The organism is Ottowia pentelensis (assembly GCF_964341695.1).
This window is the reverse complement of record NZ_OZ224513.1, coordinates 1,773,745-1,827,664: the sequence shown is the minus strand read 5'-3', so window position 1 is coordinate 1,827,664 and position 53,920 is coordinate 1,773,745. Positions and strand designations below refer to the sequence as shown.

At 67.4% G+C, this 53,920-nt stretch carries 58 protein-coding genes (2 of these 58 running past the window's edge); 21 read left to right on the top strand and 37 right to left on the bottom strand.

All coding sequences use genetic code 11. The features are described from left to right. From kdsA to ACWHMB_RS08885, 4 genes are all read left to right on the top strand, one after another. A protein-coding gene (gene kdsA, locus ACWHMB_RS08900) for a 3-deoxy-8-phosphooctulonate synthase (RefSeq protein WP_377479707.1) crosses the window boundary here: on the top strand, positions 1 to 480 show its 3' portion. Its footprint begins 378 nt before the window's first position; only the last 480 of its 858 coding nucleotides appear in the window; its start codon lies beyond the left edge, outside the window; the stop codon is at positions 478 to 480. A 10-nt stretch (positions 481 to 490) separates the two neighbouring features. Further along, positions 491 to 784 carry a DUF1330 domain-containing protein gene (locus ACWHMB_RS08895; protein WP_377479710.1) on the top strand — a complete coding sequence of 98 codons (294 nt, stop codon included), beginning with the start codon at positions 491 to 493 and terminating at the stop codon, positions 782 to 784. Positions 785 to 886: 102 nt separating this feature from the next. Next, the gene (gene eno / locus ACWHMB_RS08890) at positions 887 to 2,173 is read left to right on the top strand and encodes a phosphopyruvate hydratase (protein WP_377479713.1); all 1,287 of its coding nucleotides are present in this window, start codon (positions 887 to 889) and stop codon (positions 2,171 to 2,173) included. A 36-nt stretch (positions 2,174 to 2,209) separates the two neighbouring features. Beyond that, positions 2,210 to 2,509, top strand: coding sequence for a septum formation initiator family protein (locus tag ACWHMB_RS08885; RefSeq protein WP_377479716.1), 300 nt, complete (start codon positions 2,210 to 2,212; stop codon positions 2,507 to 2,509). Here ACWHMB_RS08885 and rimM read toward each other — a convergent pair. Both rimM and rpsP read right to left on the bottom strand, forming a co-directional pair. After that, positions 2,503 to 3,069: a ribosome maturation factor RimM gene (rimM, locus tag ACWHMB_RS08880; RefSeq protein WP_377479719.1), complete on the bottom strand. Its 567-nt coding sequence runs from the start codon at positions 3,067 to 3,069 to the stop codon at positions 2,503 to 2,505. The genes ACWHMB_RS08885 and rimM overlap by 7 nt on opposite strands. Before the next feature lie 7 nt (positions 3,070 to 3,076). Then, positions 3,077 to 3,337, bottom strand: coding sequence for a 30S ribosomal protein S16 (rpsP, locus tag ACWHMB_RS08875; protein WP_293220727.1), 261 nt, complete (start codon positions 3,335 to 3,337; stop codon positions 3,077 to 3,079). A 185-nt stretch (positions 3,338 to 3,522) separates the two neighbouring features. Between rpsP and ACWHMB_RS08870 the strand changes: the two genes are divergently transcribed. Beyond that, positions 3,523 to 3,975 carry a hypothetical protein gene (locus tag ACWHMB_RS08870; RefSeq protein WP_293220730.1) on the top strand — a complete coding sequence of 151 codons (453 nt, stop codon included), beginning with the start codon at positions 3,523 to 3,525 and terminating at the stop codon, positions 3,973 to 3,975. 25 nt (positions 3,976 to 4,000) lie between these two features. Here ACWHMB_RS08870 and ACWHMB_RS08865 read toward each other — a convergent pair whose 3' ends face one another. From ACWHMB_RS08865 to hda, 7 genes are all read right to left on the bottom strand, one after another. After that, on the bottom strand, positions 4,001 to 5,011 hold the full coding sequence (locus tag ACWHMB_RS08865; protein WP_293220733.1) for an inorganic phosphate transporter: 1,011 nt from the start codon (positions 5,009 to 5,011) through the stop codon (positions 4,001 to 4,003). Between the two features lie 194 nt (positions 5,012 to 5,205). Further along, positions 5,206 to 5,853, bottom strand: coding sequence for a DUF47 domain-containing protein (locus ACWHMB_RS08860; RefSeq protein WP_447648509.1), 648 nt, complete (start codon positions 5,851 to 5,853; stop codon positions 5,206 to 5,208). 88 nt (positions 5,854 to 5,941) lie between these two features. After that, positions 5,942 to 6,304, bottom strand: a complete 363-nt coding sequence (locus ACWHMB_RS08855; RefSeq protein ID WP_377479724.1) for a DMT family protein — start codon at positions 6,302 to 6,304, stop codon at positions 5,942 to 5,944. Then, positions 6,301 to 6,792: a 2-amino-4-hydroxy-6-hydroxymethyldihydropteridine diphosphokinase gene (folK, locus tag ACWHMB_RS08850; RefSeq protein WP_377479727.1), complete on the bottom strand. Its 492-nt coding sequence runs from the start codon at positions 6,790 to 6,792 to the stop codon at positions 6,301 to 6,303. Before folK ends, ACWHMB_RS08855 begins: the two co-directional genes overlap by 4 nt. A gap of 4 nt (positions 6,793 to 6,796) precedes the next feature. Continuing rightward, positions 6,797 to 8,371, bottom strand: coding sequence for a polynucleotide adenylyltransferase PcnB (gene pcnB / locus ACWHMB_RS08845; RefSeq protein ID WP_377479729.1), 1,575 nt, complete (start codon positions 8,369 to 8,371; stop codon positions 6,797 to 6,799). Continuing rightward, positions 8,368 to 9,063, bottom strand: coding sequence for a histidinol-phosphatase (locus ACWHMB_RS08840; protein WP_377479732.1), 696 nt, complete (start codon positions 9,061 to 9,063; stop codon positions 8,368 to 8,370). The genes pcnB and ACWHMB_RS08840 overlap by 4 nt, the downstream gene beginning before the upstream one ends. A 36-nt stretch (positions 9,064 to 9,099) precedes the next feature. Further along, positions 9,100 to 9,786, bottom strand: coding sequence for a DnaA regulatory inactivator Hda (gene hda, locus ACWHMB_RS08835; protein ID WP_377479735.1), 687 nt, complete (start codon positions 9,784 to 9,786; stop codon positions 9,100 to 9,102). A gap of 143 nt (positions 9,787 to 9,929) precedes the next feature. On the opposite strand from hda, the gene purM reads away from it, so the two are divergent. Then, positions 9,930 to 10,973: a phosphoribosylformylglycinamidine cyclo-ligase gene (purM, locus tag ACWHMB_RS08830; RefSeq protein WP_377479738.1), complete on the top strand. Its 1,044-nt coding sequence runs from the start codon at positions 9,930 to 9,932 to the stop codon at positions 10,971 to 10,973. 32 nt (positions 10,974 to 11,005) lie between these two features. Next, positions 11,006 to 12,025, top strand: a complete 1,020-nt coding sequence (locus ACWHMB_RS08825; protein ID WP_293225158.1) for an AI-2E family transporter — start codon at positions 11,006 to 11,008, stop codon at positions 12,023 to 12,025. 166 nt (positions 12,026 to 12,191) lie between these two features. On the opposite strand, the gene ipdC is transcribed toward ACWHMB_RS08825, so the two are convergent. Beyond that, on the bottom strand, positions 12,192 to 13,841 hold the full coding sequence (ipdC, locus tag ACWHMB_RS08820; RefSeq protein WP_377479741.1) for an indolepyruvate/phenylpyruvate decarboxylase: 1,650 nt from the start codon (positions 13,839 to 13,841) through the stop codon (positions 12,192 to 12,194). A gap of 235 nt (positions 13,842 to 14,076) precedes the next feature. Here ipdC and ACWHMB_RS08815 point away from each other — a divergent pair, with 235 nt between their 5' ends. Beyond that, positions 14,077 to 14,970, top strand: coding sequence for a DMT family transporter (locus tag ACWHMB_RS08815; RefSeq protein WP_377479744.1), 894 nt, complete (start codon positions 14,077 to 14,079; stop codon positions 14,968 to 14,970). A gap of 88 nt (positions 14,971 to 15,058) precedes the next feature. On the opposite strand, the gene aceA is transcribed toward ACWHMB_RS08815, so the two are convergent. Continuing rightward, positions 15,059 to 16,387: an isocitrate lyase gene (aceA, locus tag ACWHMB_RS08810; RefSeq protein ID WP_293225164.1), complete on the bottom strand. Its 1,329-nt coding sequence runs from the start codon at positions 16,385 to 16,387 to the stop codon at positions 15,059 to 15,061. Between the two features lie 406 nt (positions 16,388 to 16,793). On the opposite strand from aceA, the gene ACWHMB_RS08805 reads away from it, so the two are divergent. Beyond that, complete coding sequence (locus ACWHMB_RS08805) at positions 16,794 to 17,693, top strand: DMT family transporter (RefSeq protein WP_377480764.1); 900 nt, start codon at positions 16,794 to 16,796, stop codon at positions 17,691 to 17,693. A gap of 7 nt (positions 17,694 to 17,700) precedes the next feature. On the opposite strand, the gene rraA is transcribed toward ACWHMB_RS08805, so the two are convergent. Beyond that, positions 17,701 to 18,201, bottom strand: coding sequence for a ribonuclease E activity regulator RraA (rraA, locus tag ACWHMB_RS08800; RefSeq protein ID WP_377479748.1), 501 nt, complete (start codon positions 18,199 to 18,201; stop codon positions 17,701 to 17,703). 230 nt (positions 18,202 to 18,431) lie between these two features. Between rraA and ACWHMB_RS08795 the strand changes: the two genes are divergently transcribed. Then, positions 18,432 to 18,785 (top strand): SWIB/MDM2 domain-containing protein, encoded by a 354-nt coding sequence (locus ACWHMB_RS08795; RefSeq protein ID WP_293225169.1) that lies wholly within the window; start codon positions 18,432 to 18,434, stop codon positions 18,783 to 18,785. A 55-nt stretch (positions 18,786 to 18,840) separates the two neighbouring features. Here ACWHMB_RS08795 and ACWHMB_RS08790 read toward each other — a convergent pair whose 3' ends face one another. Beyond that, positions 18,841 to 19,764, bottom strand: a complete 924-nt coding sequence (locus ACWHMB_RS08790; RefSeq protein ID WP_377479751.1) for a LysR family transcriptional regulator — start codon at positions 19,762 to 19,764, stop codon at positions 18,841 to 18,843. Between the two features lie 144 nt (positions 19,765 to 19,908). Between ACWHMB_RS08790 and ACWHMB_RS08785 the strand changes: the two genes are divergently transcribed. The 6 genes from ACWHMB_RS08785 to ACWHMB_RS08760 all read left to right on the top strand — a co-directional run bounded on the left by ACWHMB_RS08785 (position 19,909) and on the right by ACWHMB_RS08760 (position 24,043). Further along, positions 19,909 to 20,379: a (R)-mandelonitrile lyase gene (locus tag ACWHMB_RS08785; RefSeq protein WP_377479754.1), complete on the top strand. Its 471-nt coding sequence runs from the start codon at positions 19,909 to 19,911 to the stop codon at positions 20,377 to 20,379. Between the two features lie 106 nt (positions 20,380 to 20,485). Next, the gene (locus tag ACWHMB_RS08780) at positions 20,486 to 21,154 is read left to right on the top strand and encodes a carboxymuconolactone decarboxylase family protein (protein WP_377479757.1); all 669 of its coding nucleotides are present in this window, start codon (positions 20,486 to 20,488) and stop codon (positions 21,152 to 21,154) included. A gap of 60 nt (positions 21,155 to 21,214) precedes the next feature. After that, the gene (locus tag ACWHMB_RS08775; RefSeq protein WP_377479760.1) at positions 21,215 to 21,604 is read left to right on the top strand and encodes a (R)-mandelonitrile lyase; all 390 of its coding nucleotides are present in this window, start codon (positions 21,215 to 21,217) and stop codon (positions 21,602 to 21,604) included. Positions 21,605 to 21,630: 26 nt separating this feature from the next. Then, on the top strand, positions 21,631 to 22,482 hold the full coding sequence (locus tag ACWHMB_RS08770) for an aldo/keto reductase (protein ID WP_377479763.1): 852 nt from the start codon (positions 21,631 to 21,633) through the stop codon (positions 22,480 to 22,482). Positions 22,483 to 22,558: 76 nt separating this feature from the next. Beyond that, positions 22,559 to 23,299, top strand: a complete 741-nt coding sequence (locus ACWHMB_RS08765) for an SDR family oxidoreductase (RefSeq protein WP_377479766.1) — start codon at positions 22,559 to 22,561, stop codon at positions 23,297 to 23,299. 18 nt (positions 23,300 to 23,317) lie between these two features. Next, on the top strand, positions 23,318 to 24,043 hold the full coding sequence (locus ACWHMB_RS08760) for a dihydrofolate reductase family protein (RefSeq protein ID WP_377479770.1): 726 nt from the start codon (positions 23,318 to 23,320) through the stop codon (positions 24,041 to 24,043). 13 nt (positions 24,044 to 24,056) lie between these two features. Here ACWHMB_RS08760 and ACWHMB_RS08755 read toward each other — a convergent pair whose 3' ends face one another. From ACWHMB_RS08755 to clpB, 5 genes are all read right to left on the bottom strand, one after another. After that, entirely contained in the window at positions 24,057 to 25,766 is a 1,710-nt protein-coding gene (locus tag ACWHMB_RS08755) for a thiamine pyrophosphate-binding protein (RefSeq protein ID WP_377479773.1), read from the bottom strand. A 27-nt stretch (positions 25,767 to 25,793) separates the two neighbouring features. Next, positions 25,794 to 27,041: an MFS transporter gene (locus ACWHMB_RS08750; protein ID WP_377479776.1), complete on the bottom strand. Its 1,248-nt coding sequence runs from the start codon at positions 27,039 to 27,041 to the stop codon at positions 25,794 to 25,796. A gap of 55 nt (positions 27,042 to 27,096) precedes the next feature. Then, positions 27,097 to 28,608, bottom strand: coding sequence for a coniferyl aldehyde dehydrogenase (locus tag ACWHMB_RS08745; protein WP_377480767.1), 1,512 nt, complete (start codon positions 28,606 to 28,608; stop codon positions 27,097 to 27,099). 2 nt (positions 28,609 to 28,610) lie between these two features. After that, positions 28,611 to 29,408, bottom strand: coding sequence for a DUF169 domain-containing protein (locus ACWHMB_RS08740; protein ID WP_377479779.1), 798 nt, complete (start codon positions 29,406 to 29,408; stop codon positions 28,611 to 28,613). Positions 29,409 to 29,543: 135 nt separating this feature from the next. Beyond that, positions 29,544 to 32,147 (bottom strand): ATP-dependent chaperone ClpB, encoded by a 2,604-nt coding sequence (gene clpB, locus ACWHMB_RS08735; RefSeq protein ID WP_377479782.1) that lies wholly within the window; start codon positions 32,145 to 32,147, stop codon positions 29,544 to 29,546. Positions 32,148 to 32,415: 268 nt separating this feature from the next. Between clpB and ACWHMB_RS08730 the strand changes: the two genes are divergently transcribed. Continuing rightward, positions 32,416 to 33,738 (top strand): NAD(P)/FAD-dependent oxidoreductase, encoded by a 1,323-nt coding sequence (locus ACWHMB_RS08730; protein WP_377479785.1) that lies wholly within the window; start codon positions 32,416 to 32,418, stop codon positions 33,736 to 33,738. A gap of 43 nt (positions 33,739 to 33,781) precedes the next feature. Here ACWHMB_RS08730 and ACWHMB_RS08725 read toward each other — a convergent pair whose 3' ends face one another. From ACWHMB_RS08725 to ACWHMB_RS08650, 16 genes are all read right to left on the bottom strand, one after another. Further along, on the bottom strand, positions 33,782 to 34,753 hold the full coding sequence (locus tag ACWHMB_RS08725) for a Bug family tripartite tricarboxylate transporter substrate binding protein (protein WP_377479788.1): 972 nt from the start codon (positions 34,751 to 34,753) through the stop codon (positions 33,782 to 33,784). Positions 34,754 to 34,811: 58 nt separating this feature from the next. Beyond that, a complete protein-coding gene (dmpH, locus tag ACWHMB_RS08720; protein ID WP_377479791.1) occupies positions 34,812 to 35,600 on the bottom strand; it encodes a 2-oxo-3-hexenedioate decarboxylase in 789 nt (262 codons plus the stop codon). Between the two features lie 21 nt (positions 35,601 to 35,621). Next, a complete protein-coding gene (gene dmpG / locus ACWHMB_RS08715; RefSeq protein ID WP_377479794.1) occupies positions 35,622 to 36,674 on the bottom strand; it encodes a 4-hydroxy-2-oxovalerate aldolase in 1,053 nt (350 codons plus the stop codon). 12 nt (positions 36,675 to 36,686) lie between these two features. Further along, the gene (locus tag ACWHMB_RS08710; RefSeq protein WP_024538550.1) at positions 36,687 to 37,601 is read right to left on the bottom strand and encodes an acetaldehyde dehydrogenase (acetylating); all 915 of its coding nucleotides are present in this window, start codon (positions 37,599 to 37,601) and stop codon (positions 36,687 to 36,689) included. 27 nt (positions 37,602 to 37,628) lie between these two features. Then, positions 37,629 to 38,411, bottom strand: a complete 783-nt coding sequence (gene dmpE, locus ACWHMB_RS08705; protein ID WP_024538551.1) for a 2-oxopent-4-enoate hydratase — start codon at positions 38,409 to 38,411, stop codon at positions 37,629 to 37,631. Between the two features lie 36 nt (positions 38,412 to 38,447). Further along, positions 38,448 to 39,284, bottom strand: coding sequence for an alpha/beta fold hydrolase (locus ACWHMB_RS08700; RefSeq protein WP_377614768.1), 837 nt, complete (start codon positions 39,282 to 39,284; stop codon positions 38,448 to 38,450). A 92-nt stretch (positions 39,285 to 39,376) separates the two neighbouring features. After that, entirely contained in the window at positions 39,377 to 40,837 is a 1,461-nt protein-coding gene (locus ACWHMB_RS08695) for a 2-hydroxymuconic semialdehyde dehydrogenase (protein ID WP_377479797.1), read from the bottom strand. Between the two features lie 16 nt (positions 40,838 to 40,853). Then, positions 40,854 to 41,315: a GlcG/HbpS family heme-binding protein gene (locus ACWHMB_RS08690; protein WP_377479800.1), complete on the bottom strand. Its 462-nt coding sequence runs from the start codon at positions 41,313 to 41,315 to the stop codon at positions 40,854 to 40,856. A gap of 87 nt (positions 41,316 to 41,402) precedes the next feature. Next, the gene (locus tag ACWHMB_RS08685) at positions 41,403 to 42,347 is read right to left on the bottom strand and encodes a catechol 2,3-dioxygenase (RefSeq protein WP_377479803.1); all 945 of its coding nucleotides are present in this window, start codon (positions 42,345 to 42,347) and stop codon (positions 41,403 to 41,405) included. 1 nt (position 42,348) lies between these two features. Beyond that, on the bottom strand, positions 42,349 to 42,735 hold the full coding sequence (locus ACWHMB_RS08680; RefSeq protein ID WP_377480770.1) for a 2Fe-2S iron-sulfur cluster binding domain-containing protein: 387 nt from the start codon (positions 42,733 to 42,735) through the stop codon (positions 42,349 to 42,351). Between the two features lie 33 nt (positions 42,736 to 42,768). Continuing rightward, positions 42,769 to 43,833: an NADH:ubiquinone reductase (Na(+)-transporting) subunit F gene (locus ACWHMB_RS08675; RefSeq protein WP_377479806.1), complete on the bottom strand. Its 1,065-nt coding sequence runs from the start codon at positions 43,831 to 43,833 to the stop codon at positions 42,769 to 42,771. Positions 43,834 to 43,846: 13 nt separating this feature from the next. Beyond that, a complete protein-coding gene (locus ACWHMB_RS08670; RefSeq protein WP_377479810.1) occupies positions 43,847 to 44,203 on the bottom strand; it encodes a phenol hydroxylase subunit P4 in 357 nt (118 codons plus the stop codon). Beyond that, positions 44,200 to 45,759 carry an aromatic/alkene/methane monooxygenase hydroxylase/oxygenase subunit alpha gene (locus ACWHMB_RS08665; RefSeq protein ID WP_377479812.1) on the bottom strand — a complete coding sequence of 520 codons (1,560 nt, stop codon included), beginning with the start codon at positions 45,757 to 45,759 and terminating at the stop codon, positions 44,200 to 44,202. Before ACWHMB_RS08665 ends, ACWHMB_RS08670 begins: the two co-directional genes overlap by 4 nt. A 49-nt stretch (positions 45,760 to 45,808) precedes the next feature. Then, complete coding sequence (locus ACWHMB_RS08660) at positions 45,809 to 46,093, bottom strand: MmoB/DmpM family protein (RefSeq protein WP_377479815.1); 285 nt, start codon at positions 46,091 to 46,093, stop codon at positions 45,809 to 45,811. Continuing rightward, positions 46,090 to 47,091 (bottom strand): phenol hydroxylase, encoded by a 1,002-nt coding sequence (locus ACWHMB_RS08655; protein WP_377479818.1) that lies wholly within the window; start codon positions 47,089 to 47,091, stop codon positions 46,090 to 46,092. The genes ACWHMB_RS08660 and ACWHMB_RS08655 overlap by 4 nt, the downstream gene beginning before the upstream one ends. Continuing rightward, positions 47,088 to 47,327, bottom strand: coding sequence for a phenol hydroxylase subunit (locus ACWHMB_RS08650; RefSeq protein ID WP_377479821.1), 240 nt, complete (start codon positions 47,325 to 47,327; stop codon positions 47,088 to 47,090). Before ACWHMB_RS08650 ends, ACWHMB_RS08655 begins: the two co-directional genes overlap by 4 nt. Positions 47,328 to 47,608: 281 nt before the next feature. On the opposite strand from ACWHMB_RS08650, the gene ACWHMB_RS08645 reads away from it, so the two are divergent. Continuing rightward, positions 47,609 to 49,294, top strand: a complete 1,686-nt coding sequence (locus tag ACWHMB_RS08645; protein WP_377480773.1) for a sigma 54-interacting transcriptional regulator — start codon at positions 47,609 to 47,611, stop codon at positions 49,292 to 49,294. A 93-nt stretch (positions 49,295 to 49,387) separates the two neighbouring features. Here ACWHMB_RS08645 and ACWHMB_RS08640 read toward each other — a convergent pair whose 3' ends face one another. Beyond that, positions 49,388 to 49,891, bottom strand: coding sequence for a molybdenum cofactor biosynthesis protein MoaE (locus tag ACWHMB_RS08640; RefSeq protein ID WP_377479824.1), 504 nt, complete (start codon positions 49,889 to 49,891; stop codon positions 49,388 to 49,390). A gap of 185 nt (positions 49,892 to 50,076) precedes the next feature. Between ACWHMB_RS08640 and ACWHMB_RS08635 the strand changes: the two genes are divergently transcribed. Genes ACWHMB_RS08635 through ACWHMB_RS08625 form a run of 3 tightly spaced genes read left to right on the top strand, consistent with a single transcriptional unit; the run spans position 50,077 to position 53,171 of the window. After that, the gene (locus ACWHMB_RS08635) at positions 50,077 to 50,541 is read left to right on the top strand and encodes a MaoC family dehydratase (protein WP_293221140.1); all 465 of its coding nucleotides are present in this window, start codon (positions 50,077 to 50,079) and stop codon (positions 50,539 to 50,541) included. A gap of 42 nt (positions 50,542 to 50,583) precedes the next feature. Continuing rightward, complete coding sequence (locus ACWHMB_RS08630) at positions 50,584 to 52,317, top strand: alpha/beta fold hydrolase (protein ID WP_377479827.1); 1,734 nt, start codon at positions 50,584 to 50,586, stop codon at positions 52,315 to 52,317. Positions 52,318 to 52,325: 8 nt separating this feature from the next. Beyond that, the gene (locus ACWHMB_RS08625; protein ID WP_447648508.1) at positions 52,326 to 53,171 is read left to right on the top strand and encodes an alpha/beta fold hydrolase; all 846 of its coding nucleotides are present in this window, start codon (positions 52,326 to 52,328) and stop codon (positions 53,169 to 53,171) included. Positions 53,172 to 53,210: 39 nt separating this feature from the next. Here the strand turns inward: ACWHMB_RS08625 and moaD are convergent, their stop codons facing one another. Both moaD and ACWHMB_RS08615 read right to left on the bottom strand, forming a co-directional pair. Next, the gene (gene moaD, locus ACWHMB_RS08620) at positions 53,211 to 53,462 is read right to left on the bottom strand and encodes a molybdopterin converting factor subunit 1 (RefSeq protein WP_377480776.1); all 252 of its coding nucleotides are present in this window, start codon (positions 53,460 to 53,462) and stop codon (positions 53,211 to 53,213) included. A gap of 2 nt (positions 53,463 to 53,464) precedes the next feature. Then, a protein-coding gene (locus ACWHMB_RS08615) for a molybdopterin molybdotransferase MoeA (protein WP_377479833.1) crosses the window boundary here: on the bottom strand, positions 53,465 to 53,920 show its end. 819 nt of this gene lie beyond the right edge of the window; only the last 456 of its 1,275 coding nucleotides appear in the window; the start codon falls outside the window, past its right edge; its stop codon occupies positions 53,465 to 53,467.

Genomic DNA, 53,920 nt, shown 5'->3' with positions numbered 1-53,920 from the left:
GGCAAGCCGGTCAACATCAAGAAGGGGCAGTTCCTGGCGCCGCACGACATGAAGAACGTGATCGACAAGGCGCGCGCGGCGGCCAGCGAAAAAGGCCTGCCCACCGACCACTTCATGGCCTGCGAGCGCGGCGCCAGCTTTGGCTACAACAACCTGGTGAGCGACATGCGCAGCCTGGCCATCATGCGCGAGACCGGCGCGCCGGTGGTGTTCGACGCCACCCACTCGGTGCAGCTGCCCGGCGGCCAGGGCACCAGCAGCGGTGGCCAGCGCGAGTTCGTGCCGGTGCTGGCCCGCGCCGCCGTGGCCGTGGGCGTGGCCGGCCTGTTCATGGAAACCCACCCCGACCCCGCGCATGCCCTGTCGGACGGCCCCAACGCCGTGCCGCTGGGCCGCATGAAGGCGCTGCTGGAAACCCTGCTCGCGCTCGATCGCGTGACCAAGCAGCAGCCGTTTCTTGAAAACGATTTCACCTGCTGAAGGAAGCCCCATGTCCGCCGCCTACCTGATCGTCGAGATGCGCATCAACGACCACGAGCAGTACAAGGCTTACATGGCCGCGGCAGCCCCGGCGGTCAAGGCCGCCGGCGGCGAGTATCTGGCGCGCGGCAGCCGGCACGAATCGCTGGAAGGCGACTGGCAGCCGCACCGCGTGGTGGTCCTGCGTTTTCCAAGCTACGAGGCGGCCAAATCCTTCTATGACGGCGATGTGTACGGCGACATTCGCAAGCTGCGCGCCGGCACCACCGAGTACTTCAACATGGTGCTGGTCGACGGCATGTGAAAAGCCGCCCAAATACTATATATTTCATAGTTGATGACGCTTGTGTAACAAGCGCTGCAGCCATTTTTCATCAAAATCCCTTGATCCCGAGGATTGCAACCCATGAGTGCCATCATTGACATCGTCGGCCGCGAAGTGCTGGACAGCCGCGGCAACCCCACCGTCGAGTGCGACGTGCTGCTCGAATCCGGCATCATGGGCCGCGCCGCCGTGCCCAGCGGCGCTTCCACCGGCTCGCGCGAGGCCATCGAGCTGCGTGACGGCGACGCCAAGCGCTACGGCGGCAAGGGCGTGCTCAAGGCCGTGGAGCACATCAACACCGAAATCTCCGAAGCCGTGCTGGGCCTGGACGCTTCCGAGCAGGCCTTTCTGGACAAGACCCTGCTGGAGCTGGACGGCACCGAGAACAAGAGCCGCCTGGGCGCCAACGCCATGCTGGCCGTGTCCATGGCCGTGGCCCGCGCGGCGGCCGAAGAATCGGGCCTGCCGCTGTACCGCTATTTCGGCGGCATGAACGGCATGCAGCTGCCGGTGCCGATGATGAACGTCATCAACGGCGGCGCGCACGCCAACAACAGCCTGGACCTGCAGGAGTTCATGATCATCCCGGTGGGCGCGCCCAGCTTTCGCGAGGCCCTGCGCTGGGGCGCCGAGGTGTTCCACGCGCTCAAGAAGATCATCAACGACAAGGGCATGAGCACGGCCGTGGGCGACGAAGGCGGCTTTGCGCCCAGCGTCGAGAACCACGAGGCGGCCATCCAGCTGATCCTGCAGGCCGTCGAGGCCGCCGGCTACAGCGCCGGCGAGCAGATCGCCGTCGGCCTGGACTGCGCCGCCAGCGAGTTCTTCAAGGACGGCCAGTACGTGCTGGAAGGCGAAGGCGGCCTGAAGCTCGGCGCCCAGCAATGGACCGACATGCTGGCCACCTGGGTGGACAAATACCCCATCATCAGCATCGAGGACGGCATGGCCGAGGGCGACTGGGACGGCTGGAAGACCTTGACCGAGCGCCTGGGCGACAGGGTGCAGCTGGTGGGCGACGACCTGTTCGTCACCAACACCAAGATCCTGAAGGAAGGCATCGACAAGCACATCGCCAACTCGATCCTCATCAAGATCAACCAGATCGGCACCCTGACCGAAACCTTCGCCGCCATCGAGATGGCCAAGCGCGCCGGCTACACGGCCGTCATCAGCCACCGCTCGGGCGAGACCGAGGACAGCACCATCGCCGACATTGCGGTGGGCACCAACGCCGGCCAGATCAAGACCGGCTCGCTCAGCCGCTCCGACCGCATCGCCAAGTACAACCAGTTGCTGCGCATCGAGGAAGACTTGGGCGACATGGCCCAGTACCCCGGCCGCGCGGCCTTCTACAACCTGCGCTGAGCCTCAAGCCCTCCGCGCGTCACACCCCACGCTGACATGGCGCAACGCATCGTTCCGGTCGTGCTGGTCGCGCTGCTGGGGGTGGTGCACGGGCAGCTGTGGTTCGGCCGCGGCAGCCTGCCCGAGGTGACGGGGCTGCAGCGCACGCTGGCCGAGCAGCAGGCCGCCAACGCCAAGGCCAAAGTGCTCAACGACCAGCTCGCGTCCGAGGTCGCCGACCTCAAGGAAGGCCTGGGCACGGTCGAGGAAAAGGCGCGCACCGAGCTGGGCATGGTGCGGCCCAACGAAATCTTCGTGCAGGTCAACCCCGCACCGTCACCCAAAAAGCCTCAGTAGTCGGGCTGCCAGTCCACCCGCAGCTGCCGCGCCGGCAGGTCGACCTCGTCCACGTAGGCGTCGACGAAGGGAATCAGGCGTTCGATCGGGCGCTCGCCCTGCGCTTCGCGCACCACCAGCACCTGCTGCGGGCCGGTGGACATCAGGTCGACCACCTCGCCCAGCGCCACGCCTTCGCGGTTGTGCACCTGCAGGCCGATCAGGTCGACCCAGTAGTACTCGCCCTCGGGCAAGGGCGGAAAGGCCGAGCGCGCGATGAAGATGCGCGCGCCCTTGAGGCCTTCGGCCGCGCTGCGATCGCCCACCCCTTGCGCGCTGGCCACCACGCCATCGCCGTGGCCGCGCGCCTGGCGGATCGACAGTTGCATGGGTTCGACCACCGTGCCCCGGGCGCCGCGCTCGGGTGGCAGCAAGAACCATTGCCGGCACGAAAAAAGCGCCTCGGGCGAGGCGCTGTAGGGCTGGACCTTGAACCAGCCTTGAACCCCCCAGGCATCGAGGATGCGGCCCACTTCGACCGCATCGGCCGGCAACGTGGCCGGCGCAAGCCCGGGGGTCATGCGGCGGTCAGGCGGCCGCGGGGGTGGCCTGGGCGGCCTGCTTGATCAGGCGCTCGACGGTGGGCGACGGTTGCGCGCCCACGCCACGCCAGTAGCTCAGACGGTCCTGCGCAATGCGCAGGCCTTCTTCGCCGCCGACGGCGGTCGGGTTGTAGAAACCGATGCGCTCGATGAAGCGGCCGTCGCGGCGCACGCGCTTGTCGGCGACGACGATGTTGAAGAACGGGCGGGCCTTGGCGCCGCCGCGAGAAAGACGAATCACGACCATGGTGGTTTGAATCCTGTGGGTGGTTGACCTGCCGACCTTGCCTGCCCGACGGGCCGGCGCCTGTCTGCAGGCTTTCCTCGATGCTGAGACACGCGACATGGCCACCCGGCCAGCGACACATCGAAGAGCCTATGATTATAGCTTTTTCGCCACCACCCAACGGACTTCGCAGTTCCGTCCGCTTCATGAAGAACAAAACCCTCGCCACCTGGCTGGCCTTTGTCGGTGGCCCGCTGGGCCTGCACCGCTTTTACCTCAAGGGCCTGGGCGACTGGCTGGGCTGGCTGCTGCCCATTCCGACGGCGCTGGGCCTGTACGGCATCGAGCGCGTGCAGCAGTACGGCCTGGACGACCGCTGGAGCTGGCTCTTGATCCCGTGCCTGGGCTTCACCTTTGCCGCCTGCTCGCTCACGGCCATCGTCTACGGCCTGATGGCGCCCGAAAAATGGAACGCCCGCCACAACCCGCGGGCCGAGCCCGCCGCCACGGCCGGCCGCACCAACTGGCTGACGGTGCTGGGCGTGACCACGTCCCTGCTGGTGGGCACCGGCGTGCTGATGGCCTCGATCGCCTTCAGCCTGCAGCACTTCTACGAGTACCAGATCGACGAAGCGCGCAAGATGTCGCAGCAGCAGTAGCCGGCGACGCCGGCCGGCGCGTGGGTCAGAACAGCAGGCCGCTGAGCCAGTAGGCCACGGCGGCCACGAAGGCGCTGGCAGGAATGGTCAGGATCCAGGCCCAGATGATGTTGCCCGCCACGCCCCAGCGCACCGCCGAGGCGCGCTCGGTCGAGCCCACGCCGACGATGGCGCCGGTGATGGTGTGCGTGGTCGACACCGGAATGCCCAGCGCCGTGGCCAGGAACAGGGTCAGCGCCCCACCCGTCTCGGCGCAAAAGCCGCCCACGGGCTTGAGCTTGGTGATCTTCTGGCCCATGGTCTTGACGATGCGCCAGCCGCCGAACATGGTGCCCAGGCCGATGGCGAGGTAGCAGCCGGCGATGGTCCAGATCGGCGGCTCGGACGCGGTGGCGCTGCTGTAGCCGGTGGCGATCAGCAGCATCCAGATGATGCCGATGGTTTTTTGTGCGTCGTTGCCGCCGTGACCCAGGCTGTAGGCGCCGGCCGACAGCAGCTGCAGGCGCCGAAACCAGCGGTCCACCCGCTTGGGCCGCGTGCGCCGAAAGATCCAGGCCACCAGCACCATCATCAGCGAGCCCAGCAAAAAGCCCAGCAGCGGCGAGACGAAGATGAAGGCCACGATCTTGAGGATGCCGCCCACCACCAGCGCGCCCGAGCCCGACTTGGCCAGCACCGCGCCGACGATGCCGCCGATCAGCGCGTGCGAGGAGCTGCTGGGAATGCCGTAGTACCAGGTCACCAGGTTCCAGACGATGGCGCCGATCAGCGCGCCGAACACCACGTGCACGTCGACCACGCCCGGATGGACGATGCCCTTGCCCACCGTGGCGGCCACGCTCAAGTGGAACACGAAGATGGCGACGATGTTGAAGAAGCCGGCAAACACCACTGCCTGCGTCGGCCGCAGCACGCCGGTGGAGACCACGGTGGCAATCGAGTTGGCCGCGTCGTGAAAGCCGTTCATGAAGTCGAACACCAGCGCCAGCGCCACCAGCAGCACGACCACCCACAGGGTGACTTGAGCAACTTCCATGAATCAACCAGGAAAGAAACGAGGCGAGTCAGCCGCCGCCGGGCCGCCCCAAGGCGGCTGGAGCCCCCTTGGGGCTGAGGGCTGCGGCTCCAGTCCTGCCAGTGCAGGAATGGACAGCACGAAGAGGAGCCGACTCTGGCGGCTCCGCGGCCTGCAAGGCCAGCGCACTACGCGCAGCGAGGGAGCGTGGGGGCTCATGAGTTTTCGAGGACGATGCCTTCGATCTGGTTGGCCACGTCCTCGCAGCGGTCGGTCACGGTCTCCAGCAGCTCGTAGATGGCACGCAGCTTGATCAGCTCGCGCACGTCGGGCTCGTGGCGAAACAGCTGGCTCATGGCGCTGCGCATCACGCGGTTGGCGTCGGATTCGAGCTCGTCGATCTCGGCGCACACCTTCAGCGCCTGCTCGGCCACGGCCTGGTCGCCGATGCGGCCCAGCAGCTTGACGGCGGCCTGCACGCGCTCGCAGCACTTGACCGACAAGTCGGTCAGCCGAACCATCTCGCTGGTCATGTGGTGCACGTCGTACAGCGCCATGGTCTCGGCCGAGTCCTGCAGCAGGTCGGCCACGTCGTCCATGATGTTGATCAGCGCGTGGATCTGCTCGCGGTCGATCGGCGTGATGAAGGTGGTGTGGATCAGCCGGCTGACCTCGTGCGTCACCTTGTCGGCGGCGCGCTCGGCGCGATCGACCTCGTGGTTGTACTTGTCGCGCAGCAGCGGGTCGGCGTAGTTGGCGACCAGCTTTTCAAAGGCCTGCGCCGCCTGGACGATGCAATCGGCGTGCTGATTGAAGAGCTCAAAAAAATTGCCCTCCTTGGGCAAGAGCTTGCTGAACAACATGGTCGGCTTCTTTCTCGGCGGATGACGCGTGCGCGCCCGAGGCTGTCGTGTCGGTGCTGGTTTCGAAGTTTAACGCCCGCATGCGGCCTCAATGGCCGCGAAACACGAAATAGACTGCGCCCACCAAACACAGCGCGGCCCACAGATAGTCCAGCTTGGGCGGCTGGTCCAGGTACAGCCAGGCAAACGGCACGAACACGGTGAGCGTGATCACCTCCTGCATGATCTTGAGCTGCGCCACGCTGAACTGCTGATAACCGATGCGGTTGGCTGGCACCTGCAGCAGGTATTCGAACAGCGCGATGCCCCAGCTCAGCAGCGCGGCCACGTACCAGGGCGCGCTGCTCAGGCTCTTCAGGTGGCCGTACCAGGCCATGGTCATGAAGGCGTTGCTGGCGATCAGCAGCAGCACGGTCTGCGCCGCGATGGGAAGCGAGGTGAACCAGCTCATGCCTGCTGCTCCAGAGGCGGCTCCAGCGGCTCGCACGCCTGATCGGCCACGGCCTGCAGCAGCGCGGCCGAGACAAGCTTCGGTGCCAGCTCGGCCAGCGGCCGCAGCACGAAGGCGCGCTGGTGCCAGCGCGGATGTGGCACGGTGAGCCGAGCGCTGTCGATGCGGGCCGTGCCAAACAAAAGCAGGTCCAGATCGAGCGTGCGCGGGGCGTTGCGGTAGGGGCGCTGGCGCCCGGCCGCCGCCTCGATGGCCTGCAGGGCCTGCAGCAGCGCGGGCGCGGTCAGGGTGGTGTCCAGCCGCACCACGGCGTTGATGAAGTCGGGCCCCGTGGCATCGAGCGGCGCGCTGCGATACAGGCGCGAGGCGGTGCAGGCGCGCGTGCCGGGCGAGCGCGCCAAGGCCTGGATGGCCTGCCGCACGCTGGCCACCGCGTCACCCAGGTTGGCGCCCAGCCCGATGAAGGCGGCGACCGGTGCGCGCTCCATGGGCTTACTGCTCGGACTCTGGCGATGCGGAACCGGCCGCGTTGCCGCCGGGCTTGCGCCGGCGACGGCGGCGGCGCGGTGCGGCGGGTGCCGTGTCGGTCGCCTCGGAATGAGTGTCGGATACTATCGATTCAGGAGCTGTCTGCGCTTGATCGGCGGGCGCTGCAGCCGCTTTTTTCACTTGATGCGTGCGCGGCGCCTTCTTGGCCTTCTGTTGCTCCGCGCGCAGCTGCTGCACCAGGTCTTCGCGGGCCGAATCGTCGGCCTGGCTGAAGGCCTGCCACCAGTCGACCAGGGGCTCGTCCACCTCGCCCACGTCGGCGCGCAGGCGCAGGAAATCGAAGCCGGCGCGAAAGCGCGGCTGCTCGGCCAGGCTGAAGGGCGAGCTGCCGCCGCGCTTTTCAAAGCGCGGTTGCATCATCCAGATTTCGCGCATGTCGCCGCCCAGCTTGCCGCGGCCGGACACGTCGCCGATGCGGGCATCGAACACCTCGTCGATGGCCGCCTGCAGGGCCGGAAACGGGTGCTCCTTGCGTGCCAGGCGCTGCTGCCAGCCGGCCTGCACGTCCTGCCACAGCACGCAGGCCAGCAGAAAGGACGGCGCCACCGGCTTGCCCTCGCCCACGCGGCGGTCGGTGTCCAGCAGCGCGGCCTTGACGAAGGGCTGCTCGGCGCGCTCGACCACCACGTCCAGCAGCGGGTAGATGCCGCGCGCCAGGCCCAGCTTCTTGAGCTGCTCGACGCTGGCGACGGCGTGGCCGGTCTGCAGCAGCTTGAGCATCTCGTCAAACAGGCGGCTTTGCGGCACCTCGGCCAGCAGCGCGATGCCGTCTTGCAGCGGCTTGGCGGTCTTGGGATCGAGCGTGAAGCCCAGCCGCGAGAGCTTGGCGCCGAAGCGCACCGCGCGGATGATGCGCACCGGATCTTCGCGGTAGCGCGTGGCCGGGTCGCCGATCATGCGGATGCGCTTTTTCTGCGCGTCCTGCATGCCGCCGTGGTAGTCCACCAGCACGCGCGTCTCGGGGTCGTAGTACATGGCGTTGACGGTGAAGTCGCGCCGCGCGGCGTCGTCCTCCTGCGTGCCCCACACGTTGTCGCGCAGCACGCGCCCGCTGGCGTCCACCGCGTGCTTCATGCCGGCCAGCTGGCTCTTGGCCGTGCGCTCGTTGCCGCTCACGTGCTCGGAATGCGCGTTGTCGACGTTGGCGCGGAAGGTCGAGACCTCGATCACCTCGTGCTCGCGCCCGCGCCCGAACACCACGTGCACGATGCGAAAGCGCCGCCCGATGATGAAGGCGCGCCGAAACAGCTGCTTGACCTGCTCGGGCGTGGCGTTGGTGGCAACGTCGAAGTCCTTGGGCTTGAGCCCCAGCAGCAAGTCGCGCACCGCGCCGCCAACGATGTAGGCCTGATAGCCCGCCTCTTTCAGCGTGCGCACCACCGTGACGGCGCGCTCGTCCACCAGCGCCGGGTTGATGCCGTGCGCCTGCGGGCCCAGCTCCACCCGCTTGCCGCCGCGCTTGCGGCCGTGGCCGCCGGTGGCCTTGTCGATCAGCTTGTCGAAAAAGTTCTTGATCATGCGGTTTCTTCTTTGTGTTCTGGCGTGAAAAGGTCGAGGACGCGCCAGCCGCGCGCCGCGGCCAGCGCGCGCAGGCGCGCATCGGGGTTGGTGGCCACCGGGTGGGCGGCGCGTTCGAGCAGCGGCAGGTCGTTCATCGAGTCGGAATAAAAGCTGATCTCGGCGTCGCCCCAGTCCAGCCCACGCGCGCGCAGCCAATCGTGCACCCGCGTCACCTTGCCTTCGCGAAACGAGGGCGTGCCGCGGATTTCGCCGGTGATCCAGCCGTCCGCGCCCTGCTCCAGCTCCACCGCGATCAGCTCATCCACCCCCAGGCGCTGCGCGATCGGGCGCGTGACGAAGGCGTTGGTGGCGGTGACCACCACCACCGCGTCGTCCGCCCGCTGGTGGGCCTGCACCAGCGCCAGCGCCTGCGGGGTGATGGCCGGCTCGATCACCTCGCGCAGAAAGCGCGCCTGCGCCTGCTGCGCGGCCTGCGGGCCGTGCGCGCGCACCGCCGCGGTGGCAAAGCGCACGTAGTCGTGGATGTCCAGCGTGCCGGCCTGGTAAGCGGCATAGAAGGCGTCGTTGCGCTGCCTGAACTGCTGCGCGTCGGTCCAGCCCAAGGCGGTGGTGAACTCGCCCCAGGCGTGGTCCGAGTCCAGCGGCAGCAGGGTGTAGTCCAGGTCGAACAGCGTGAGTTTATAAGTCAAAAAGGCCTCCAGCGCCCGTTGATCAAGCGCGAGCAGCTACTCATTTTGCAGCATCGAGCGAATCAGCGGGATGGTGATGGGGCGCTGCGTCTGCAGCGCGTAGCGGTCCAGTTGGTCCAGCAGCTGCATCAGGCTGCCCAGGTCACGCGAAAAGCGCGCCAGCACGTAGTCGATCACGTCGTCGCCCAGCGCCAGCCCGCGCGCCGCCGCCGCCTGGCGCAGCGCGGCGCGGCCCTGCTCGTCGGGCAGCGGGTGCAGCTCGAACACGTGGCCCCAGCCCAGGCGCGTGCGCAAGTCCTCGCGCAGCGGCAGGTCGGCCGGCGGCAGGCGACCGGCGGCCAGCACGGCGCGCGGGCGGCCGTCGGCGGGCGTGGCGGCGTTGATGAACCAGTTGAACGCGGTCTGCTGCAGCTCGGGGCCGTAGCGCTGCACCTCGTCCAGCAGCACCACGTCCCAGCGCGCGTCGAACGCGGTGTGGGGCGCGGCCTGCGCGTCCAGCCAGCCGCTGGCCGCCCCCTGCCCGGCCAGCGCCTGGCGCGCCGCGCGCAGCAGATGCGTCTTGCCGGCGCCCTCGGGGCCCCACAGGTAGATCGGCAGCGGCGAGCGCGCCGGGCCTTCGCACCACAGCCGCAGGTGCGCCAGCGCCTCGGCATTGCCGGCCGGCACGAACGCGGCCAGCGTGGGCTCGGGTGCCAGCGCGATGTCCAGGGCCATCTGCTTCATCGAGCGCAAACCGGACAGGAAATGAATGGGAGGCAGCGGGGCATGACGCCGTGATCGGGTTGGCGGCGCGGCCTGGGGGCCGGCGGGCCAACGCCTAGAATCGAGCCTTTGATTTTAAGCATCGCGCCGCCGGCGCCCTGCCCATGAGCCCCACCGCTGCCAACCCTCCCCTCAGCTACAAGGATGCCGGTGTCGACATCGACGCCGGCGACGCGCTGGTCGAGCGCATCAAGCCGCTGGCCAAAAAGACCTTGCGCGAGGGCGTGCTGGGCGGCATCGGCGGCTTCGGCGCGCTGTTCGAAGTGCCCAAGCGCTACCGCGAGCCGGTGCTGGTGAGCGGCACCGACGGCGTGGGCACCAAGCTGAAGCTGGCCTTCGAGTGGGGCATGCACGACACCGTGGGCATCGACCTGGTGGCCATGAGCGTCAACGACGTGCTGGTGCAAGGCGCCGAGCCGCTGTTCTTTCTCGACTACTTCGCCTGCGGCAAGCTCGACGTGGACACCGCCGCGGCGGTGGTCGGCGGCATCGCCCAGGGCTGCGAGCTGTCGGGCTGCGCGCTGATCGGCGGCGAGACGGCCGAGATGCCCGGCATGTACCCGGCCGGCGAATACGACCTGGCCGGCTTTGCCGTGGGCGTGGTCGAGAAGTCGAAGATCCTGACCGGGCGCGAGGTGGCCGCGGGCGACGTGGTGCTGGGTTTGGCTTCGAGCGGCGTGCACAGCAACGGCTTTTCGCTGGTGCGCAAGTGCATCGAGCGCGCCGGCGCCCAGCTGCCCGCCACGCTGGACGGCCAGCCCTTTCGCCAGGCGGTGATGGCACCCACGCGGCTGTACGTCAAGAGCGTGCTGGCGGCGCTGGCGGCCCATCCGGTCAAAGCCCTGGCCCACATCACCGGCGGCGGCCTGCTGGAGAACATTCCGCGCGTGCTGCCCGATGCGCTGGCGGCGCACCTGGTCAAGGGCAGCTGGCCGCAAAGCGAGCTGTTCGCCTGGCTGCAGCGCACGGCCGGCATCGACGAGCACGAGATGAACCGTACCTTCAACAACGGCATCGGCATGGTGCTGGTGCTGGCACCCGAGCAGGCCGCCGCCTGCGCGCAGACGCTGCGCGCGGCGGGCGAGCAGGTGTTCGAGATCGGCCGCATCGCCCCGCGCGGCAGCGGGCCCGCCGTGACGGTGGCCTGACCCGGCCCGCAGCACGGCAGCAACCCGGCTCGATGAGCGCCCTGCCCGACGCCCGTCTGCGCGCCGCCACGGTGGCCAGCCACCTGGTCATGGTGGCGGCCCTGTTGATCGTCATGTGGCAGGGCCTGCTGCCCGGCCTGCTGTGCGTGTGCGTGGGGTTTTTCAGCACGCGCTGGTTCAGCCCGCGCCTGGCGCCGCTGCTGCACACCCAGGCCCGGCGCGCGCCCGCGCTGGCCGCCGCCCTGGTGGCCCTGCTGCCGATCGTCCTGCTGGCCATCGCGCTGCCGCGCACGCGCGGCCTGCTGCTGGACGCGCCGGCGCAGTACCGCGAGCTGCTAAGCTTTCTGGCGCGCACCGTGCTGGACTTGCGCAACCGCCTGCCGCACGACGTGGCGGCCCAGCTGCCCGAGGGCTCGGTCGAGATCCAGCACGCCATCGCCAGCTACTTGGTCAGCAAGGCCGGCACCCTGGCCACGACCGGGCGTGCCTGGCTGTCGGGCCTGCTGTTTTCCTACGTCGGCCTGCTGATCGGCGCGCTGGCGGCCGTGCGCCCCAGCGCCGCCGGCCTCAAGCCGCTGGCGGCGCAGCTGCACCAGCGCGTGCTGCGCTTTGGCGAAAGCTTTCGCCAGATCATCGTGGCGCAGTTCTGGATCTCGCTGTTCAACACCAGCCTGACGGCCATCTTCCTGCTGGTCATCCTGCCGCTGGCCGACAGCCGCCTGCCCTACACCACCGCGCTGATCGCGCTGACCTTCGTCGCCGGGCTGATCCCCATCGTCGGCAACCTGATCTGCAACACGGTGATCACCCTGGTCGGCGTCTCGGTGTCGCCCAGCGTGGCGCTGGCCTGCCTGGCCTTTCTGATCCTGATCCACAAGGCCGAGTACTTCATCAACGCCAAGGTCATCGGCCACCGCACCCACATGGGCGTGTGGGAGCTGCTGACCGTGATGTTCGTGATGGAGGCGGTCTTCGGCCCCGCCGGCCTGGTGGCGGCGCCGCTGTTCTATGCCTACGCCAAGCAGGAGCTGCAGGCCGGCGGCTGGGTGTAAACGCTCCCCCCAGGCTCCACACGCTTCGCGTTGTTGCTCCTCCCCCTCAAGGGGCATCGCCTGTGGGCGGGCGGAGCCCTTCCACGGCGATCGCTGGTATGGCCTGCTCCGCGGCCGTTCGGCTCTTTGACTGATCAGCAGCGCGGGTGGTACGCGGCTCCGTGGACTAACCCGCTGCCCGCGCCCGCAGCGCACGGATGCCTTCCGAAAAGCGCTGCAGCATGGGCGTGCTGTCGCCCGGCGGCACCATCAGCTCGATCAGCTGAAAGCGCCCGCGCTCGGCCAGGGCGGCGTCCAGCGCGGACTTGAACTGGCGCCGCGTGTGCACGCGGTGGCCGCGCCCGCCCAGGGCGTCGGCGCAGTCGGCCAGGCGCCAGTCGCCCAGCGCGGCGCAGCGCGACTCGGTCTGGAAGGCGCGGATCATCTCCCAGGTCTGGTTGTTGAGCACGATGACGATCGGGTCCAGCCCCAAACGCGGGCAGTTGCCCAGCTCCCAGCCGGTCATTTGGAAGGCGCCGTCACCCACCAGGATCAGGCAGCGCTGGCCGGTGGCCACCTGCGCGCCGATGCCGGCCGGCACGCCGAAACCCATGGTGGCGTAGTAGCCCGGCGCCACCAGCGGCGTGGGCAGCAACTCCAGCGCGGCAAATAGGCAGTCGCCGATGTCGGACACCACGTTGATCGGGCCATGCACCGCGATGCAGTCGTTGAGCGCGCGGCTCAGGTCGCCCGCGCGCAGCGGCGTGTCGTCGGCCACCAGCCCGCGCGGATGGTCGGGGCTGGGCGCTGGCGCATGGGCCTTGCGCATGGGCACGGCCGGGGCGCGCTCCAGCAGGGCCTCGACCAGGGCGGCCAGCGGAATGTCGGGATACAGATGGTGGCCCACGCGCGCCTCGCGGTGCGCGGCAATCAGGGCGCGGCGAAAGTCCAGCTGCTTCGCGCTGACGCCGAAGTTGTTGTCCGACAGGATGGCGCCCAGCATCACCGGCAGGTCGGACTCGTCCAGCAGCGCCGTGGTGGCCGCATCGCCCGCCACGCCCAGATAGGTGCCGTGCAGCTGAACGCCCTCGCCCGTGCCGGCGTCGGTCAGCAGGCCGCGGCCCATGAAGGTGGTGAGCACCGGCAGCTGCAGGCGGCGCGCCAGCTCGGCCACGCGCGCCTCGATGCCGAAGCGGCGGATCTCCACGTCCAGCACCAGCACCGGGCGCTGGGCGCCCTGGATGCGCGCCATCCACTCGTCGGCGCACTCGGCCACCGCCTCGGCGCTGAAGGCGCTCTCGGGCAGCACCGGCACCTCGGCCATGGGCGCCAGTGTCATGTCGCGCGGCACCTCGATCAGCACCGGCTGCGAATACTCGCGGCAGCTGCGCAGCACGCGGGCCAGCTCGGCCGGCGCGGTCTGCGGATCCGACAGACGCACGCGGTCGCAGGTGATCTCGCCAAAGATGCGCCACTGCGAATCGACGTGCCGCACCTGGTGATGCAGCAACAGGCCCGAGTGCGCCTCCACCTCGCCCGGGCAGCCAGCCAGCACCACCAGCGGCACGCGCTCGGCATAGGCGCTGGCCACGGCGTTGACGGTGTTGAGCGCACCCGCGCCATAGGTGACGGCCACCACGCCGATGCCGCCGTGCATGCGCGCGGCCGCGTCCGCCGCAAAACCCAGACCGGGCTCGTGGCTGAGCGTGATGAGGGGCAGGATGGCGCTTTCCTCGATCTGCTTGAACAGCGGCAGGATGAAGTCGCCGGGAATGCCGAAGATTTCGCGCGCGCCGTGGCTCTTGAGCGCGCGCAGCAGGGACAGGCCGAGGGTCATGGGAGAGCTCCGTCAAGGTAGTGAAGCTCATGATGAAAGGCTGAGGGACATAAGCCCATGACGCGCATCAAGATCGACGTTCATTGCCATGAATACGCTGATTTCATGCATATCGTCCGCATTTATCGACCGATTTATGTGATTCAAAAATCATCCGACCGAAGGCCCGGCAGCCTCACCGGGCATCGCTACCCTCACCGGCGCACCCGCGCGCGCACCGGCACAATCGAGCGCCATGGCCGCCCTGACCCGCAAGCAGTTGATCGCTCTTTTGTTCGTCACCGTGGTCTGGGGCGCCAATTGGCCGGTGATGAAATTCGGCGTGCAGGGCTTTCCGCCGCTGGCGTTTCGCGCGCTGCAGATGGTGCTGGCGCTGCCGGTGCTGTGGGCCTGGCTGCGCATCAAGCGCCTGCCGCTGGCCGTCCCGCGCGCGGCCTGGGGCGCCGTGGCGTGGCTGGGCCTGTTCAACCTGGCGCTGTGGAACGCGCCCATGATCATCGCCATTCCCATGCTGTCCAGCGGGCGTGCGGCCATCCTGGGCTACACCATGCCCATCTTCACGGCCCTGCTGGGCGCCTGGCTGTGGCGCGACCGCCTGGGCCCACGCGGCTGGCTGGGCGTGGCGGCGGCGGCGCTGGGCGTGTTGCTGCTGCTGTGGAACGAGCTGGGCGCCATGGGCGGGCGCCCAGTGGGCGTGGCGCTGATGCTGCTGGCGGCCCTGTCCTGGGCCTATGGCACGCAGCTGCTGCGCCGCTCCACGCTCACGCTGTCCACGCCCACGCTGGCGTTCTGGATGATGGCGGCGGCGGCGGCGCTGATGGTGTTGCTCAGCGTGCTGCTGGAGCGCGCGCAATGGCACGTCCCCGGCACCAACACGCTGTGGGCCACCGCCTACAACGCGCTGCTGGTGCTGAGCGTGGCGCAGATCGCCTGGTTCTCGCTGGCGCGCACGCTGCCACCAGTGGCTTCCACGCTCAGCGTGATGATGATTCCGGTGCTGGGCGTGTTCATCGGCGCGCTGTGGCTGGGCGAGCCCATTCACTGGCAGGACTGGAGCGCCATGGCGCTGATGTGCGTGGCCATCGCCTCGGTGCTGTGGCCGAGCCGCCGGCCGGCAAGCATCGACTGAGCGCTGCGCCGGGCAGCAAAAAGCCGCGGCGTGCCGCGGCTTTTTGTCTCCTCGCCGGCCGAGGATGTCGGCCGGCCTTCGCCCGAGATCAGTGGAACTGCTCTTCCTCGGTCGAGCCGGTCAGCGCCTTGACCGAGGACGAGCCGCCCTGGATCACGGTGGTCACGTCGTCGAAGTAGCCCGCACCCACTTCCTGCTGGTGCGACACGAAGGTGTAGCCCTGCTCGCGCGCGGCGAACTCGGGCTCCTGCACCATCTCGACGTAGTGCTTCATGCCTTCGCCGCGCGCATAGGCGTGGGCGAACTTGAAGGTGTTGTACCAGTTGCTGTGGATGCCGGCCAGGGTGATGAACTGGAACTTGTAGCCCAGCGCGGACAGGTCTTCCTGGAAGGAGGCGATCTGCTTGTCGCTCAGGTTCTTCTTCCAGTTGAAGGACGGCGAGCAGTTGTAGGACAGCAGCTTGCCGGGGTTCTTGGCCAGCACGGCCTGGGCGAACTCGCGGGCGAAGCCGATGTCGGGCACGCCGGTCTCGCACCACACCAGGTCGGCATAGGGCGCATAGGCCACGCCGCGGCTGATGGCCTGCTCCAGGCCGTTCTTCACGCGGTAGAAGCCTTCTTGCGTGCGCTCGCCCGTCACGAAGGGCTTGTCGTTGGCGTCGACGTCGCTGGTCAGCAGGTTGGCGGCCTCGGCGTCGGTGCGCGCCAGCACGATGGTGGGCACGCCCATCACGTCGGCGGCGAAGCGCGCGGCGATCAGCTTCTCCACCGCTTCCTGCGTGGGCACCAGCACCTTGCCGCCCATGTGGCCGCACTTCTTGACGGCGGCCAGCTGGTCCTCGAAGTGCACGCCGGAGGCGCCGGCAGCAATCATGTTCTTCATCAGCTCGAAGGCGTTGAGCACGCCACCGAAGCCGGCCTCGGCGTCGGCCACGACGGGCAGGAAGTAGTCGATGAATGCCTTGTCGCCCGGGTTGATGCCGCGGCCCCACTGGATTTCATCGGCGCGCTTGAAGGTGTTGTTGATGCGACGCACCATGGTCGGCACCGAGTCGTAGGCGTACAGCGACTGGTCGGGATACATGGTCTCGCTGGTGTTGCCGTCGGCGGCCACCTGCCAGCCCGACAGGTACACGGCCTCCAGGCCGGCCTTGGCCTGCTGCATGGCCTGGCCGGCGGTGATGGCGCCGAAGGCGTTGACGTAGCCCTTCTTGGATTCGCCGTTGATCAGGCCCCACAGCTTCTCGGCGCCGCGCTTGGCCAGCGTGTACTCGATCGGCAGGCTGCCGCGCAGGCGCACCACGTCGGCGGCGCTGTAGCCGCGCTTGACGGTCTTCCAGCGCGGGTTGTTCGCCCAATCCTTCTCCAGGGCGGCGATCTGTTGCTCGCGGCTGAGTTGCTCGTTGGTGTTCGGCATGAAATGCTCCAGTCGTGGGGTTGCTGAGGGTTTGGGCGCCAGCCCCGGCGGCCCGCAGGCCGCGCCTTGGATGCTGGCGTTGGGGTGAATCATACTCTTGTATAAGACAGAGAACGATTCTTATGTCTTATACAAGACAAAATTTATCTCGTTTGAAATCAATATGTTGTATGACGCGTTTCTTTATTTGAAATTCAATATCTCATATCAAGAAATGATTGCGGCACTGCAGCATTCGATATTTCAACTGGCGAAACGAAAAATGTGCATCTTGAAATGCACCGGTCACGCCGCCACGACTGTGCAGCTGCCGCTATATTTCGGCCACCCTCGTGTGCCCCGCCCGCCCGTGTCTTCCGCTCCCGCCCGCCCTTCCCTGGCCGCCTACGGCTGCCTGGCCCTGTCGATGAGCCTGGTGGGCAGCTACGTGGCGCTGACCAAGCCGCTGGCGCTGGTGTTTCCGGTCTTCCTGCTGGCCTGGCTGCGCTTCGGCATCGGCGCCGTGGCCATGGCGCACTGGCTGCGCAAGCCGGCCGACGAACCGGCGCTGACGCCGCCGACGCGGCGCCTGCTGTTCCTCGAATCCTTCTTGGGCAACTTCCTGTTCACCCTGTGCATGATCTCGGGCGTCAAGCTGACCACGGCGGTGTCGGCCGGCGTCATCATGGCGGCCATTCCGGCCGCCGTGGCCCTGCTGTCCTGGCTGTTCCTGCGCGAGCGCGTGGCGCCGCGCGTGTGGGCCGGCGTGGCCTGCGCGGTGCTCGGCATCGGCCTGCTGTCGCTGGCGCAAGTGCCGCACGTCACCGCCGGCGCGCCAGGCTCGCACAACCTGAGTTGGCTGGGCAACCTGCTGCTGGTGGGCGCGGTGCTGTGCGAGGCCAGCTACGCCGTCATCGGCAAGAAGCTGACCGGCGCCCTGGGGCCGCGCCGCATCTCGTCGCTGATCAACCTGTGGGGGTTCGCGTTGACCACGCCCTTCGGCCTGTGGCTGGCACGGGACTTCGACTTCGCCGCCGTGGCGCCCGGCATGTGGGTGCTGTTGCTGTTCTATGCGCTGGCGGCGTGCATGTGGACCGTGTGGCTGTGGATGACCGGCTTGAAAAGCGTGCCGGCCGCGCAGGCCGGCGTGTTCACCGTGCTGCTGCCGATCAGCGCCGCCCTGGTGGGCGTGGGCGTTTTGGGCGAGCCGCTCAGCGGCGCGCAGGGTTTGGCCTTTGGCGTGGCGCTGGCGGGCGTGCTGCTGGCCACGCTGCCCTCGCGCGCGGCGCTGCGGGTCCGGCCGGCCTCATCGGCCGACGCCAATTGAGCGCGGGTCAGGTCAGCGAGCGCCCTGCGACCACGATACCGTCCTCGTCGGCGTACAGCCAGTCGCCGGGCCGCACCCACACGCCCTGGATGCACACCGGCTCGCCGGCCTGGCCCTCGCCGCGCTTGGCGGTGCGCAGCGGCATGGCCGCGAGCGCGCGCACGGGAATGCCGGCGGCACGCAGTTCGGCCAGGTCGCGCACGCTGCCGTCCACCACGATGCCGGCCCAGCCGTTGCGCGCCGCCGCCAGCGCCAGGTTGCCGCCCACCAGCGCGTGGCGCAGCGAGCCGCCGCCATCGATCACCAGCACCCGGCCCTCACCCGCGCTGGCCACGGCTTCGCGCACGCGCGAGTTGTCCTCCGGCGCGCGCAAGGTGTGCACCGGGCCGCAAAAAGCCCGCTCGGCACCAAAGGCGCGAAACACCGGCGGCAGCACGCGAAAGTCGCCGCTGGTGTCGCCCTCGTGGGCGTCGCACAGATCGCAGGTCGAAAACGGGGTGGAAGTCATGTCGATGAGGGCCCGGCAAGGGGCGAAACCACGGCCGGCAGGGCCGAAACAGCGCCAAGCATAGCCAAGTGCGACCTCCGCCGCGAAAAAAGCAACACCCAAGGGGCTGCGAGCGCACTTTCCGCTTGGAAACGTGCTCCGCATCCAGTAGCATTCTTGTCAGCCAGGCAGATGCATTCATGTGTGCCGGCCCGTCAGCATCGGTTCAATCAACAAAGAGGATTCCAACCATGGCAACTGCAAAGAAAGCTCCCGCAAAAGCGGCGCCCGCCAAGAAGGCGGCTCCGGCCAAGAAGGCCGCCGCACCCGCCAAAAAGGCCGCCCCCGCCAAGAAGCGCGTGGCCAACCCCGCCTTCATGAAGGCCATGACGCCCAGCCCGGCGCTGGCCGCGGTGATCGGCGCCAAGCCGATGCCCCGTACCGAGGTCACCAAGAAGATCTGGGAATACATCAAGCACCACAAGCTGCAGGACGCGGCCAACAAGCGCAACATCAACGCCGACGCCAAGCTGAAGGAAATCTTCAAGAAGCCGCAGGTGACGATGTTCGAGATGACCAAGCTGGTCAACGCGCACCTGTCCTGATCGCGCCAGCGGCCTCGCAGCCCCCAAAAAACCGGCTCCATGCGAGCCGGTTTTTTCATGTCTTGCCGCCCAGCCGCGCCGGCTGGCCGTCACGCCAGCGCAGCGCCTCGATCACCAGCGCCAGGGCCGGCGCCAACTGGCGGCGGTTGGCGTAGTAGAGGTGGTAGCCCGGAAACAGCGGCCACCAGTCCTGCAGCACCGCCAGCAGCTGCCCCTGATCGAGGTGCGGTTGCGCCAGACTGAGCGGCACAAAGGCCAGGCCCAGGCCGTCCAGCGCGGCCTGGAGCATCAGAAAGGTGTTGTTGAACACCGCCTGCCCGTCCACGCGCGCACGGATGGCCTGGCCGTCCTTTTCCAGATCCCAGGCATACAGGCCACCATGCGTGGGCAGGCGCAGGTTGATGCAGCGGTGCTCGGCCAGATCGTGCGGCGCGGCGGGCCGCGGTTTGTCCTGCAGGTAGGCGGGCGACGCGACCACGGCCATGCGCAGGTCGGGCGCGATGCGCACGGCGATCATGTCCTTGTCCACCCGGCTGCCGATGCGCACCCCGGCGTCGAAGCGCTGCGCCGCGATGTCGGTGAGCGCGTAGTCCACGTTCAGCTCGATCCGGACGTCGGGGTGCTCGCGCAGCAGCGGCAGCAGCCGGGGCCACAGCACGTCGACAATGACGTGGTCGTGGGCGGTGATGCGCACGGTGCCGACCGGCTTGTCCCGCGCCGAGCGCAGCGCGGTCAATTCGGCCTCAAGTTCGCTGAACATCGGCGACAGGCGGCTCAGCAGGCGCGTGCCGGCCTCGGTCGCGGAGACGCTGCGGGTGGTGCGCGTCAGCAGGCGCACGCCCAGGCGTGCCTCCAGCGCGGTCATGGCGTGGCTCAGGGCCGAGCGCGACATGCCCAGCTGCGCGGCGGCGCGCGTGAAGCTGCGTTCGTGCGCCACCGCCACGAAGGCGCGCAGGTCGTTCAGGTTTTCGGCTGGCATTGGTGCATTCCATGCACATGCTTGTTCAGATTTTTCCATCTTATCAACGAATGACTCGATGCCTAAACTGAGTCACATGCCTTGTCAAGGCACGAAAACCCATCCGATATCGGCCCTTTCGATTGAACAAACCCAGGAGCCCTCATGAAATTGCTTGCCACCACCACCCTGTCACTTGCCCTCGCCGTTGGCGGCGCTTGCGCCCACGCCGAAGGCATGCAGATCAGCCCCGCGGGAAGCACCCCGACGCAGATCGGCGACGCCAAGATCTTTTCCGGCCAGGCGGCGGTGGACCTCAAGGCCGCGGGCAACAGCGGTCGCTACGGCAGCGTCGGCCAGGTCGATTTCATGCCCGGCGCCCGCACGGCCTGGCACACCCATCCCGCCGGCCAGCTGCTGATCGTCACCGAAGGCCGAGGCTGGGTGCAGGAGCAAGGCCAGCCGAAGCGCGAAATCAAGGCGGGGGACGTGGTCTGGTGCGATCCCGACGTCAAGCACTGGCACGGCGCGGCCAGGGACAGCCGCATGAGCCACTACGCCATCGCCTATGTACGCGACGGCAAGGCCGTGGACTGGATGGAGCTGGTGAGCGATGAGCAATACAACGGCCGCTAGGCATGTCGCGCTCGCGTGCGCGCTGGCACTGGGCGCGGCGATCGCCGCCTCAGGCGTATCCATCCGCGCTGCCGCGCAAACCACCCCTGCCCAGGAGTCCCGGACCATGACCGAGCAAAGCACCGCGCCCGCCGCAAACACCCTCAGCGCGCAGCAACAGGCCATCCTGCCCATCGCGGCCTTCGCCGCTGCGGGCGACATCGCCAAGCTGAACGCCGTGCTGAACCAGGGCCTGGATGCGGGCCTGACGATCAGCGATGCGCGCGAAGTGCTGGTGCAGCTCTATGCCTATGCCGGTTTTCCGCGCAGCCTGAATGCGCTCACCGAACTGATGCAGGTGGTGCAGGCGCGCCAGCAGCGCGGCATCCACGATGCGCCGGGCCGTGAACCCAGCCACGCCATCCCCAAGGGCGATGCGCTGCGCGCCGCCGGCACGGCGAACCAGACTAGGCTCGTCGGCCAGGCCGTGCAAGGGCCGATCTTCGAGTTCGAGCCGGCTATCGGCGAGTACCTGCAAAGCCACTTGTTCGGCGCGATCTTCGAGCGCGACAACCTCGACTGGCAAAGCCGGGAGCTGGCCACGGTCGGCATGCTCTCGGCCCTGCCGGGCGCCGAGGCGCAATTGCAGTCGCACATGACGATGAGCATGAACACCGGCCTGACGGCTGCGCAGATGCAGCAGGCCGTGCAGGTGCTGGGCGAGCGTGCTGGCGCCGAAAGCGGGAAACGCGCCCGCGAGGCGCTGGCCAAGGCGCTGGCAACGCGCCCGCGCTGAACGCGGAGCAGCTGCTCCCGTTTGCGGCCATCTACTTCAACCACCAAAAAAGGAGCCATCATGAAAATCAACCCACCCGGTTCCACGCCTTCGGCCCAGGGGCCGGCCGAATATTTCACCGGCACCGTGCGCATCGATTGCCCGTTCTGCGGCAGCGGCAACCTGAGCGCCGCGACCGTGACCTTCGAGCCCGGCGCGCGCACCGCCTGGCACACCCATCCGCTGGGCCAGACCCTGCTGGTGACCTCCGGCCTGGGCCGTGTCGGCCGCTGGGGCGGCTATGTCGAGGAAATCCGTCCCGGCGACACCGTCTGGATCGAGCCTGGTGAAAAGCACTGGCACGGCGCATCGCCGGATTGCGCTATGACCCACATCGCCATCTGCGAAATGAAGGACGGCAAGGCGGTGGACTGGATGGAACACGTGACGGACGAGGAATACCGGGCCTGAAACACGGGCCATCAGGAGAAGAATCCGTGAAAAAAGTGACATTGAACAATGGCGTCGAAATGCCGATCCTGGGCTTCGGCGTCTATCAGATCCCCGATCTCGCGGAGTGCGAGGCAAGCGTCTCGCAGGCGCTGGAAGTGGGCTACCGGCTACTGGACACCGCTGCCGCCTACGAGAACGAAGAAGCCGTCGGCAAGGCCATCGAGAACAGTGGCGTGGCGCGCGGCGAGTTGTTCGTGACCACCAAGCTGTGGATCCAGGATGCCGGTTATGACGGCGCGAAGCGGGCCTTCCAGCGCTCACTGGACAGGCTGCGGCTGGATTACCTCGACCTGTACCTGATCCACCAGCCGTTCGGTGACGTCTACGGCGCCTGGCGGGCCATGGAAGAGTTGTACGCGCAAGGCCGCATCAAGGCCATCGGCGTCAGCAACTTCGCGCCCGACTGGCTCATGGACCTCATCGTCCACAACCACGTGGTGCCGGCGGTCAACCAGATCGAGACGCACCCCTTCCACCAGCAGATGGCGACCCAGAAATTCCTGCAGGACAACCACGTCCAGATCGAATCGTGGGGGCCGTTCGCCGAAGGGAGGAACGACATCTTCCACAACGACGTGCTGCTGTCGCTTGCCAAAAAACATGGCAAGACCGTGGCCCAGGTCATCCTGCGCTGGCTCACACAACGCAGCGTGGTGGCCATTCCGAAGTCGGTGCACAAGGAACGCATTGTCGAGAACTTCGACGTGTTCGGTTTCGACTTGAGTGCCGATGACATGCACGCGATCGCGGCACTGGACAGCAATCAGAGTGCGTTCTTCGACCACCGCGATCCGGCCATGGTGAAGATGTTGGGCACGACGAAATTCAACACCTGATCCGGATTGCAGGCACCGTCGGCTCGCAAGAAGCCGGCGGCCGCGCAAGCGGAATCAACACCTTTCGGAGAAAACCATGAGCGAGAACATCAAGGACAAAGTCGTCGTCATCACCGGCGCATCGAGCGGCCTGGGCGCCGAAACCGCGCGCCATCTGGCCAAGGCCGGCGCCAGGGTGGTGCTCGGCGCGCGCCGGCTGGATCGCCTGCAGGCGCTGGCGACCGAACTGGGCCTGGCCAAGGACGCCGCCTTCCAGGTGGATGTGACCGACCGCGAGCAGGTGAAGGCGCTGGTCGATCACGCCGTCCGCCTGCACGGCCGCATCGACGTGATGATCAACAACGCCGGTCTGATGCCGCTGGCGCCGCTGGAGATGCTGCGCTTCGACGAGTGGGACCAGTGCATCGACGTGAACATCAAGGGCGTGCTGTGGGGCATCGCGGCGGCGCTGCCGCACTTCAAGGCGCAGAAGAGCGGTCAGTTCATCAACGTCTCGTCGGTGGCCGGCCACACCATCAGCGCCGGCGGCGCGATCTACTCGGCCACCAAGTATTCGGTGCGCGTGATTTCCGAAGCGCTGCGCAAGGAGGTCAAGCCCTACGGCATCCGCACCACGGTGCTCTCACCCGGCGCGGTGGACACCGAATTGCCCGGCTCGGTCGGCGCACCTGGCGTCAACGAGGCCATCGCCGACTACTACCAGCACAACGCCATTCCAGCCAGCAGCTTCGCGCGCTGCGTGCTGTTCGCCATGAGCCAGCCCGAGGACGTGGACATCAACGAGATCCTGTTCCGCCCGACGGTACAGGAGCTGTGAGCTGCCGGGAATCACGCCATGGATAGACCCTATATCGTCTGCCACATGATGACCGCGCTGGACGGCAAGATCACCGGCCCTTACATGAATACGGCCGCCATCAAGGGGCCGGCGCAGGAATACGAGCGCACCAATGCCAGCTACCGGCCGCAGGCCTGGCTGTGCGGCCGCGTCACCACCGACGAGAACTTCACGTGCTACAAAAAGCCGGCGCTGGACGAGAACGCGCCCGCCGTGCCGGCGGGTGATTACGTCGCCGTGCAGGGCACCGAGATGCACTACGTCTCGGTGGATGCGTCCGGCCGGATCGGCTGGGAGAGCAATACCCTGAAGTACGAGGACCGGCCGGCGGCCCACATCGTCGAGGTGCTGACCGAGAAGGCCAGCAACGCCTACCGGGCCTTTCTGCGCCGGATGAACATCTCCTACATCGTCGCGGGCAAGGACCAACTCGACTGCCGGCTCGCCGCCGAGAAGCTGAAGGCCTTGTTCAAGATCGAGACCCTGATGCTGTCGGGCGGCGGCTTCATCAATTGGTCGTTCCTGCAGGCGGGCCTGGTCGATGAACTCAGCCTGGTCATCGCGCCGCTGGCCGATGGCGAGAACAAGACACCGACCCTGTTCGAAAAATCCGACTTTCTGCCGGCGGCAGTGCCCGTCGAGTTCACCTTGACCCATGTCGACAAGGGTCTGGGCGACAGCCTCTGGCTGCGCTACAAGGTCATCAACACCCCACGGGCCTGATCGCCCGCCCGGCTCAAGCCTTCTGTCGCGCCAGCGCCTGCTGGCGGATGGTGCCCAGCGTGGCGCGCGTAGTGATGATGTCCTCGCTCAGCATCACCTCGATCAGGCTGCCCTGCTCGTTTTGCAGCGCCGCCTGCAGCGCGGGCTCGAACTGCTCGGTGCGCGTGACGCGCTCACCCGCCCAGCCATAGGCGCGCGCCAGCGCGACGAAGTCGGGGTTGCTCAAGTCCGAGCCGCTGACGTGGGCGGGAAACTCGCGCTCCTGGTGCATGCGGATGGTGCCGTAGCTGCCGTTGTTCAGCAGCACGATGATGCTCTTGCCGCCGTGCTGCACGGCCGTGGCCAGTTCCTGCCCGTTCATCAAAAAGTCGCCGTCACCCGCGATGGTGAACACCGTGCGCCCGGTGGCGATCGAGGCGCCGATGCCGGCCGGCACGCCATAGCCCATGGCGCCACTGGTGGGCGCAAGCTGCGTCTTGTGGCCCTTGGCGATGCCGTGATAGCGCCAGAAGCGATGCACCCAGCTGGCGAAATTGCCGGCGCCGTTGGTGACCACCGTGTCGGCCGGCAGCAGCCGCTGCAGCGTGGCGACGATGGCCGGCATGTCGATGGGCCCGGGCAGCGCTTGCGGCACCAGGTTGGCCTGGTAGTCGGCGTGCGCGGCCTCGCTCCACGCCGCCCAGGGCACGCTGGCGGGCGCGGGCAGCGCATCCAGCATGGCGGCCGCCGCCGGCATGGTGGCGCACAGGGCCAGCTCGGCCTGATAGACGCGGCCCAGCTCCTGCGGGTCGGGGTGGATGTGCACCAGCTTCTGCCTGGGCAGCGGCGCCTCGACCAGGGTGTAGCCGCCGGTGGTCATCTCGCCCAGGCGCGGGCCGACCACCAGCAGCAGGTCGGCGCTTTTCACCCGCTCGGCCAGCCTGGGGTTGATGGCGATGCCCACGTCGCCGGCATACAGGGCGTGGTGGTTGTCGAAGGTGTCCTGAAAGCGGAAGGCGTTGGCCACCGGCAAGCGCCAGCGCTCGGCAAAGCGCTGCAGCGCCTGCGCCGCTTCGGGCGTCCAGCCGGGGCCACCGGCAATCACCAGCGGTTGCTTCGCTTTCAATAGCTGCTCGCGCAGATGTAGCAAGCGCTGCGGCTCGGTTTGATATTGAACCGGTTCCACGCGCGGCAGCGGGCGCGCGTCCACCGGCTCGGTCAGCATGTCCTCGGGCAGCACCAGCACCACCGGGCCGGGGCGGCCGTTCATGGCGGTGGCGAAGGCGCGCGCCACGTATTCGGGGATGCGCCGCGCGTCGTCGATGCGCTCCACCCGCTTGGCAAAGCCCTGCGTGCTGGGGCCCAGGAAAACGCGAAAGTCCACCTCCTGGAAGGCCTCGCGGTCGCGCATGCCGCTGGCAACGTCGCCGATGAAGACCACCATCGGTGTCGAGTCCTGGAACGCCGTGTGAATGCCCACCGTGGCATTGGCCGCGCCCGGCCCGCGGGTGACGAACAGCACGCCCGGGCGGCCCGTCAACTTGCCCTCGGCTTCGGCCATGAAGGCTGCCCCGCCCTCTTGCCGACAGGTGACGAAGCGGATGCGGTCACGGTGCGCGTAAAAGCCGTCGAGCGCCGCCAGATAACTTTCGCCCGGCACGCCATAGGCGCGCTCGACGCCCTGCTCGATCAGGCATTCGATCAGGAGATGGCCGGCGATGGGAGAGGGGCTTGCTTGGGTCATGCGGCGATTGTGCCGCGTCCGCGCCCCTCAGCGCGCGTGGTCGGTGCGCGCGCCCACGCCCACGGCGGCGTAGACCGAGGCCATCAGCAGCACGGCGGCCACGATCATGGTGGTGGCGTACCAGTGGCGGTCCATGAACACGCCGTAGATCATGGGGGCGATGGCAAAGCCCAGGTCCAGCCCCGAATACACCGTGCCGTACACTCGCCCGGTGGCGCCCTTGGGCGCGGCCTTCTTGATCATCATGTCGCGGCTGGGGCCACCCACGCCAACGGCAAAACCGGTGCCGGCCAGCACCACCATCGAGCCCAGGCCGCCCAGCCAGCCGCTGCCGGCCAACGCCATCAGCAGCGCGCCCACGCCCATGCACCAGGCCACCACGCGGTCGCTGTGCAGCGGCACCTTGGCGGCCACCACACCGCCGATGAACACGCCCACCGCGCCGCACAGCATGTAGGCCGTCAGCATGGTGGTGGCCGACTCGAAGCTGACGCCGTGCATGGCCTGCATGATGGACACGCTGAAGTTCTGCACCACCGCCAGCGTCATGGTGGACAGCAGGAAGAACGCGAAGCACCACCACACCACCGGCAGGCGCAGAAAGTTGACGCCGGCGCTGGCGCCGTCCTGCCTGGCGTGCACCACCACCTGGGTGTGCAGGCGCCGCCGTTGCAGCACCAGCAGCGCCAGGATGGCGGCATACATCAGCGCCGCGGCCAGGTAACCCGCGCGCCAGTCGCCCCAGGCGGTAAAGCCCATCAGGAACACCGGCGCCAGCGCCCAGCCCAGGTTGCCCGACAGGCCGTGCATGCTGTAGGCATAGCCCAGCCGGTGCGCCGACACGCGCTGGTTGAGGATGCTGAAATCGACCGGGTGAAACGGCGCGTTGCCCAGGCCGGCGAACACCGCCACCGCCATCAGGCCCCAATAACCCTGCGCCAGATAGCCCGCCAGACAGGCCGCGATGAAGCAGCCCAGCGAGGCGAACAGCACCGGCCGTGCGCCCACGCGATCGACCAGGAAACCCGACAGCGCCTGCCCCGAGCCCGAGATGAAGAAAAACACCGTGGACAGAAAGCCCAGCTCGGCAAAGCTCAGGCCGAACTCTTTCATGAAGACCGGAAACAGCGCCGGCAGCAGCAGGTGGCTGAAGTGCGAGCTGGCATGCGCCAGGCCCACCAGCCCGATGACCGCAGTGTCCTCGCGCAGCGAGCCGGGCGGCGGCGCGGCGGCGGCTTGGTCGATGGGCAGTGCAGTGGCAGTGGCGGTGTTCATGAACGGGGGCCGGCGGCGAAAGGCAAAAGCGTTCGATGGTAGCGGCCCCGGCGCATCAGCGCAGCCAGCGCCGAATGAGCCCCATCACCCGGTCGAAGCGCGCGCCGAAGGGCGGGTACAGCAAATCACCGCGGCCGAAGCGCGACTGCACGAACACCGCCTTCTCGTGCGTGAAGCGCAAAAAACCCGTCTCGCCGTGGTAGGCGCCCAGGCCGCTTTCGCCCACGCCGCCAAAGGGCAGGCCGTCGTGCGCGATGTGCATCAGCATGTCGTTGACCGTCACCCCGCCGCTCACCGTGCCCTGCAGCACGCGGTCGCGCGCCGCCTCGTCCTGGCCGAACCAGTACAGCGCCAGCGGGCGCGGGCGGGCGTTGATGTAGGCGATGACCGTGCCCAGGTCGTCGTAGGGCAGCACCGGCAGCACGGGGCCGAAAATTTCTTCGTGCAGCAGGCGCGCCTGCGGCGGCAGGTCGAACACCAGCAGCGGCCGCATCTGGCGTGCCTCGGCCTCGCTGGCGGGGGTGCCCAGCGCCGGCGGGCCCACGTCGTCCACCCGCGCGCCCAGCGCCCGCGCCTCGTCCACCAGCGCCTGCAGCCGCTGGTGCTGGCGCGCGTTGATGATGGCGGCGTAGTCGGCATTGCCCACCAGCTGCGGAAACAATCGCGTGACGGCCTTTTGATAGGCGTCGGCAAAGGCCGCCTCGCGCCCGCGCGGCAGCAGCAGGTAGTCGGGCGCAATGCAGGTCTGCCCGCCGTTGAGCAGCTTGCCGACGGCGATCTTCAGCGCCGCGCCATCCAGGTCACTGCACGAGGCGTCGACGATGCAGGGCGACTTGCCGCCCAGCTCCAGCGTGACGGGCGTGAGATTGCGCGCGGCGGCCTCGGCCACCTGCCGGCCCACGGTGGTGGAGCCGGTGAAGAACAGGTGATCGAAAGGCAGCGCCGAAAAGGCCGTGGCCACGTCCACCCCGCCGGTGACGACGGCAAACTCCTCCGGCGCGAAGTGCTGGGCCACCAATTCGGCCAACAGCTGCGCCGTATGCGGCGTGTGCTCGCTGGGCTTGAGCAGCACCCGGTTGCCCGCCGCCAGCGCGGTGGCGCTTGGGCCCAGCGCCAGCTGCAGCGGATAGTTCCAGGGGCTGATGACGCCGACCACGCCCAGCGGCTGGCGCTGCACGAAAGCACGCGCGGGCAGCAGGTGCAGGGGCGTGCGCACGCGGCGCGGGCGGCTCCAGCGCGCCAGGTTGCGGCGCAGGTCGGCCAGCACGCTGTCGAGCACCAGCGCGTCGGCCACTTGCGTCAGGCGTTCGCCGCGCAGGCCGAAGTCCTGCCCCACGGCCTGCGCCAGCCGGCCCTCGTTGTGTCGCCACATCGCCGTCAGGCGCTGCAGGCGCTCGCGCCGCAAGGCCAGCGGCACATCGACCTCGCGCCGCGCCGCCTGCTGCTGACGCTCGAACAAGTCCACCAGGCCGGAGGTGGCCGCAACGGCGACCAAGGCGTGCGTGCTGGCGTTCATGGGGGTCTCCTGCGGATGCTGCTGGGTCCGATCATCCCATGCGGCGAACAGCTTCAAGCCGCGCCTTTGGGGTAACTCACCCCCATCCCCGCGCGCACGTCCTGCTGGATGCCGTAGGGGGCAAAGGGGTAGCGCAGGCCGTTCTTGGCCAGCGCGGCCATGCCGGTCAGCGACTTGGCCATGTCGGCTGGCGTCAGCGCCATCAGCATCTCGTCGTCCAGCACACCGCCGTAGCGGCGCTCGGCAAAGCAGGGAATCGACAGGCTGGGCTCGCGCGTCTTCAGCGCCCGGCCCCAGGAGTCGGCGCAGGACGATTCGCCCACCACGCTCCAGTCGAAGCGCTGGTAGCCCGACCACTGCAGGCCGTTGATGAAGTAGATCATGGCGCCCGGCGTGGCATAAAAGAGCGCGATGTCGGGCTGGTCCAGCCCCGCGCCAAAGCCCGCCCACTTGGCCAGCGGCGCCACCACCAGCGCCTGGTACTGGCCCACGGGCACCACGTTCATCGCGGCCTGGTGGCGGGCCGAATCTTCCACCGTGGCGTACCAGACGCCCGCCATCTGCTGGCCCGAATACCACGCCTCGTCCTGCCCGCCCAGGCCGATCACGGCCTTGCACTGCGGGCCCACCAGGTCGTCGCCGGTGATGCCCATGGTCCAGCCCAGGCGGCAGGCCTGCGCGACGATCTGATCCGTGGTGTGCACCGCCTGCGGGCGGCGCAGCCTGGGGATCGTGCCCAGCACCTCGGCGGACTCGAACAGGCGCATGCCGATGGGCGGCACGCGCAGCTTGAGCGTGTGCTCCAGCTGCTGGGCCAGGGCGGCCAGGTCAGGGGTAGCGGTGTCGGTCATGCCGGCTCTCCTCGTCGGGACAAAGGGCGTTCACCCCATTGTGGCGGAAACCCGGTTCAAAGCGAAAAACGCCTCGCGCCGGCATCCACACGGCGCGAGGCGCTACAACAACAGGAGCAATGGACCAGATTGTGCTCAGGCCACCTGCCCGTTGAACTCGAACACGCCCGGGTTCTTGATCGGATCGACGCTCACCTTGATCTCGGTCTTGGGTGGGAACTTGCCCTCCAGGATCAGCTTGGACAGCGGATTCTCGATGCGCTGCTGAATGGCGCGCTTGAGCGGCCGCGCGCCGAACACCGGGTCGAACCCGACCTTGGCCAGTTCGGCCAGCGCCTGGTCCGACACCTCGAGCGTGAGCTCCATCCTGGCCAGGCGCTCGGCCAGCACCTTGAGTTGGATCTTGGCGATGGCGCCGATCTGGCTCGCGTCCAGGCCGTGGAAGACCACGATCTCGTCGATGCGGTTCAGGAATTCGGGGCGGAAGTGGTTCTTCAGCTCGCCGAACACCGCGTCCTTCACCTCTTCATAGGGCTGCCCGGCCATGCTCTGGATCATCGGGCTGCCGATGTTGCTGGTCATGATGATGACGGTGTTCTTGAAGTCCACCGTGCGGCCCTGCCCATCGGTCAGGCGGCCATCGTCCAGCACCTGCAGCAGCACGTTGAACACGTCCGGGTGTGCCTTCTCGATCTCGTCGAACAGCACCACGCTGTAGGGCTTGCGCCGCACCGCCTCGGTCAGGTAACCGCCTTCGTCGTAGCCCACATAGCCCGGCGGCGCGCCGATCAGGCGCGAGACGCTGTGCTTCTCCATGAACTCGCTCATGTCGATGCGCACCATGTGCTGGTCGCTGTCGAACAGAAAGCCCGCCAGCGCCTTGGTCAGCTCGGTCTTGCCGACGCCCGTGGGGCCCAGGAACAAGAAGCTGCCCAGCGGCCGGTTGGGGTCGGACAGGCCCGAGCGCGAGCGGCGGATGGCGTCGGACACGGCCTGGATGGCCTCGTCCTGGCCCACCACGCGCTGGTGCAGGGCGTCTTCCATGTGCAGCAGCTTGTCGCGCTCGCCCTGCATCATCTTGCTGACGGGAATGCCGGTGGCGCGGCTGACGACCTCGGCGATTTCCTCGGCGCCCACCTGCGTGCGCAGCAGCTTGTGCGCCTTGGCCTGGGCGTCCACGCTCTTCTCGCTGGCCTGCACTTCCTTCAGCTGCTTTTCGAGCGCGGGCAGCTTGCCGTACTGCAGCTCGGCCACGTGGTTGAAGTCGCCCTTGCGCGTGGCTTCCTGGATCTGGAACTTGATTTGCTCGATCTCCTTGCGCACCTGCTCGCTGCCCTGGGCGTTGGCCTTCTCGGCCTTCCAGATTTCGTCCAGGTCGGCGTATTCCTTCTCCAGCTTGGCCAGGTCTTCCTCGATCAGGGCCAGGCGCTTTTTGGAGGCCTCATCCTGCTCCTTCTTCATCGCCTCGCGCTCGATCTTGAGCTGGATCATGCGGCGGTCCAGCTTGTCCATCACCTCGGGCTTGGAGTCGATCTCGATCTTGATCTTGGCCGCCGCCTCGTCGATCAGGTCGATCGCCTTGTCGGGCAAAAAGCGGTCGGTGATGTAGCGGTGGCTCAGCTCGGCCGCGGCGACGATGGCCGGATCGGTGATGTCCACCCCGTGGTGCGCCTCGTATTTTTCCTGCAGGCCGCGCAGGATGGCGATGGTGTCTTCCACGCTCGGCTCGCCCACGAACACCTTCTGGAAGCGCCGCTCCAGCGCCGCGTCCTTCTCGATGTACTTGCGGTATTCGTCCAGCGTGGTGGCCCCGATGCAGTGCAGCTCGCCACGCGCCAGCGCGGGCTTGAGCATGTTGCCGGCGTCGATGGCGCCCTCGGCCTTGCCCGCGCCCACCATGGTGTGCAGCTCGTCGATGAACAGGATGATGCGGCCCTCTTCGTGTGCCACCTCCTTCAGCACGGCCTTCAGGCGCTCCTCGAACTCGCCGCGGTACTTGGCGCCGGCCAGCAGGCCGGCCATGTCCAGCACCAGCACCTGCTTGTTCTTGAGCGTGTCGGGCACCTCGCCGGCCACGATGCGCTGCGCCAGGCCCTCGACGATGGCGGTCTTGCCCACGCCGGGCTCGCCGATCAGCACCGGGTTGTTCTTGCTGCGCCGCTGCAGCACCTGGATGGTGCGGCGGATCTCGTCGTCGCGGCCGATCACCGGGTCCAGCTTGCCCTGGCGCGCGCGCTCGGTCAGGTCGAGCGTGTATTTCTTCAGCGCCTCGCGCTGGCCTTCGGCGTCGGCCGAATCCACGCCCTGCCCGCCGCGCACCGCCTCGATGGCGGCCTCCAGCGCCTTGCGGCTCAGGCCCGCTTCCTTGGCGATGCGACCGGCCTCGCCCTTGGCGTCGGCCAGGGCCAGCAGGAACATCTCGCTGGCGACGAACTGGTCGCCGCGCTGGATGCTTTCCTTCTCGGTGGCCTGCAGCAGCTTCAGCAGGTCGGGGCCGGGCTGCACCTGGTCCTGCCCCTGCACGCTGGGCAGGCGCCCGATGGCGGCGTTGGCGGCCTGCGCCAGCGCGGCGGTGTTGACGCCGGCGCGCGCCAGCAGGGCCTTGGGCCCGTCGTCCTGCTGCAGCATGGCCGCCAGCAGGTGCTCGGGCTGGATGTAGGCGTTGTCGTGCCCCAGGGCCAGCGACTGCGCGTCGGCCAGGGCTTCCTGGAATTTGGTGGTGAGTTTGTCCAGACGCATGGTGTATACGGCTTGAAGTTGTTGCTGAATTGCCAACGATATGAGGGCCCGGCCCCCCGATTCAAGCCCGGCGCCACGCGGGCGCGGCGGCTTGGGGCGCACCCGACAGCCGTGCGCAAGCGCCGGTTTTACACCCAAGCACGGCCTTCTGCCGGCCGCCCCTCGACGGGCTCGATGAACCGAAGGCCGTGGTGCCGGACAATGTCCCTTTGACCGACCGGGCATCAACCAGCATGACCCGGTGTCGACCACGAAACGAGGAGGTTCCATGGCAACAGACGATCCCGGCGAGCGCTCCAACGCCATCGTCATCGTCGGCGGTGGCGCCGGCGGGCTCGAGCTGGCGTGCAAGCTCGGGCGCCGGCTGGGCGCCGAGCGCGTGACGCTGGTCGACCAGCAGCTGTTCCACATCTGGAAGCCGACGCTGCACGAGGTGGCCGCCGGCACGCTGGACATCCACCAGGAGGGCCTGTCCTACGAGATGCTGGCGCACGACAACGGCTTTCGCTTCGTCTACGGCCCGCTGGTGGCGCTCGATGCGGCGCGCCGCTCGATCGGCGTCGGCGCGATCCACGACGAAAGCGGCGAGGAACTGCTGCCGGTGCGCGAACTGGGCTACGACCGCCTGGTGCTGGCGCTGGGCAGCACCTCACGCTACTTCGGCGTGCCGGGCGCGCCCGAGCGCACGCTGTCGCTGAACGACCCGGCGTCGGCCGAGCAGTTTCGCCTGCGCATGCTCAAGCTGCTGGCCGCGGCCGACATGCGCAAGCAGCGCGACGGCGCGGCCAGCGTCGACGTCGTGATCATCGGCGGCGGCGCCACCGGGGTGGAGCTGGCGGCCGAGCTGCGCGAGGCCAGCGCCGTGCACACGCGCTACGGCCTGCGCCGGCTCGACCCCGACCGCGACGTGCGCATCACCCTGCTGGAAGGCAGCCCGCGCCTGCTGGCCCCGCTGAGCGAAAAGGTGTCGGCGGCGGCGCTGGATCTGCTGCGCCAGCGCCACGTCGACGTGCACACCGACTGCCGGGTGACCCGCATCGACGCCGAGGGCGTGGAGGACCACGACGGCCACCGATACCCGAGCGAGCTCACGGTCTGGGCGGCCGGCATCGAGGCGCCGCCGCTGCTGCGCGCGCTCGGCCTGCCGGTCAACAAGTCAGGCCAGGTCGAGGTCGATGCACAGCTGCGCGTGCCCGGCTGGCCGGGCGTGCTGGCGCTGGGCGACTGCGCCGCCTGCGCCGGCCCGGGCGGGCGCCCGCTGCCGCCGCGCGCGCAGACCGCCCATCAGGAGGCGAGCTACCTGGGCCGGGCGCTGCTGGGCGAGGCGCGCGGACGCTCCTGGCCCGAGGCGCCCTACGTGTACCGCGACCACGGCTCGCTGGTGTCGCTGGGCACCAGCACCTCGGTCGGCAGCCTGATGGGCGTGCTGTTCAGCAAGAGCTGGTTCGTCGAAGGCCTGTTTGCCCGCCTGATGTACATGAGCCTGCACCTGATGCACCACGAAGCGGTGCTGGGCGTGCGCCGCACGACGGTGCTGGCGCTGGCCCGCTTTCTCATCAAGCGCGCGACGCCGCGCGTCAAGCTGCATTGAGCCGGCGCGCCGCCTCGCGCACGCCCCTTCGGACGTGCCAGTCTCAGTCCGCCTTGATGCCCAGCTTGCGGATCAACTCGCCCCAGCGCTTGTCTTCGCTCTTGATGAAGGCGCCGAACTCGGCTGGCGTGGTGACGCGCTCGTTGGCCGGAATGTTGTCGAACGCGGTGCGCGTCTCGGCGGTGACGGCGCCCGCCGCCCAGGCCGCCTGCAGCTTGTTGATGATGGCCGGCGGCGTGGCGGCGGACGCCACCAGACCGAACCAGGACTCGACCTCGAAGCCCGGGTAGCCCGATTCGGCCACGGTGGGCACGTCGGGCCACACCGAGGCGCGCTTGGCCGAGGTGACGGCAATCGCCTTGAGCTTGCCGGCCTTGACGTGCTGCAAGGTGGTGACCAGCGAGCTTTCGACGCTGACCGGCACCACGCCCGAGATCAAATCGGGCACGATCTGGCTGGAGCCCTTGTACGGCACGTGCGTCATCTGAAAGCCCGCCACCGACTGCAGCAGTTCGGCCGCCAGGTGGTTGCTGGTGCCGATGCCCGAGGTGGCATAGCTGATCTTGCCCGGGTTGGCCTTGGCGTAGGCGATCATGCCCTTGAGGTCGCTGAAGGGCGCGTTCGGGTTGGCCACGATGGCACAGGGCGTGGTGCCCACCAGCGAAATCGGCGCCAGGTCCTTCTCGACGTTGAACGGCATCTTGCTGTACATGTGCGGCGCGATCGCCAGGCTGCTGATGGCCGACAAGGCGATCAGGTAGCCGTCGGGGGCGGCCTTGGCCGCCGCGTCGGTGCCGATGTTGCCGGCGGCGCCAGCGCGGTTCTCGACCACGAAGGACTGGCCCAGCTGCTCGCTCATGGCACGGGCCGCCGCGCGGCCCATCATGTCGGTGGGACCGCCCGGCGGAAAGGGCACGATCAGGCGCACCGGCTTGCTGGGGTACTTGTCTTGCGCCCAGCTCAGGCCGGGCAAGGCAGCAGCGGACGCCGCCGCGACGAAGTCACGTCGTTTCATGAGTCTCTCTTCGGGGTAAAAAAATGGCGCCGTTCGTTCGGCGCCGGGGTTCAAAACTTCATGCGAAGCGCACCGACACGCTGCCCATGCCCTGCACGCGCAGCGTCACGTGGTCGCCCTTTTGCACCGACACGGCCTCGGTGATGCCGCCGGACAGCACCAGGCTGCCGGCCGGCAGGCTTTTGCCGCGCCGGCCCAGGTGATTGACCAGCATGGCCACGGCGGCGGCCGGATGGCTGACCACCGCCGCGCCGGCGCCCAGGGCCACGACCTGGCCGTTTTTCTCGAGCACCACGCCGGTGGTGCGCAGGTCCACGCTGCGCGCGTCGACCGCGCGCCCGCCGACCACGAAGCGCGACGCCGAGGTGTTGTCGGCCACCACGCTCTTCAAGTCGAACTTGAAGTCGCGGTAGCGGCTATCGATCACCTCGATGCCGGGCAGCACCAGGTCGCTGGCGGCCAGCACGTTGGCGACGCTGCAGCCGGGGCCCTTCAGCTCGGTGCGGGTGACGAAGGCGATCTCGGGCTCGACCTTGGGGTGGATCAGCTCGCCGGTCTGGACCTCGCCGCCGTCGGGCACGATGAATTCATCGACCAGAAAGCCGAACACCGGGTCGGTCACGCCCATCTGCTTCATCTTGGCGTGCGAGGTCAAGCCCGCCTTGTAGCCGGCGATGCGCGCGCCGGCCTTCAGCTTGGCGGCGAGGATGCGGTCCTGGATGGCATACGCATCGTCGAAATCCATTTCGGGGTGCTGGTCGGTGATCTTGGGCGTGTCGCGCGCCTCGCGCTGGCAGGCGTGCAGGTGCTCGGCCAGCGCGTCCAGGGTCTTGTCGTCAAGTGCCATGGGTTGGGTCTTTCAGGCGTTTCAGGCCGTTTGCGCTTGCACAGCGCGCGCAGCATGCTTTTGTTTTGATAGCGTGAGGGCGGTATCCTCGATCATGTCTTCCTGCCCGCCCACGCAGCCGCGCCGGCCCATTTCCACGAGGATTTCGCGCGCCGGCACGCCGTATTTTTTCTCTGCGCGCTTGGCAAACAGGAGGAAGGAGCCGTACACCCCCGCATAGCCCAGCGTGAGCGCGTCGCGGTCGATGCGGATGGGGAAATCCATCATCGGCACGATCAGGTCCTCGGCCACGTCCTGGATCTTGAACACGTCCACACCGGTCTCCACCCCCATCAGGTCAAGCACGGAGACGAGCACCTCCATCGGCGTGTTGCCTGCACCCGCGCCCAGGCCTGCGCTGGCCGCGTCCACACGGTTGGCGCCCATCTCGATCGCAGTGATCGAATTGGCCACGCCCATGGCGAGGTTGTGGTGCGCATGAAAGCCCAGCTCGGTCTCGGGCTTGAGGGCTTCGCGTACCGCACCGAGTTTGGCGCGCACATCCTCGGGCAGCATGTGGCCGGCGGAGTCGGTGACATAGACGCAGTTGGCGCCATAGCTTTCCATTAGTTTGGCTTGCTTGACCAAACCCTCCGGGCTGTTCATGTGGCTCATCATCAGGAAGCCCACGGTATCCATGCCGAGCTTGCGCGCCTGCGTGATGTGCTGCTCGGAGACATCGGCCTCGGTGCAGTGCGTGGCGACGCGGATGGTGTGCACACCCACCTCGTGCGCCATCTTCAGGTGCTCGACGGTGCCTATGCCCGGCAGCAGCAGCGCAGAGACCTTGGCGCGCTTCATCAGCGGGATCACCGCCTTGAGGTATTGCTCGTCGGTGTGCGCGGCAAAGCCGTAGTTGACCGAGTCGCCGCCCAGACCGTCGCCATGGGTGACCTCGATCAGCGGCATGCCGGCCGCGTCCAGCGCGGTGGCGATGCTCGTCATCTGCTCGATGCTGATCTGGTGCTGCTTGGGGTGCATGCCGTCGCGCAGCGCCATTTCATGCAGCGTGATTTTCTTGCCTTTGATGCTCATGGTGTGTTCTCCTTACGCCGCGACGGGCTCCAGTTTGAGCCGCCCGGCCAGAATCTCTTCGGCAAACATCTCCGCAGTGCGCGCGGCAGCCGCCGTCATGATGTCCAGGTTGCCCGAATACTTGGGCAGGTAATCGCCCAGGCCTTCGACCTCCAGGTACATGGAGACGCGCTTGCCGTCGAACACCGGGCCGTTGACCATGCGGTAGCCAGGCACGTATTTCTGCACCTCGGCCATCATGGCGGCGACGCTCTTCTTGATGGCGGCCTGATCGGGGTCGGTTTCCGTCAGCACATGCACGGTGTCGCGCATGATGAGCGGCGGCTCGGCCGGGTTGATGATGATGATGGCCTTGCCCTTCCTGGCGCCGCCCACCTTCTCGATGGCACCGGCGGTGGTGCGGGTGAATTCGTCGATGTTCTTGCGCGTGCCTGGGCCGGCGGATTTGCTCGACACCGTGGCGACGATTTCAGCGTAGGGCACGCTTTGCACGCGGCTGACCGCCGCGACCATGGGAATCGTCGCCTGGCCGCCGCAGGTGACCATGTTGACGTTCATTTCGCGCTTGCCGACATGTTCCCTGAGGTTGACCGGCGGCACGCAGTAGGGGCCGATGGCGGCGGGCGTGAGGTCGACCATCATGGCGCCCTGCTCGGTGACCTTGCGCGAGTTCTCGGCGTGCACGTAGGCGCTGGTGGCGTCAAACACGATCTGCACGCCATCCTGGCGCATATGCGGGATCAGGCCATCGACGCCCTGGTCGGTGGTCTTGATGCCCATCTCGCGCGCACGCTTGAGACCGTCGGACGCGGGATCGATGCCCACCATCCACACCGGCTCCAGCACCGGGCTGCGCTTCAACTTCGCCAGCAGATCGGTACCGATGTTGCCGGGCCCGATCAGGGCGCATTTCACTTTCTTGCTCATCACTTCACTCCTTTGTTCCTTGCCAGCTCAGACGAAACGCACCGAGCAGCCACCAATGCCGCCTATGGTCACGCGCAGGTTGTCGCCGGTCTTGACCGGCACCATGGCGCCCAGCGAACCCGAGAGCACCACCTCGCCCGCCTCCAGCGCGGTGCCATGTGCGCCCAGCGTGTTGGCCAGCCACGCCACCGCATTGGCCGGGTGGCCCAGCGCCGCGGCGCCCGCGCCAGTGACGACGATCTCGCCGTTCTTCTCCAGCACCATGCCGCAGGTGGTGAGATCCACGTCGCGCGGATCGACCAGACGGTCGCCGAGCACGAAGACGCCGCAACTGGCGTTGTCGGCCACCGTGTCCTGGATCTTGATCTTCCAATTCTCGATGCGCGAATCAACGATCTCGAAGCACGCCATCACCCCCTCGGTCGCGGCCAGCACATCAGCCACCGTCACACCCGGGCCCTTGAGGGTTTTCTTGAGCACGAAGGCGATCTCGCCCTCGGCCTTGGGCTGGATCAGGCGGTCCATGGGGATGGACTCGCCTTCGTTGTAGACCATGGCATCGGTAAGCCAGCCGAAATCGGGCTGGTACACGCCCAGCATGTCCATCACCGCCTTGCTGGTGACGCCGATCTTCTTGCCTATGACCTTCTCGCCGGCCGCCAGGCGCCGCGCCATCAGGTGCTGCTGGATGGCATAGGCATCGTCGATGGTGATTTCCGGATGCCGCGTGCTCAGGGGCGGCAGGACGGAGCAGGACGCGAGCGCCTCATGCAGCTCCACTCCGAGTCGCTTGCGCAGTGCCGAATTCATGGGTTTTTCCTTGTTCATTTGATTCACACAATCGGTTCAGGCCCTCAAAGGCAGGGGCTCATGGTCGCTCGCCTCTGCGCAGAAATCGCCTACCAGCCGCGCGAAACGGGCGGCATGCTCGATCTGCGTCCAGTGCCCGCAGCGGCCATAGACATGCAGCTGCGCACGCGGTATCCATTCGGCCAGCCGGTAGGCGTTGCTCAAGGGCAGCACCTGGTCCTCGCGGCCGTGGATGACCAGCGTTTCGTGCGCAAGGCCGCGGATGTCCTGCTCGTCGCTCGCCAGCGCCTGCACCCAGCGCTGGCGCGGCGCGGGAAACATCGCGGCGAACGATTCCTGAAAACCGGGCCGTATGCTGGCCTCGTAGCGCAGCTGCGCCAGCTCGTTCGTCACCAGCGAGCGGTCATAGGCGAAGATATCGAGCAGGCCGCGCATGGCCGCGACAGAAGGCTCGTAGCCCCACACCGCATCCAGCCCCGGCGTGAGCTCGAACGACACCCCTGCACTGCCCATGAGCACCAGGCGGCGCACGCGCTCGGGATGGCGGATGGCAAGCGCCAGCGCCAGCCCGCCGCCAAAAGAATTACCCACGAGATCGGCGCGCGCAATGCCCAGCGCATCCAGCAGCCCCACGGCCTGGCGCACCCACGCATCCATGGTGTAGACGAAACCCGCCGGGCGCTCGCTGTAGCCAAAGCCCACCATGTCCGGCGCGATCACGCGGGCGCGGCGCGCCAGCTCCGGCATCACGCCGCGCCAGTTCGCCCAGGCCGACACCCCGGGGCCCGAGCCGTGGATCAGCAGCATGGGCGCGCCGCTGCCGCTGTCGTGGTAATTGGTGCGGATGCCCGCAGCCTCGATACTGCGCCCCACTTCCGGATTCTGCTCAGCCGATACCGTCACATGGACTCCTCAAAAACAATAGCTGCCAGCGCTTAGTACATAAGCGCTGGGGCATATTTTCATTACATTTTTACCATGACGTTGCGCAACTCGGTGTAAAACTCGAGCGAGTGCACGCCACCCTCGCGACCAATACCCGATTGCTTGGAGCCGCCAAACGGTGTGCGCAGGTCGCGCAGAAACCAGCTGTTGATCCACGCCAGGCCCACTTCGATGTGCTGCGCCATGCGGTTGGCGCGACCAATGTCCTGCGTGAAGATGGAGGTGGCGAGACCGTAGCGGTTGGCATTCACCTTGGAAAGCACCTCGTCATCGCTGTCAAACGGCGCGATGTGGCAGCAGGGGCCGAAGATTTCCTCGGTGATCACGCTGGCGGTCTCAGGCAGGCCGGTCCAGATCGTGGGCTGCACCCAGCAGCCGTCCTTGAGGTCTGCGGGCATGTCGGGCACGCCGCCGCCGGTGACCACGGTGGCGCCCTCTTCGGCCGCCTTCTTGTAGTAGCCCAGCACCTTGGCCTGATGCTCCTTGCTGATCAGCGGACCGATCTTGGTCGCCGCATCAAACGGGCGCCCGGGCGTCATGGTCTCGGCCTTGTGCTTGAGCGCGGCAACGAACTTGTCGAAGATCGGGCGCTCAACGTACACGCGTTCGGTGCCCAGGCACACCTGGCCGGCGTTTTCGAAGCACGAGCGCGTGACGGTATCCACCGCGGTTTCGAAGTCGCAATCGGCAAACACCACGGCGGCATTCTTGCCACCCAGCTCCAGCGACACCGGGCGGATGCCCTCGGCCGCTGCCTGCATGATGGCGGTGCCGGTGCGCGTCTCGCCGGTGAAGGTGATGCCGTTCACATCCGGGTGGCGGGTGAGGAATTCACCCGCCGAATCCGGACCGAAGCCGTGCACCACGTTGTACACGCCCGCGGGCATGCCGACCGCGTTCATCACCTCGCCCAAGAGTGTCGCGGTGGCCGGCGTCTCTTCGGAAGGCTTGACGACCACGGTGTTGCCGCAGGCCAGCGCCGGACCCACCTTCCAGGTCATCAGCAGCAGCGGCAGGTTCCACGGGCAGACCACGGCGATCACGCCGCGCGGCGTGCGCACGCCGTAGCTGAGCGCCGTCTTGCCGTCGTGCGTGCGCATGGTGAACGACTCGGTCGAGACGCTCTTGATGGTGTCGATGAACACCTGGAAGTTGGCCGCGCCGCGCGGGATATCCACATGCGACGCGAGGTGGCTGGGCTTGCCGGTGTCAAGAATTTCAGCCTGCAGGAAATCGTCGAAGCGCTGGTTGATGCCCAGGGCCAGCGCATCCAGCAGCTTGCAGCGTTCGACCACCGACATGCGGCCCCAGTCGCCCTTGAGCGCGGCCTTGGCGGCGGCGACGGCGGCATCCACCTCGGGTTTGCCGGCCTCATGGACCCTGCCGATGACCTCGCCGTTGACCGGATTGATGTCAGGAAAGGTCTTGCCGCTGGTGTTGCTGACGTATTTGCCGTTGATGAAGTTGAGGATGTCTTTCATGCTTGCTCTCTGTGGTTCATGCCTGCAGGCCCAGGGCAATCAGGCCTGCCCGGGCAATGTCTTCGTCCTGCGTCTCGCTGCCGCCCGAAACGCCGATGCCGCCGATGCGCGCGCTGCCCTCCATGATGGGCAAGCCGCCGCCAAACGCGACGAAGCGCGGGCGCAGCACCAAGCCCTGGCGCACGGCTTCGGAGTGGCCTGCCAGCGCCTCGGTCCAGCGGCTCGTCGGCAGGCCGAAGCTGGCGGCGGTGTAGGCCTTGTCGCTGGCGATGTCGATCGAGTGCAGCGGCGCGCCCGCCATGCGGGCAAAGCCCACCGGCAGACCGGCGGCATCGACGACGGCCACGTTCACAGGCACGCCCAAACCAGCGGCGTGCGCCACCGCGGCCTGCACCGCGCGCAGCGCCGCGGGGGCGTCGATCACCGGCTGCGCTGCGCTCAGGGGCGCGCCGGCATCGGAAAGAGAAGGCTGTTGCATGCCTCGAAAATTCCTGAAAGAAAACAAAAACAATCCCCCCGGCAGGCTCGGGCCCGCCGGGGGAGCGCGGGTGCCTCCAGCAGCAGATCAGGTATAGACGTCGGTGAAGGACGGCACGAGATCGCCCGTGTGGTAGAAGATGCCGCTGCCCAGCTTGTCCTCGCTCCAGGTGGTCACCGGCCGGTCGCGCTGCGCCAGGTAGCCCAGGCCGGCGAAGGTCTCGTTGCGGTTGCCGCTGGGGTCGAAGAAGTAGATGGTCTCGCCGCGCGTGATGCCGTGGCGCGTGGGCGCGACGTCGATGCGCACCTTGTTCTTGGCCATGATGTCGGCGGACTTGAGCACGTCGTGCCAAGAATCAAGGAAATAGGCGATGTGGTGCAGACCGCTGCGCGGACCGCCGACGAAGGCGATGTCGTGCGGCGTGGTGGTGGTCGCCATCCAGGTCGCTGCCTGGATGTTGGCCTCGGGGCCCACCAGCACCTGCTCGGTCAGGAAGAAATTCAGGCACTCCGTCATGAAGCGCGTGTTCTCCGCGACGGTGTTGATGCCCGCCTCGGGGTTCATCTCGCACATCAGCAGGCAGTGGTCAAGCCAGTGCGCGCCGGCGCCGCGCACGCCATCGGGCCAGGGATCGGGGTTCAGCGAGCCGACGTCGGTGCCGACGAACTCCTTGTGCGCGTACAGCCGGAACTCGTGACCGCTGGGCAGGTTGAACTGCAGCATGCGGCCGACCGAGGGCAGCGCGCCCTCGTCGAGCATGGTGGTCTTGACGCCCCAGGCCTCTATGGTTTTCTGCAGCGCGTCCAGGTCGGCATCCTTCTCGACCTTGTAGGCCACGTGGTTCAGCCCGGCCTGATCACTGGGCGTGAGGATGAGCGAAAACTTGTCCCACTCGTCCCAGCACTTGAGGTAGACGTTGCCGGCCTTGTCGGTCATCATGTTCTTCAGGCCGAGCACCTTCTCGTAGTGATTCAAGGCGGCTGCCATGTCCATCACCTTGAGGCTTGCGTGGCCAATGCGTAATACACCCATGTCATATCTCCTGAGCTGGGTTGGTTGGGGAAACGGAATCGGCGGCGCGCGCGGGCGCCGCACTGGGGGAAGGTCGGGAAAACGGCTTGGCGAGCTTGCCGCAGATATCCAGGCTCACCGGCGCGGTGGGCGCGACACGGCAGGCCAGGGTGTAGCCCTGCGCCTCCTCGTCCACGCTGACATGCGCCCGGCTGATCGGTCCGAGCGGTTTGACGCCGCCCTCGACCACGCGCACCTTGCACACGCCACAGCCGCCGCTGACGCAGCCCACGGGAATACCCCTGCGTCCCAGGCGCAGCATGCCGCACAGCAGGCTCTCGTCCGTGGCGCAGGCATAGCGCTCGCCCGTCTGCGTGACATGGACTTCGTGGGTGGAGCGCGGGGTCATCCACATGCGGTTTCTGCCTTGGCGTTCGTAGTCTCAAACACGTTTGAACAGCGGGCTGCGGGCCTGCCCGGCGTCGGCTGCGGAGAGGAACTTCTCGGTATAGATGTCACGCTCGAACAACCGACCCTGCATCAGCGTACCGATGCAGGCCTCGATCATCACCGGCGGACCGCAGAGGTAGGCCTTGTGCCCGACAAAACCACCTTCGCAGTGTGCCTTGGCGACATCATGCACGAAACCGCGCGCACCGTCCCAGTCACTGCCCTCGGGCTCGTCGGACAGCGCGGGCACATAAGTGAAATGCGGGTGCCGTGCGGCCAGCGCGCGGAATTCCGCGTCGTAGTACAGCTCCTCGCGGGTGCGCTGCCCGTAGATCAGCGTGATCGGTTCGGTGCAGCCGCTGGCCAGCATCTGGTGGATCATCGAGCGCGGGCTCGACAGACCTGAGCCGCCGGCGAGAAACAGCATGGGCTGCCGCGCCGAGCGGCGCACGAAGAAGCGCCCGTAGGGCCCGGCCAGGCGCAGCCGAGCGCCTTCCTCAAGCTGCTCGTGCAGCCAGGCCGTGCCCTTGCCGCCGCGCACCTGGCGCACATTGAGTTCGATCTGCGTGCTGTCGCCGTTCGCGTCGGGCGCATTGGCGATCGAGAACGCCCGGCTCTCGCCCAGGCCCGGGATTTCAAGCTGCACGTACTGGCCCGCCTGGAAGTGGATGGGTTTGTCCAGTTGCAGGTGCAGCGCCTTGATCGTGGGCGTGAGCCGCTCGATGCGCAGCACCGTCGCGGCAAAGTCGCGTACCGGGATGACCTCGGCGTCGGGCTCCTCGTCGATGTCGGCCTCGATGGTCGTATCGCATTGCAGCGTGGCGCAGCAGGCCAGGGTCTGGCCGCCGTCGCGCTCGAAGTCCATCAGCGCAAACGGGTTGGCTGCGCCGTGATCCACCTCGCCGTCGGACACCTGCACCTTGCAGGTTCCGCACAGGCCGTGGCCACAGGCGTGGGGAATGTAGATGCCCTGGCGCAGCGCCGCATCGAGCAGGGTCTGGCCCTCTTCGACGTCAATCGTTGCGCCCAGGGGCTCGATGGTCAGCTGGTAGCCCATGGCTGGCCCCGGCTCAGGAGAAAGTGCCCGCAATGCCGGTGAGGCCCGGCGTGCGAAAGCGGATCACGTCCTTGTGGCCCAGCCCGTTGTCGGCCAGGCTTTTGGCCGGGTCGGGCGTCCACGGCTGGCCGGACTTGAACCACTCGACCTGGGACCAGTCGATCTGGGCAAAGTCCGGGTGCTCGCCGTACACGCCGGGCAGCACACCCTGCGCCAGCGCGCCGAAGGGGGTATCCGGCGGCAGCGGCAGGCAGACCGGCGAGGCAAACATCAGGTGGTCTTCCCAGCCAATGTAGAGCAGCGGTGCGGGGAAGTTCTCGCGCCGGTCGCGGGCGGGAAAGTCGTAGGGTTTGAGGGCGACGACGCTCATGCCTTGTCTCCTTGAACAGCATCACCGCGCCAGGCGGCAAAGTTCTTCTGGTCTTCCGAGCCTTCAAAGTCGAAGTTGTCCCGGCCCACCTTCAGGTCGTAGTAGTCCATCACCGCGGCCAGCGGATCGAAGCCTTCAGCCGTCGGGTCGGTGCCCTCGGGGAAGCAGTTGCCCTGGTAAATCTGGTGCACGGGCAGCCAGGCTTGCGAATATTTCTCGGGCTCGTTGTCAAAGATGTCTTTGCAGCCATCGCTGCAGAAGTGGTACTTGTCGCCGTGGTAGTGCGACTCGCGGTAGCAGATCTTGGTCGGGTCACCCGGCTCGGTGAAGAACATGGGGACCTGGCAGATGGTGCACAGCATGGGCAGCGTCTTGTTGTAAAAGCGCTTGCCCTGTTGCTGCTGCGCGTGGAAATGCTCGAAGCGCGGCCGGTAGTACTTGTCGAAGGTGTCGGGGTACTTTTCCGACAGCCAGTCCAGCTCGCCCTCCTTGGGAATCCAGGTGTGGAAAGGTGCGGCGGCCGCGTAGTTGTAGAAGGTGTTCCAGGCCTGGTGCGTGATGTGGTCCTTGCCGGCGCACGCCTCCTTCCAGCCCTTGGGCTCGCGGATGCCATAGCGGGCCAGATCGCGGAACAGGGCGCCGCCGTTTTCCTCGGCGTACATCTCCCACGCTTCCTTCCAGCTCATCACGCGCTTGGGCAGCATGTAGTCCTGCATCATCCCGACAATGGTGAGCAGGCGGTAGCCGCGCCAGAACCACTTGTCGATCCACTTCTGCACGATCGGCACGTTGGCCGGGTCCTGCTCGAGCATGAACTTGATGCACTCGATGCCCAGGGTCATGTGACGCGATTCGTCGGACTGGGCCGAGAAGCCAAACGTCACGGTGCTCATGTCGCCGTTGTGGGCGGCGCCGGACATGAAGGGCACGAACAGCAGGTTGGTCAGCACGTACTCGAACGAGAAGCTCACGGCGGTGAGGAACTCGAACGGCCCTGCGGTGGAGGCGTCTTCAAAAAACGACTTGGGCACGGACAGGTACCACACACGGTCAAACATGTGGGGTGCCTGGTGCAGGCCATTGAAATACTTGTTGTAGTGCGACAGGGCGTGGGTTTCGGTCTGGCAGTGGCGCAGCTCGTCAATGGACTGCATCTGCGCGGCAACGCGGGCACCGGCACCGGTGAAGTGGCGGCCCACATGGGCAAAGCCGCGGTGCGCGTGGTACTCTATCGGGGTCACGGCCTGGAAGAAGATCTTGAGCGCATTCACATAGCGCGCATCCGAAATACCCAGCTGGCCATTGTTCTGCGCAAAGGCCTCGATCACGGCATAGAGCTTCTTTTCCTTCTCGCCCTGGTATTTCCAGTAGGCGTCCATGGTCAGGCGAAACGGGTCTTCCCATTTATCCCAGTCGTGGATCTTGATGCCTTCGTATTTGTCGAACGGGAACACCTTGTCCATCGGTTGGTAGGTAGTGTCCCAGGCCAGATCGCGCGTCATGGCGATGTAGCGTTCTTTCAGGCCGAGCTTCTTTTTGGTAACGGGTGCGTCCATGGTGTGAACTCCTTGGGTTGCGGCAATAAATCGGGGGGTGGCGGCTGCTTTAGCGCAGCCAGCTCAGCGACAGCTCGTCGTCGTCTTCGTTGATGTGGCCCGACAGCGTCACCAGGTTGATGTGAATCTGCTGCAGGTCGAACCGGCGGCCGGTCTGCTCCTCGATGGTCTCCCGGCGAATCACGAGGCGCCTGGGCGCGTCGATCTTGACCAGGCCGGGCGAGCGCCGGGCGCTGGCGCTGGGGTTGTCGTGCAGGATGGCATCGACCACCGGGCGGGCTTCCTCGTTGTCCTGGAAGGCGATGAAGACGTTGGATACGACCGGGGCGTTCATGCGACGCTCCTGGCAAGGCCGGCCTTGCGGGCACGGGCATCGAGGGTGGCACGCACGTCATCGAGCAAGGCCTCGCCGTCGTTGCCCAGCGCCAGTCTGGCCACGGGCGCCAGCGCGGCCTGCGCCAGGTCGGCGTAGTGCCGGTACCAGCCGCTGATCAGCGCCAGGTTGTCGGCGTTGTCCGCCGCCGCGACCTTGACCACGGCATCGACCCAGCGCGCACCCTCGTCATGCCACTCGGGCATGAAGGCGGTGAGCATGGCCACTGCGGTGCCGCCCTGCAAGGCCAACTGGTCATCGACAAAATGGGTGTAGATCAGCGGGAACAGCAGGCCGTCCAGCGCCAGGTTTTGCGCCATGAACAGCTCGAACGGATCGTTGACGACCAGGGTGTCTTCGACGAAGCGGCGCAGCGCCTGCCAGCGCGGGTCTTGCAGCCAGGCGTTTTTGCCCGCCTCCAGGGCGCCGGGCTCCCCCAGCGCCAGGCCCAGGCGGGTCAGGTACTGGGCCACGCCTAGCTGGTCCATGGCGTGCATCATGGCCGGGGCGGTAAAGGCCGTTCCATAGCCGCGTGCACACACCTGGCAATTGTTCATGTTGGCGCCCCAGGCCACATGGCGCAGCGGCATCAGCACCTCGACCGCCTTGGCGCGCAGGGCATCGCTGGTCTTGGCGATCAGGTTGCGCGACTCGACAATCTGGTAGTTGGACTCCATCGCCTCTTGCTGGCGCGCGCGGGCCATGGTCCAGTTGGCGTAGTAATACTGGCGCGGGTCGCGCAGGGCATCCCAGTCAGCCAGTTTGACGGCCGTGCGGCCAGCATCAAACAGCTCGAATTCGGGCTCCCAGGTGGGGCGGTAGTCGAAGTTGGCCGTGGGCTGGATGCCCAAGGTGGCCTCGTGGTAGCGCGATGCCGGCTTGTCGCCGGTGTACTTGGCCACGCGGGCAAAGGTGTTGCGCTGGGGCTTGATCTCGCGCGCTTGCAGATCGATGTTCATTCGCGGGTCTCCTGAGGGTTTTGATTCGGGGAAGGCGCGTCGAGCTGCTGCACCCGGTTGGCGGCACAGAACTCGGCAAAGGCCGGACGGGGCAACAGCAGTTCCACCGCCAATTCGGGCCAGCCGATCGAGAATTCGAACGCCACCAACCCGTCGGCACGCGGGGCAAGAGGCCTCACGTATCTGCGCGACGGATCGCAGGCGGGCAGTTCCAGGGACAGGTCGATCGGGGTCATGGGTCAGGCTCGGCACAATGCACCGACAATGAATGCATGAGCCATGCCACGACCAGGGGAATCCTCAAAAATATCGATAATTTCAGGGAAAACCCCGAAATAAACCCAGGTCAAAAATAAATAATGCGAGATTTCATATCGGGTTTTCCCTGATTTTCTGGTGATATTGACTCTCGTTTTTTCATCAAATCATGAAATCCAAAAATATCGGCTTGATGAATTGATCAATACTCGATTCGCGCGGCATGGACAGGGTTGAATTCATTATCGATAATCGATTCATGATCGAGGATGCCCTCCCTCCCTTGCCCTCAGACGCGGATCTGCGTCGGTTGGTGCACTTTTCGGCCGGCGACGGGCGCATCTGGCTCGCCGGCCAGCGCATGGTGCTGATCCATGCCGCGGCCCTGGGATCGCTGCGACGCGAGTTGATGCAGACCATCGGCCGCGAGACGACGCGCCGCGTGCTGATGCGTTCCGGCTACGCCGCCGGCGAGCGCGATGCGGCATTGGCGCGCCAGGTGCGCAGCGAGGCGTCCTTGTTCGAAATGTTCGCCGTCGGCCCGCAGCTGCACATGCTCGAGGGCGCCGTGCAGGTCACGGCGGAGCGCTTCGAGGCCGACGTCGACCAGGGCCGCTACCACGGCATCTTCCGCTGGGACCATTCCTGGGAGGTGGAAACCCATGTGCGCGACTTCGGTCCCCAGGCAGAACCGGTGTGCTGGATGCTGCTCGGCTATGCCTCGGGCTACACCAGCGCGTTCTTCGGCCGCCCCGTGCTGTACAAGGAGGTCGCCTGCTGCGCCTGCGGCGATGCGCACTGCCGCATCGAGGGCCGCCCGCTCGCCGACTGGCCCGACGGCGAGGCCATGGCCCGCGACTACGACGCCGACTCGCTGCTGGTGCGCCTGGAGGACCTCCATTCCCAGGTCGAGACGCTGCGCTCCTCGCTCGAACCCGCCGACGATCTGGGCCCGTTGGTGGGCCGCTCCAAGGCGTTCACGGGCGCGGTGGACCTGCTGCGCAAGGCCGCCGTGACCCAGGTGACGGTGCTGCTGACCGGCGAGACCGGCGTCGGCAAGGAGCGCTTCGCGCGCGCACTGCATGCGATGAGCGCGCGCGCGGACAAGCCGTTCGTCGCGGTCAACTGCGCGGCGCTGCCGGGCGAGCTGATCGAAAGCGAACTGTTCGGCGCCGAGAAAGGTGCCTACACCGGTGCCGGTGCTGCGCGACCCGGCCGCTTCGAGCGCGCCAACGGCGGCACGCTGATGCTCGACGAGCTGGGCGAGCTGCCGCTGCCCGCGCAGGCCAAGCTGCTGCGCGTGCTGCAGCATGGCGAAATTGAACGCCTGGGCGCCACGCAGGTGCGCAAGGTGGACGTTCGGGTGATCGCCGCGACCAACGTCGATCTGGAGGCCGCGGTCGCCGCCGGTCGCTTCCGGCGCGATCTCCTGTACCGGCTCGACGTCTATCCGATCCGCATTCCGCCGCTGCGCGAGCGCGCCGACGACATCGAGCCGTTGGCGCTGCACCTGCTGCAACGCTTCTGCGCGCTGCACGACAAGCGCGTCACCGGGTTCACCGACCGCGCGCTCGACGCCATGCGCCACCATCCCTGGCCTGGCAACGTGCGCGAACTGGAAAACCTGATCGAGCGCGGCGTCATCCTCGCCAGTGCCGGCGAGCCGATCGACGTGGACGCACTGTTTGCTGCCGCTCCGACGTCGACGCCGGTCACCGTCAACGCCTCGGGCGAGCTCGAGCGCCGGTCGACCGACGATTCGGGAGCGCTGTATGACGAACTGCAGCGCCGGCAGCTCAGCCTGGAAGCGCTCGAGGACGCGCTGATCAACGACGCGGTCGACCGCGCCGCCGGCAACCTGTCGGCGGCCGCGCGCGCCCTGGGCCTCACCCGGCCGCAACTGAGCTACCGGCTGCAGCGCCTGCGCGAGCGCGCACGTCGATAGCCCCCTTGCGAGCAGGAGCGACTGCACGACGACGAGGTCGAAGGCCGGCTCGCTTCGGACGAGCGGTTTCGGCAACGGGCTGCGCGCCGTGGCTCAGGCGTTGGGCAGGCTCAGTCCCCAGCGTGCCAGCGCCGCGTCGTCGCTCACGCGCGCGTCCACCCAGCGCGCGCCTTCGGGCGTGGCCTCCTTCTTCCAGAACGGCGCCTGGGTCTTGAGGTAGTCCATCAGGAACTCGCAGGCCTGAAAACTCTCGCGCCGATTCATCGAGGTGACAGCCACCAGCACGATCTGATCGAGCGGCTGCAGCAGGCCGACCCGATGCACCACCCGCGCGCCCAGAATGGCAAAGCGCTGCTGCGCGGCATCGATCATCGCCTCGATGGCCTTCTCGGTCATGCCGGGGTAGTGCTCCAGCTCGATCGCGCTCACGCTGCCCGCCTCGGCGCCGGCGTGGCGGTCGCGCACCGTGCCGACAAAGGCACACACGGCGCCGATGCGCGCATCGCCGGCGCGCAAGTGCGCCACCTCCTGCGTCAGGTCGAAGTCGTGCGACTGAATGCTCACCCGGGGACCGCGTCCCGCCTTGATCGCTTGCATGAGGCCGATTGTGGCACCCGGCGGACAGCCAGCGGAGCGCCCTTTTCCAGAGTCTGAATCAGCGCGGCGCGCTCAAGGCCATCGACGAAAAGTGGCTGAAGTGAAACGGCCGGACACAGGTGACGACGGTTCCCGATTCGGCTAAATTGACGCTCAACCCATAAAAACACCACAACGAGACCGGGATGGCGATCGAGGCTTACAGCTTGCGGACACTGCCCGATTTTGTCGGCAAGGAGCTGGGGGTATCGGGCTGGGTGCGGGTGGATCAGCCGCGCATCGACCAGTTCGCCGAGTGCACGGGCGATCACCAGTGGATTCACGTCGACCCCAAGCGGGCCAGCGCCGAAAGCCCGTACGGCGGCACCATCGCACACGGCTTTCTGACGCTCTCGATGGTGGCGACGATGGCGATGGAGGTGGGCATCGTGCCGGCCGACGCGCGCGCCGGGCTCAATTACGGCATGGACAAGCTGCGCTTCATGGCGCCCGTCAAGGCCGGCGCGCGCGTGCGCTGCCGCGTCGAGCTGATGTCGGCCGAGGACAAGGGCGGCGGCAACACCCTCATCAAGACGCGCAACACGCTGGAAATCGAAGGGGAAGGCAAACCCGCCCTGGTGGCCGAAATGTTGGCCATGCTGATCCAGTGACCGGCGCAGAAAGCACTTGTTCGCACAACGAGGAGACAGGCCATGGCCAGAAAAAAGGCAAGCGCGACGGCGACCGCTGAAGTCCATACCGACGCCGATACCGACGCCACGCAATCGGTCGGCGGACTGAATGCCCTGGGCGACCTGCGGCTGGACGACCTGCGCGACAGCGCCGTCGAGCTGTGGCTGCAGGCGCTGCGGCAACCCGAAGTCTTCGCGCGGGAAAGCGCGGCGTTCTACGCCAAGCTGGCCAAGATCATCGTGCGCGGCGATGGCGGCGAGTCGGCACCCAGCCCCGATCCGCGCTTTGGCGACTCCGCCTGGCGCAACAACGGCCTGTACCGCCGGTGGCTGCCGGCGTACCAGGCGTGGGCGCAGTCGCTGCAGAATTTTGTCGACCAGGCGGGGCTGGAGCCCAAGCAGACGGGCCGCGCCAAGTTCCTGATGTCGCAAGTGACCGAGGCGCTGGCGCCCACCAACTTCCTGCTGGGCAATCCGGCCGCGCTCAAGCGCGCTTATGAGAGCGGCGGCAAGAGCCTGCTCAGCGGCTACCAGAACTGGTTGAGCGACGTGACGGCGCGTCGCCCCGTGCCCTCGCAGGTGGACACGCGGCCGTTCAAGGTCGGCGACAACCTGGCGGCCACGCCCGGCGACGTGGTGCTGCGCACCGAACTGTTCGAGCTGCTGCAATTCGCGCCGCAGACCGAGCAGGTGCACGAGCGGCCGATCCTGGTGATTCCCTCAATCATCAACAAATACTACGCGTTCGACCTGGCGCCCGGGCGCAGCCTGCTCGAATACCTGGTGCAAAACGGCTTCACGCTGTTCGTCATGGTGTTCCGAAACCCCGGCAAGGAGCACGATTCATGGGGCATGGACACCTACATGGACGGCATGGACGAGGCGCTGCAGGCGGTCAAGAGCATCTCGGGCTGCGCCGATCCGAACGTGCTGGCCGTCTGTGGCGCGGCGCCGCTGGCCGTCACGGTGGCCGGCCATCACGAGGCCATGCATTCGAAAAGCATCGGCTCGATGACGCTGTTCGTAGCGCCGCTGGACTGCGCCGCCATGAACGACACACCCGTGCTGGGCGACTTCAACGACCCCAAGCTGAGCAAGTGGACCAAGGTGCTGCCCAAAAAGAGCGACCGCATCAGCGCCGACGAATTCACCCTGCTGTTTGCCATGTTGCGGCCCAACGACCTGATCTGGAACTACTGGGTCAACAACTACCTGATGGGCGAAGGGCCGCCGGCCTTCGACATCCTGGCCTGGAACTCGGACGCCACCGGCATGACCGCCCAGTACAACCGCGACTTCCAGGCCTTCTGCGCGCGCAATCCGCTGGCCACGCCCGGCGCCATGCAGTATCGCGACACGCCCATCGCCGACATTTCCAAGTTCGGCTTCGACAGCCTGGTCATCGCCGCCCGCACCGACCACATCTGCCCTTGGCCGTCGGTGTACCGCTCGGCCCAGATGCTGGGCAAGCGCTGCGACTTCCTGCTGGGCGGGCGCGGCCACATCCAGACCATCGTGGCGCCGCCCGGGGGCAAGAAGGACTTTTATTTCCTCAACCCGGACAACACCAAGGACAGCGACGGCTGGCTGGCCGACGCCCAGCGCGTCTACGGCAGTTGGTGGCCGTACTACGTCGAATGGTGCGCCAAGCGCTCGGGCAAAATGGTCGCCGCACCCAAAAAGCCCGGCAACAAGACCCACCCGTCCCTGGGCAAGGCACCGGGCACCTACGTGCATGAAAAGGCATCGTCTTGATCGACACCATGGACTCCCCAGACACCGCGACCGCCAACCGAGCCGAACCGCGATTCGAACGCCGGACCGTCGACGGCCACGAGCTGCGCATCGCGGTGTGGGCGGGCACGTTGGCGGACAAGCCGCCCTTGCTGCTGTTCAACGGCATCGGCTCGCGCATCGAGCTGATGGCGCCGTTTGTCGACCACCTGGACCCCGAGCGCGAGATCATCGCGCTGGACGTTCCGGGCACCGGCGAATCGCCGGCCACCCCGTTCCCGTACCGGCTGTGGATGATGGCCCGCCTGGTGGGGCACCTGCTCGAGCAGTTGAAGGTCGAGCGCGTGGACGCATTGGGCGTCTCCTGGGGCGGCACCCTGGCCCAGCAGTTTGCCCTGCAAAACCCGCGCCGCTGCCGCCGGCTGGTGCTGGCGGCCACCGCCGCGGGCGGGCTGCTGATTCCGGGCGACCTGCGCGTGCTGGCCAAGATGACCACGCCGCGCCGGTTCAAGGACCCCAACTTCATGCGTGACAACCTGGGCGCGCTCTACGGCGGCGTGGCCCGCACCGACCCCGAGGCGCTGACCGATTTCGCACGCCTGTCGCGCTCGCCCAGCCGGCGCGGCTACCTCTACCAGCAGATGGCCCTGGCCGGCTGGATCAGCGCGCCCCTGCTGCCCCTGCTGCGGCAGCCCACCTTGATCATGGCGGGCAACGACGACCCGATCGTCCCCCTGGTCAATGCCCGCATCATGACGCGGCTGATTCCGCACAGCACGCTGGTCGAGCTGGACGACGGGCACCTGTTCCTGTTCACCAAGGCAACCGAATCGGCTGCGGCGGTCGATCGGTTTCTGGATTCGGGCGAGAAGTAGGCGCTCCAGTCGGCTGCGGCGATCGCCCCCGCACGCCGCTTATCCTCCCGTGACGGGCGGGAAAAACGCCACCTCGGCACCGGCGCGCAGGGGCTCGCTGTCGGCCGCCATCACCTGGTCCTGCGCCATGCGCACGGCGCGGGTCGGGGCCAGCGCCTCGGCGTAAGCGCCGCCGCGCGCGGCCAGTTCGCGGCGCAGCGCGCCCAGCGTGGCGGCGTCGGTGTCGAGCGCTTCCGAGCCTTTGCCCAGCGCCTCGCGCAACGAGGCGAAGTAGCGCACCGTGACCTGCACCGTCATGACAGCAGCTCCGCCAGCGGGATGAAGCGAACCATGTCGCCCTGGGCGATGGTGGTGCCCGCCGGGTGGTCGACCAGGCCGTCGGCCCAGTGCATCGACGTCAGCACGCCCGAGCTCTGGTTGGCGAACAGATCCAGCCCGCCCTGCGCGTTGCGCCGCACGCGCAGGAACTCGCGGCGCTTGTCGGCCTTGGTGATGGCGAAGTCGGCGCGCAGGGCAAAGGCCGGCGCGTCCAGCCGTGTGGCACCTTGCAGCGCCCGCACGAAGGGCCGCACCAGCAGCAGGAAGGTGACGAAGCTGGACACCGGATTGCCGGGCAGGCCGATGAAGTGCGCCGCGCCGCCATCGGCCCGCCCGACGTGGCCGTAGGCAAAGGGTTTGCCGGGCTTGATGGCGATCTGCCACAGGTCCAGCGCGCCCAGGCGCGTGACGGCGGGCTTGACGTGGTCTTC

Bases quoted from the DNA above. Each gene is read 5' to 3' on its own strand.
- ACWHMB_RS08895 (WP_377479710.1), top strand. From the start codon at position 491: ATGTCCGCCGCCTACCTGATCGTCGAGATGCGCATCAACGACCACGAG.
- eno (WP_377479713.1), top strand. From the start codon at position 887: ATGAGTGCCATCATTGACATCGTCGGCCGCGAAGTGCTGGACAGCCGC.
- ACWHMB_RS08885 (WP_377479716.1), top strand. From the start codon at position 2,210: ATGGCGCAACGCATCGTTCCGGTCGTGCTGGTCGCGCTGCTGGGGGTG.
- rimM (WP_377479719.1), bottom strand. From the start codon at position 3,069: ATGACCCCCGGGCTTGCGCCGGCCACGTTGCCGGCCGATGCGGTCGAA.
- rpsP (WP_293220727.1), bottom strand. From the start codon at position 3,337: ATGGTCGTGATTCGTCTTTCTCGCGGCGGCGCCAAGGCCCGCCCGTTC.
- ACWHMB_RS08870 (WP_293220730.1), top strand. From the start codon at position 3,523: ATGAAGAACAAAACCCTCGCCACCTGGCTGGCCTTTGTCGGTGGCCCG.
- ACWHMB_RS08865 (WP_293220733.1), bottom strand. From the start codon at position 5,011: ATGGAAGTTGCTCAAGTCACCCTGTGGGTGGTCGTGCTGCTGGTGGCG.
- ACWHMB_RS08860 (WP_447648509.1), bottom strand. From the start codon at position 5,853: ATGTTGTTCAGCAAGCTCTTGCCCAAGGAGGGCAATTTTTTTGAGCTC.
- ACWHMB_RS08855 (WP_377479724.1), bottom strand. From the start codon at position 6,304: ATGAGCTGGTTCACCTCGCTTCCCATCGCGGCGCAGACCGTGCTGCTG.
- folK (WP_377479727.1), bottom strand. From the start codon at position 6,792: ATGGAGCGCGCACCGGTCGCCGCCTTCATCGGGCTGGGCGCCAACCTG.
- pcnB (WP_377479729.1), bottom strand. From the start codon at position 8,371: ATGATCAAGAACTTTTTCGACAAGCTGATCGACAAGGCCACCGGCGGC.
- hda (WP_377479735.1), bottom strand. From the start codon at position 9,786: ATGAAGCAGATGGCCCTGGACATCGCGCTGGCACCCGAGCCCACGCTG.
- purM (WP_377479738.1), top strand. From the start codon at position 9,930: ATGAGCCCCACCGCTGCCAACCCTCCCCTCAGCTACAAGGATGCCGGT.
- ACWHMB_RS08825 (WP_293225158.1), top strand. From the start codon at position 11,006: ATGAGCGCCCTGCCCGACGCCCGTCTGCGCGCCGCCACGGTGGCCAGC.
- ipdC (WP_377479741.1), bottom strand. From the start codon at position 13,841: ATGACCCTCGGCCTGTCCCTGCTGCGCGCGCTCAAGAGCCACGGCGCG.
- ACWHMB_RS08815 (WP_377479744.1), top strand. From the start codon at position 14,077: ATGGCCGCCCTGACCCGCAAGCAGTTGATCGCTCTTTTGTTCGTCACC.
- aceA (WP_293225164.1), bottom strand. From the start codon at position 16,387: ATGCCGAACACCAACGAGCAACTCAGCCGCGAGCAACAGATCGCCGCC.
- ACWHMB_RS08805 (WP_377480764.1), top strand. From the start codon at position 16,794: ATGAGCCTGGTGGGCAGCTACGTGGCGCTGACCAAGCCGCTGGCGCTG.
- rraA (WP_377479748.1), bottom strand. From the start codon at position 18,201: ATGACTTCCACCCCGTTTTCGACCTGCGATCTGTGCGACGCCCACGAG.
- ACWHMB_RS08795 (WP_293225169.1), top strand. From the start codon at position 18,432: ATGGCAACTGCAAAGAAAGCTCCCGCAAAAGCGGCGCCCGCCAAGAAG.
- ACWHMB_RS08790 (WP_377479751.1), bottom strand. From the start codon at position 19,764: ATGCCAGCCGAAAACCTGAACGACCTGCGCGCCTTCGTGGCGGTGGCG.
- ACWHMB_RS08785 (WP_377479754.1), top strand. From the start codon at position 19,909: ATGAAATTGCTTGCCACCACCACCCTGTCACTTGCCCTCGCCGTTGGC.
- ACWHMB_RS08780 (WP_377479757.1), top strand. From the start codon at position 20,486: ATGACCGAGCAAAGCACCGCGCCCGCCGCAAACACCCTCAGCGCGCAG.
- ACWHMB_RS08775 (WP_377479760.1), top strand. From the start codon at position 21,215: ATGAAAATCAACCCACCCGGTTCCACGCCTTCGGCCCAGGGGCCGGCC.
- ACWHMB_RS08765 (WP_377479766.1), top strand. From the start codon at position 22,559: ATGAGCGAGAACATCAAGGACAAAGTCGTCGTCATCACCGGCGCATCG.
- ACWHMB_RS08760 (WP_377479770.1), top strand. From the start codon at position 23,318: ATGGATAGACCCTATATCGTCTGCCACATGATGACCGCGCTGGACGGC.
- ACWHMB_RS08755 (WP_377479773.1), bottom strand. From the start codon at position 25,766: ATGACCCAAGCAAGCCCCTCTCCCATCGCCGGCCATCTCCTGATCGAA.
- ACWHMB_RS08750 (WP_377479776.1), bottom strand. From the start codon at position 27,041: ATGAACACCGCCACTGCCACTGCACTGCCCATCGACCAAGCCGCCGCC.
- ACWHMB_RS08740 (WP_377479779.1), bottom strand. From the start codon at position 29,408: ATGACCGACACCGCTACCCCTGACCTGGCCGCCCTGGCCCAGCAGCTG.
- clpB (WP_377479782.1), bottom strand. From the start codon at position 32,147: ATGCGTCTGGACAAACTCACCACCAAATTCCAGGAAGCCCTGGCCGAC.
- ACWHMB_RS08730 (WP_377479785.1), top strand. From the start codon at position 32,416: ATGGCAACAGACGATCCCGGCGAGCGCTCCAACGCCATCGTCATCGTC.
- ACWHMB_RS08725 (WP_377479788.1), bottom strand. From the start codon at position 34,753: ATGAAACGACGTGACTTCGTCGCGGCGGCGTCCGCTGCTGCCTTGCCC.
- dmpH (WP_377479791.1), bottom strand. From the start codon at position 35,600: ATGGCACTTGACGACAAGACCCTGGACGCGCTGGCCGAGCACCTGCAC.
- dmpG (WP_377479794.1), bottom strand. From the start codon at position 36,674: ATGAGCATCAAAGGCAAGAAAATCACGCTGCATGAAATGGCGCTGCGC.
- ACWHMB_RS08710 (WP_024538550.1), bottom strand. From the start codon at position 37,601: ATGAGCAAGAAAGTGAAATGCGCCCTGATCGGGCCCGGCAACATCGGT.
- dmpE (WP_024538551.1), bottom strand. From the start codon at position 38,411: ATGAATTCGGCACTGCGCAAGCGACTCGGAGTGGAGCTGCATGAGGCG.
- ACWHMB_RS08695 (WP_377479797.1), bottom strand. From the start codon at position 40,837: ATGAAAGACATCCTCAACTTCATCAACGGCAAATACGTCAGCAACACC.
- ACWHMB_RS08690 (WP_377479800.1), bottom strand. From the start codon at position 41,315: ATGCAACAGCCTTCTCTTTCCGATGCCGGCGCGCCCCTGAGCGCAGCG.
- ACWHMB_RS08685 (WP_377479803.1), bottom strand. From the start codon at position 42,347: ATGGGTGTATTACGCATTGGCCACGCAAGCCTCAAGGTGATGGACATG.
- ACWHMB_RS08680 (WP_377480770.1), bottom strand. From the start codon at position 42,735: ATGACCCCGCGCTCCACCCACGAAGTCCATGTCACGCAGACGGGCGAG.
- ACWHMB_RS08675 (WP_377479806.1), bottom strand. From the start codon at position 43,833: ATGGGCTACCAGCTGACCATCGAGCCCCTGGGCGCAACGATTGACGTC.
- ACWHMB_RS08670 (WP_377479810.1), bottom strand. From the start codon at position 44,203: ATGAGCGTCGTCGCCCTCAAACCCTACGACTTTCCCGCCCGCGACCGG.
- ACWHMB_RS08665 (WP_377479812.1), bottom strand. From the start codon at position 45,759: ATGGACGCACCCGTTACCAAAAAGAAGCTCGGCCTGAAAGAACGCTAC.
- ACWHMB_RS08660 (WP_377479815.1), bottom strand. From the start codon at position 46,093: ATGAACGCCCCGGTCGTATCCAACGTCTTCATCGCCTTCCAGGACAAC.
- ACWHMB_RS08655 (WP_377479818.1), bottom strand. From the start codon at position 47,091: ATGAACATCGATCTGCAAGCGCGCGAGATCAAGCCCCAGCGCAACACC.
- ACWHMB_RS08650 (WP_377479821.1), bottom strand. From the start codon at position 47,327: ATGACCCCGATCGACCTGTCCCTGGAACTGCCCGCCTGCGATCCGTCG.
- ACWHMB_RS08645 (WP_377480773.1), top strand. From the start codon at position 47,609: ATGATCGAGGATGCCCTCCCTCCCTTGCCCTCAGACGCGGATCTGCGT.
- ACWHMB_RS08640 (WP_377479824.1), bottom strand. From the start codon at position 49,891: ATGCAAGCGATCAAGGCGGGACGCGGTCCCCGGGTGAGCATTCAGTCG.
- ACWHMB_RS08635 (WP_293221140.1), top strand. From the start codon at position 50,077: ATGGCGATCGAGGCTTACAGCTTGCGGACACTGCCCGATTTTGTCGGC.
- ACWHMB_RS08630 (WP_377479827.1), top strand. From the start codon at position 50,584: ATGGCCAGAAAAAAGGCAAGCGCGACGGCGACCGCTGAAGTCCATACC.
- ACWHMB_RS08625 (WP_447648508.1), top strand. From the start codon at position 52,326: ATGGACTCCCCAGACACCGCGACCGCCAACCGAGCCGAACCGCGATTC.